Source organism: Phyllobacterium sp. K27, assembly GCF_054796155.1.
In genome coordinates this window covers 114,683-172,353 of record NZ_JBTWND010000004.1, presented here as the reverse complement: position 1 = coordinate 172,353, position 57,671 = coordinate 114,683, and the positions used below count along the sequence as shown (strand labels likewise).

47 protein-coding genes and 3 pseudogenes (2 of these 50 running past the window's edge) are annotated in these 57,671 nt (G+C 55.4%); 20 read left to right on the top strand and 30 right to left on the bottom strand.

Annotated features, from left to right (window positions below; translation table 11 throughout):
- Together ACYJL1_RS22285 and ACYJL1_RS22280 are read left to right on the top strand one after the other, a co-directional pair.
- Positions 1 to 1,466 carry the 3' portion of a fucose isomerase gene (locus ACYJL1_RS22285; protein WP_460899326.1) on the top strand. It extends 130 nt beyond the left edge of the window, so the window shows 1,466 of its 1,596 coding nt (coding positions 131-1,596); its start codon lies beyond the left edge, outside the window; the stop codon is at positions 1,464 to 1,466.
- Between the two features lie 318 nt (positions 1,467 to 1,784).
- Positions 1,785 to 2,678: a helix-turn-helix domain-containing protein gene (locus ACYJL1_RS22280; protein WP_460899325.1), complete on the top strand. Its 894-nt coding sequence runs from the start codon at positions 1,785 to 1,787 to the stop codon at positions 2,676 to 2,678.
- 45 nt (positions 2,679 to 2,723) lie between these two features.
- Here the strand turns inward: ACYJL1_RS22280 and ACYJL1_RS22275 are convergent, their stop codons facing one another.
- Entirely contained in the window at positions 2,724 to 4,844 is a 2,121-nt protein-coding gene (locus ACYJL1_RS22275) for a TonB-dependent siderophore receptor (RefSeq protein ID WP_460899324.1), read from the bottom strand.
- Between the two features lie 386 nt (positions 4,845 to 5,230).
- Between ACYJL1_RS22275 and ACYJL1_RS22270 the strand changes: the two genes are divergently transcribed.
- The 4 genes from ACYJL1_RS22270 to ACYJL1_RS22255 are packed head-to-tail and all read left to right on the top strand — an operon-like array spanning position 5,231 to position 9,076.
- Positions 5,231 to 6,169 (top strand): iron-siderophore ABC transporter substrate-binding protein, encoded by a 939-nt coding sequence (locus ACYJL1_RS22270; protein ID WP_460899968.1) that lies wholly within the window; start codon positions 5,231 to 5,233, stop codon positions 6,167 to 6,169.
- A complete protein-coding gene (locus tag ACYJL1_RS22265) occupies positions 6,166 to 7,209 on the top strand; it encodes a FecCD family ABC transporter permease (RefSeq protein ID WP_460899323.1) in 1,044 nt (347 codons plus the stop codon). The genes ACYJL1_RS22270 and ACYJL1_RS22265 overlap by 4 nt, the downstream gene beginning before the upstream one ends.
- On the top strand, positions 7,206 to 8,246 hold the full coding sequence (locus ACYJL1_RS22260) for a FecCD family ABC transporter permease (RefSeq protein WP_460899322.1): 1,041 nt from the start codon (positions 7,206 to 7,208) through the stop codon (positions 8,244 to 8,246). The genes ACYJL1_RS22265 and ACYJL1_RS22260 overlap by 4 nt, the downstream gene beginning before the upstream one ends.
- Positions 8,243 to 9,076, top strand: a complete 834-nt coding sequence (locus ACYJL1_RS22255; protein ID WP_460899321.1) for an ABC transporter ATP-binding protein — start codon at positions 8,243 to 8,245, stop codon at positions 9,074 to 9,076. The genes ACYJL1_RS22260 and ACYJL1_RS22255 overlap by 4 nt, the downstream gene beginning before the upstream one ends.
- Before the next feature lie 236 nt (positions 9,077 to 9,312).
- Here the strand turns inward: ACYJL1_RS22255 and ACYJL1_RS22250 are convergent.
- The 7 genes and pseudogenes from ACYJL1_RS22250 to ACYJL1_RS22220 all read right to left on the bottom strand — a co-directional run bounded on the left by ACYJL1_RS22250 (position 9,313) and on the right by ACYJL1_RS22220 (position 17,463).
- Positions 9,313 to 11,117 (bottom strand): annotated as a pseudogene (locus ACYJL1_RS22250) (ABC transporter ATP-binding protein).
- Between the two features lie 3 nt (positions 11,118 to 11,120).
- Positions 11,121 to 12,059 (bottom strand): ABC transporter permease, encoded by a 939-nt coding sequence (locus tag ACYJL1_RS22245; protein WP_460899320.1) that lies wholly within the window; start codon positions 12,057 to 12,059, stop codon positions 11,121 to 11,123.
- Positions 12,059 to 13,033, bottom strand: a complete 975-nt coding sequence (locus ACYJL1_RS22240; RefSeq protein ID WP_460899319.1) for an ABC transporter permease — start codon at positions 13,031 to 13,033, stop codon at positions 12,059 to 12,061. The genes ACYJL1_RS22245 and ACYJL1_RS22240 overlap by 1 nt, the downstream gene beginning before the upstream one ends.
- Positions 13,030 to 14,010: a nucleoside hydrolase gene (locus ACYJL1_RS22235; RefSeq protein ID WP_460899318.1), complete on the bottom strand. Its 981-nt coding sequence runs from the start codon at positions 14,008 to 14,010 to the stop codon at positions 13,030 to 13,032. The genes ACYJL1_RS22240 and ACYJL1_RS22235 overlap by 4 nt, the downstream gene beginning before the upstream one ends.
- On the bottom strand, positions 14,007 to 14,966 hold the full coding sequence (locus ACYJL1_RS22230) for a nucleoside hydrolase (protein WP_460899317.1): 960 nt from the start codon (positions 14,964 to 14,966) through the stop codon (positions 14,007 to 14,009). Before ACYJL1_RS22230 ends, ACYJL1_RS22235 begins: the two co-directional genes overlap by 4 nt.
- Before the next feature lie 43 nt (positions 14,967 to 15,009).
- Positions 15,010 to 15,891, bottom strand: a complete 882-nt coding sequence (locus ACYJL1_RS22225) for a dihydrodipicolinate synthase family protein (protein WP_460899316.1) — start codon at positions 15,889 to 15,891, stop codon at positions 15,010 to 15,012.
- A gap of 21 nt (positions 15,892 to 15,912) precedes the next feature.
- Positions 15,913 to 17,463, bottom strand: a complete 1,551-nt coding sequence (locus ACYJL1_RS22220; protein WP_460899315.1) for an ABC transporter substrate-binding protein — start codon at positions 17,461 to 17,463, stop codon at positions 15,913 to 15,915.
- A 132-nt stretch (positions 17,464 to 17,595) separates the two neighbouring features.
- Between ACYJL1_RS22220 and ACYJL1_RS22215 the strand changes: the two genes are divergently transcribed.
- Positions 17,596 to 18,495 (top strand): LysR substrate-binding domain-containing protein, encoded by a 900-nt coding sequence (locus ACYJL1_RS22215; RefSeq protein WP_460899314.1) that lies wholly within the window; start codon positions 17,596 to 17,598, stop codon positions 18,493 to 18,495.
- Positions 18,496 to 18,775: 280 nt separating this feature from the next.
- On the opposite strand, the gene ACYJL1_RS22210 is transcribed toward ACYJL1_RS22215, so the two are convergent.
- The 7 genes from ACYJL1_RS22210 to ACYJL1_RS22180 are packed head-to-tail and all read right to left on the bottom strand — an operon-like array spanning position 18,776 to position 26,752.
- On the bottom strand, positions 18,776 to 19,777 hold the full coding sequence (locus ACYJL1_RS22210; protein WP_460899313.1) for an ABC transporter ATP-binding protein: 1,002 nt from the start codon (positions 19,775 to 19,777) through the stop codon (positions 18,776 to 18,778).
- On the bottom strand, positions 19,774 to 20,754 hold the full coding sequence (locus ACYJL1_RS22205) for an ABC transporter ATP-binding protein (RefSeq protein ID WP_460899312.1): 981 nt from the start codon (positions 20,752 to 20,754) through the stop codon (positions 19,774 to 19,776). Before ACYJL1_RS22205 ends, ACYJL1_RS22210 begins: the two co-directional genes overlap by 4 nt.
- Complete coding sequence (locus ACYJL1_RS22200) at positions 20,751 to 21,665, bottom strand: ABC transporter permease (protein ID WP_460899311.1); 915 nt, start codon at positions 21,663 to 21,665, stop codon at positions 20,751 to 20,753. The genes ACYJL1_RS22205 and ACYJL1_RS22200 overlap by 4 nt, the downstream gene beginning before the upstream one ends.
- A 4-nt stretch (positions 21,666 to 21,669) precedes the next feature.
- Complete coding sequence (locus ACYJL1_RS22195; protein ID WP_460899310.1) at positions 21,670 to 22,644, bottom strand: ABC transporter permease; 975 nt, start codon at positions 22,642 to 22,644, stop codon at positions 21,670 to 21,672.
- 11 nt (positions 22,645 to 22,655) lie between these two features.
- Entirely contained in the window at positions 22,656 to 24,266 is a 1,611-nt protein-coding gene (gene ggt / locus ACYJL1_RS22190) for a gamma-glutamyltransferase (RefSeq protein ID WP_460899309.1), read from the bottom strand.
- Positions 24,263 to 25,117 (bottom strand): alpha/beta hydrolase, encoded by an 855-nt coding sequence (locus ACYJL1_RS22185; protein WP_460899308.1) that lies wholly within the window; start codon positions 25,115 to 25,117, stop codon positions 24,263 to 24,265. Before ACYJL1_RS22185 ends, ggt begins: the two co-directional genes overlap by 4 nt.
- A 60-nt stretch (positions 25,118 to 25,177) precedes the next feature.
- Positions 25,178 to 26,752 carry an ABC transporter substrate-binding protein gene (locus ACYJL1_RS22180; protein WP_460899307.1) on the bottom strand — a complete coding sequence of 525 codons (1,575 nt, stop codon included), beginning with the start codon at positions 26,750 to 26,752 and terminating at the stop codon, positions 25,178 to 25,180.
- A 183-nt stretch (positions 26,753 to 26,935) separates the two neighbouring features.
- On the opposite strand from ACYJL1_RS22180, the gene ACYJL1_RS22175 reads away from it, so the two are divergent.
- Positions 26,936 to 27,703 (top strand): IclR family transcriptional regulator, encoded by a 768-nt coding sequence (locus ACYJL1_RS22175; protein WP_460899306.1) that lies wholly within the window; start codon positions 26,936 to 26,938, stop codon positions 27,701 to 27,703.
- Positions 27,704 to 28,148: 445 nt separating this feature from the next.
- On the opposite strand, the gene ACYJL1_RS22170 is transcribed toward ACYJL1_RS22175, so the two are convergent.
- Together ACYJL1_RS22170 and ACYJL1_RS22165 are read right to left on the bottom strand one after the other, a co-directional pair.
- On the bottom strand, positions 28,149 to 29,777 hold the full coding sequence (locus tag ACYJL1_RS22170) for a hypothetical protein (protein WP_460899305.1): 1,629 nt from the start codon (positions 29,775 to 29,777) through the stop codon (positions 28,149 to 28,151).
- A gap of 151 nt (positions 29,778 to 29,928) precedes the next feature.
- Positions 29,929 to 30,489, bottom strand: a complete 561-nt coding sequence (locus ACYJL1_RS22165; protein WP_460899304.1) for a thermonuclease family protein — start codon at positions 30,487 to 30,489, stop codon at positions 29,929 to 29,931.
- A gap of 177 nt (positions 30,490 to 30,666) precedes the next feature.
- Here ACYJL1_RS22165 and ACYJL1_RS22160 point away from each other — a divergent pair, with 177 nt between their 5' ends.
- The 9 genes and pseudogenes from ACYJL1_RS22160 to ACYJL1_RS22120 all read left to right on the top strand — a co-directional run bounded on the left by ACYJL1_RS22160 (position 30,667) and on the right by ACYJL1_RS22120 (position 41,976).
- A complete protein-coding gene (locus ACYJL1_RS22160) occupies positions 30,667 to 31,830 on the top strand; it encodes a DUF4238 domain-containing protein (RefSeq protein ID WP_460899303.1) in 1,164 nt (387 codons plus the stop codon).
- 913 nt (positions 31,831 to 32,743) lie between these two features.
- Entirely contained in the window at positions 32,744 to 33,706 is a 963-nt protein-coding gene (pip, locus tag ACYJL1_RS22155) for a prolyl aminopeptidase (protein ID WP_460899967.1), read from the top strand.
- A gap of 165 nt (positions 33,707 to 33,871) precedes the next feature.
- Positions 33,872 to 35,172: pseudogene (locus ACYJL1_RS22150) on the top strand (cell division protein ZapB); the annotation flags it as partial.
- Positions 35,173 to 35,666: 494 nt separating this feature from the next.
- Positions 35,667 to 35,915 carry an AbrB/MazE/SpoVT family DNA-binding domain-containing protein gene (locus ACYJL1_RS22145; protein ID WP_460899966.1) on the top strand — a complete coding sequence of 83 codons (249 nt, stop codon included), beginning with the start codon at positions 35,667 to 35,669 and terminating at the stop codon, positions 35,913 to 35,915.
- Between the two features lie 1,404 nt (positions 35,916 to 37,319).
- Positions 37,320 to 37,556 (top strand): hypothetical protein, encoded by a 237-nt coding sequence (locus ACYJL1_RS22140; protein WP_460899302.1) that lies wholly within the window; start codon positions 37,320 to 37,322, stop codon positions 37,554 to 37,556.
- On the top strand, positions 37,549 to 38,466 hold the full coding sequence (locus ACYJL1_RS22135; protein ID WP_460899301.1) for a response regulator: 918 nt from the start codon (positions 37,549 to 37,551) through the stop codon (positions 38,464 to 38,466). Before ACYJL1_RS22140 ends, ACYJL1_RS22135 begins: the two co-directional genes overlap by 8 nt.
- Before the next feature lie 698 nt (positions 38,467 to 39,164).
- Positions 39,165 to 40,181, top strand: a pseudogene (locus ACYJL1_RS22130) (ABC transporter substrate-binding protein).
- Positions 40,182 to 40,225: 44 nt separating this feature from the next.
- A complete protein-coding gene (locus tag ACYJL1_RS22125; protein WP_460899965.1) occupies positions 40,226 to 41,218 on the top strand; it encodes a FecCD family ABC transporter permease in 993 nt (330 codons plus the stop codon).
- The gene (locus ACYJL1_RS22120; RefSeq protein ID WP_460899300.1) at positions 41,215 to 41,976 is read left to right on the top strand and encodes an ABC transporter ATP-binding protein; all 762 of its coding nucleotides are present in this window, start codon (positions 41,215 to 41,217) and stop codon (positions 41,974 to 41,976) included. The genes ACYJL1_RS22125 and ACYJL1_RS22120 overlap by 4 nt, the downstream gene beginning before the upstream one ends.
- Positions 41,977 to 42,112: 136 nt before the next feature.
- On the opposite strand, the gene ACYJL1_RS22115 is transcribed toward ACYJL1_RS22120, so the two are convergent.
- From ACYJL1_RS22115 to ACYJL1_RS22090, 6 genes are all read right to left on the bottom strand, one after another.
- On the bottom strand, positions 42,113 to 42,994 hold the full coding sequence (locus tag ACYJL1_RS22115) for a dihydrodipicolinate synthase family protein (protein ID WP_460899299.1): 882 nt from the start codon (positions 42,992 to 42,994) through the stop codon (positions 42,113 to 42,115).
- Between the two features lie 27 nt (positions 42,995 to 43,021).
- Complete coding sequence (locus tag ACYJL1_RS22110; RefSeq protein ID WP_460899298.1) at positions 43,022 to 44,638, bottom strand: ABC transporter ATP-binding protein; 1,617 nt, start codon at positions 44,636 to 44,638, stop codon at positions 43,022 to 43,024.
- Positions 44,631 to 45,554: an ABC transporter permease gene (locus ACYJL1_RS22105; RefSeq protein ID WP_460899297.1), complete on the bottom strand. Its 924-nt coding sequence runs from the start codon at positions 45,552 to 45,554 to the stop codon at positions 44,631 to 44,633. The genes ACYJL1_RS22110 and ACYJL1_RS22105 overlap by 8 nt, the downstream gene beginning before the upstream one ends.
- Before the next feature lie 10 nt (positions 45,555 to 45,564).
- Positions 45,565 to 46,479 (bottom strand): ABC transporter permease, encoded by a 915-nt coding sequence (locus ACYJL1_RS22100; protein ID WP_460899296.1) that lies wholly within the window; start codon positions 46,477 to 46,479, stop codon positions 45,565 to 45,567.
- Positions 46,480 to 46,566: 87 nt separating this feature from the next.
- Entirely contained in the window at positions 46,567 to 48,057 is a 1,491-nt protein-coding gene (locus tag ACYJL1_RS22095; protein ID WP_460899964.1) for an ABC transporter substrate-binding protein, read from the bottom strand.
- 50 nt (positions 48,058 to 48,107) lie between these two features.
- Positions 48,108 to 48,260, bottom strand: coding sequence for a hypothetical protein (locus ACYJL1_RS22090; protein WP_460899295.1), 153 nt, complete (start codon positions 48,258 to 48,260; stop codon positions 48,108 to 48,110).
- A 234-nt stretch (positions 48,261 to 48,494) separates the two neighbouring features.
- Here ACYJL1_RS22090 and ACYJL1_RS22085 point away from each other — a divergent pair, with 234 nt between their 5' ends.
- From ACYJL1_RS22085 to ACYJL1_RS22075, 3 genes are read left to right on the top strand one after another with little or no spacing between them, the layout of a single operon-like run.
- Positions 48,495 to 49,691, top strand: coding sequence for a sialidase family protein (locus ACYJL1_RS22085; protein ID WP_460899294.1), 1,197 nt, complete (start codon positions 48,495 to 48,497; stop codon positions 49,689 to 49,691).
- A complete protein-coding gene (gene pdxA / locus ACYJL1_RS22080; protein ID WP_460899293.1) occupies positions 49,688 to 50,644 on the top strand; it encodes a 4-hydroxythreonine-4-phosphate dehydrogenase PdxA in 957 nt (318 codons plus the stop codon). Before ACYJL1_RS22085 ends, pdxA begins: the two co-directional genes overlap by 4 nt.
- On the top strand, positions 50,641 to 51,768 hold the full coding sequence (locus ACYJL1_RS22075) for an iron-containing alcohol dehydrogenase (RefSeq protein ID WP_460899292.1): 1,128 nt from the start codon (positions 50,641 to 50,643) through the stop codon (positions 51,766 to 51,768). The genes pdxA and ACYJL1_RS22075 overlap by 4 nt, the downstream gene beginning before the upstream one ends.
- Positions 51,769 to 51,815: 47 nt before the next feature.
- On the opposite strand, the gene ACYJL1_RS22070 is transcribed toward ACYJL1_RS22075, so the two are convergent.
- From ACYJL1_RS22070 to ACYJL1_RS22040, 7 genes are all read right to left on the bottom strand, one after another.
- Positions 51,816 to 52,517, bottom strand: coding sequence for a FadR/GntR family transcriptional regulator (locus tag ACYJL1_RS22070; protein ID WP_460899291.1), 702 nt, complete (start codon positions 52,515 to 52,517; stop codon positions 51,816 to 51,818).
- 2 nt (positions 52,518 to 52,519) lie between these two features.
- Entirely contained in the window at positions 52,520 to 53,548 is a 1,029-nt protein-coding gene (locus ACYJL1_RS22065; protein ID WP_460899290.1) for a four-carbon acid sugar kinase family protein, read from the bottom strand.
- A 380-nt stretch (positions 53,549 to 53,928) separates the two neighbouring features.
- Complete coding sequence (locus tag ACYJL1_RS22060; protein ID WP_460899289.1) at positions 53,929 to 54,588, bottom strand: aspartate/glutamate racemase family protein; 660 nt, start codon at positions 54,586 to 54,588, stop codon at positions 53,929 to 53,931.
- 67 nt (positions 54,589 to 54,655) lie between these two features.
- Positions 54,656 to 55,624 carry an ABC transporter ATP-binding protein gene (locus ACYJL1_RS22055; RefSeq protein WP_460899288.1) on the bottom strand — a complete coding sequence of 323 codons (969 nt, stop codon included), beginning with the start codon at positions 55,622 to 55,624 and terminating at the stop codon, positions 54,656 to 54,658.
- Positions 55,617 to 56,681, bottom strand: coding sequence for an ABC transporter ATP-binding protein (locus ACYJL1_RS22050; protein WP_460899287.1), 1,065 nt, complete (start codon positions 56,679 to 56,681; stop codon positions 55,617 to 55,619). Before ACYJL1_RS22050 ends, ACYJL1_RS22055 begins: the two co-directional genes overlap by 8 nt.
- The gene (locus ACYJL1_RS22045) at positions 56,678 to 57,562 is read right to left on the bottom strand and encodes an ABC transporter permease (protein ID WP_460899963.1); all 885 of its coding nucleotides are present in this window, start codon (positions 57,560 to 57,562) and stop codon (positions 56,678 to 56,680) included. Before ACYJL1_RS22045 ends, ACYJL1_RS22050 begins: the two co-directional genes overlap by 4 nt.
- 12 nt (positions 57,563 to 57,574) lie before the next feature.
- Positions 57,575 to 57,671, bottom strand: partial view of an ABC transporter permease gene (locus ACYJL1_RS22040; RefSeq protein ID WP_460899286.1) — the 3' portion only. It continues 857 nt past the right edge of the window; the window shows 97 of its 954 coding nt (coding positions 858-954); its start codon lies beyond the right edge, outside the window — the gene reads right to left on this strand; the stop codon is at positions 57,575 to 57,577.

Sequence of the window (57,671 nt, the reverse complement as noted above, 5' to 3'; positions counted from 1 at the left end):
GCGCGCATGGCCTGAATAAGGACAAGGGTCACGGCTTTATTGCCTCACAACGTGAAGGCATGGATGTCTTTGCAAATATTGATCCCGAAGCTCCGCTCATCGTCGCGGAATCCGTATGGCAATACTCCCATCACGTTCTAGCAGGGTTGGTCGATCACAAGGGCCCGATCTTGACAGTCGCCAACTGGGCGGGTGAATGGCCAGGGCTCGTCGGATTGCTCAATTTGAACGGATCACTCACCAAAGCAGGCGTGACATACTCGAGCCTCTGGAGCGAAAACTTCGACGATGATTTCTTCCTTTCGGGTCTGGCGGAGTGGCTGAAAACCGGCTCGATCAATCACGATACTTCTCACGTCCAGCCACTTGATCGCGGCCGCATTCCTGCAAGCGAAGCTACTCTTGCACGCGATATTGCCGCCGCAATGCGCCGCGGAAAGGTAATTCTCGGTGTCTTCGACGAGGGCTGCATGGGCATGTACAATGCCATTATCCCAGACGAGTTGTTGATGCCTTTGGGCATCTGGAAAGAACGCCTTTCACAATCCGCGCTCTACCACGCCACGTTGCAGGTCCCGGAAGCCGAGGGCCGCACCATCTATGAATGGATGGTAGCGAAGGGGATGACTTTCCACCTTGGCAGCGATCCGAAAACAGAACTTACGGAAAGCCAAGTCATTGACCAGTGCCGCATGTACATTGCATCGGTGCGCCTTGCCGATACATTTGGCTGTGAAGCTATCGGCATCCAGTATCAGCAGGGGCTGAAAGATTTGTTGCCCGCGTCAGATCTGGTTGAAGGTATGTTGAACAATGATGACCGCCCTGACGTCAAAAACGCCGAGGGCGTGCTTATCAGACCAGGACAGGCAATCGTGCATTTCAATGAAGTCGATGAGTGTGCCGCAATCGATGGCGTGATGACAAACCGCGTTCACAGGGCACTTGGACAACCTGTCGAGAATACGCTCCACGATATACGCTGGGGAGACACTGACCGTTCCACTGGCGGAGAACAATTCATCTGGGTTTTTGAGATTTCCGGCGCAGCGCCGCCCGCGCATCACCAAGGGGGCTGGGCTGGCTCTGAGAGCTTTCGGCAACCGGCCATGTTCTTCCCCTTCGGCGGCGGCACTTTACGCGGGGTTGCCAAGCCAGGCGAGTTGATATGGAGCCGGGTTTTCGTCGCTGACGGGTGTTTGCACATGGACATTGGCCGGGGTCAGGCTGTATCTCTTTCGCAAGAAGAGACAGCACGGCGTTCGCAGGCTACGAACCCTGAATGGCCAATCATGCACGCAGTGCTGACGGGAGTGGACCGGAATGCGATGATGGCCCGGCACAAGGCTAATCATATTCAGGTTGCTTATGCCCATTCAGCCAAAGATGCGGATAGTGCAATGTGGACCAAAGCTGCTTTGGCAGCAGAGCTCGGTATCCGTGTCAATACTTGTGGATTGGGTTAGGTAGCTGACGGTTAGCAACGAGCCCAATGAGGCCAGGCCAACCCCTGAAGATACAGACGTTACGGATAACCCTTCGTTTGAAAATGCCGATAATAGCGGATTTTGCCGGTTGGACTGGTGCCCGGAACTATTGTCGATGACAGTTTTACGATTCCCGTTGCTTGCCTCACGCTAAAAAGTTGCCATCACGAATAAATATGACTATTACTGTCATGATAAGGTATTGCAACAGTTCAACCCAGACTGTGGATAGTCTGCCGCTGCAAAACGTGGTTGGAAAGACATGACATTTATGCTCAGCACAGGCGGCTTCCAACATTGAGCTATAGACATTCCATGATCTGCCACACAGAGGGCATAAGGCCCACTGCCCCGGTCAAGTGGCGTGGTCTTGACGGTATGATGAGTGTCTTCTGGGACGCGGAAGGATTATCAGGGGCCAAGGCCTATTACCTTTCTCCCGACCCGCGCATCGTGATCTTTTTCAACGACGTATCATCTCATATCAGCATGTCCAACCGGGATGGAGGATTCGCACAGTTCCATCGCCCCATGGTGCGGGCGATCTATGTGCCAGCCGGGGTCCCCTTGTGGACGAACTTCACATCCTCACACCAATTCTCGCATCTTGATCTTCATTTGCACAAGGACAGGCTGCTGAGAATATTATCTCCTTCCGTGGGAACATCCGTTGCTCAGACGGCACTGCGGCGACCCGTGGAAATTCAGGATGTCGCGGCAATTGAGACACTGGCCATGCTGCTGGTCGATGAGATGTCAAACCCATCCAAGCATGCGATTTTTGCTGAAAGCCTCGTCGCCAGCATAGTAAGCGGCCTTCTCGATATTCCGGAGAACGACAGCGACAGCCACAATGGCCGGCTTACAGACGGCAAGATGAAAAAGCTGATATCGCGCATCAATGAACGCAGCGATTGCCGGTTGAGCGTGGCGGAAATGGCCGAGACAGTCGGCCTGTCCGAAAGCTGGTTTGCCAATGTGTTCAAGCAGACAACCGGCAAGTCGCCCCTGCAATGGCAACTTGGCAAACGAATAGAGCTTGCCCAAAAAATGTTCCTCGAGAGCGACCTGTCCGTCGCTGATATTGCTGCACAACTCGGGTTTTCCGACCAGGCCCATCTGACAAAGGCCTTCCGGCAAATAGCCGGTGAAACACCGGCAGCGTGGCGTCGCATGCGCAAGAATGGCTGATAACGGCAATACCCACCCGAAAGGATTGCAGATGGGCCAACTCGATCACCAGGTGCGACGCAAACTCACCGCAATCTCCCGACCCGGATTGTAGAAATCCGCTCCAAAGCCGCCATAGGCAACGTATTTCTTGTCGAAAAGATTACTTACGTTGAGGTTAAGCGTGGATTTATCAAGGAACTCATAGCTGAAGGAGGCATCAACGACGACGTTTCCCTTTGTCTTCGTCGTATTTGCATTGTCGAAGTAATAAGACCCTATATAGCGGCTTCCGAGCCCGAAGGTCATATCTCCGCGATGGCCGCTTCCCGCGATCTTGTAATTTGCCCATAGCGAGCCCTGATGTTCCGGTACGAATGAAAGGCGATTGCCCTCGCTCCCTGCAATTCCATTTTCGATAATTTCGGACTTCATGAATGAATAGGCCGCCGTCAGGCTGAAACTATCCGTGATTTCCGTCTTTGCCTCCAAATCCAAACCACGCACCCTCACCTCACCAACTGTTGTCGGATTCGAGGTAATCGGGTCAGTGACGGTAATGTTGTTCTTGGTCAGGTCATAAACAGAAGCTGTAAACAGCGCCGGAAATGCGGTTGGCTGATATTTTACCCCGACCTCATATTGTTCGCCCTCTTCAGGCTTAAGCCCCACTGTCGGGGGAGCAACGGATTCGGCATAGCTGGCGTAAACCGACATTTCATCGGTAATTTTGTATGTGAGACCTACGCGACTTGTAAATTCACTGAGATCTTCTTCAGCCAACGCATTATTCTGAAGTCTGTTTTTCTGCTCGATATCCAGCCAGTCATTGCGAAGGCCGACCGTCGCTATGAATCTGTCGGCAAAGATCAGGTCCTGCTGGATATAAACAGCTTTGGTGTTCTGTTTGGTTCTGGTGCTGGCGATAAGCGGTAGATTTACCGGGCCGCCGCTATAGATGGGATTGGTCCAATCTATGCCTGGCGCTTGCCCCCAATAGGTATCATTGTTGGATGAAGACTTATTATATTCAATGCCGATAAGGGTGCGGCTTTCAATCTTCTTGAAACTCGTCTCGTATTGCAGGCGTCCATCCATAACGAAATTCTCGTTTGAGGACTCGTTGCCAAAGAAAGAGCGCTCGGCAATAGTCGAGCCATCCGTTGGCGTCGACGAAATATAGGCGTAGCCGAAATCTGTCTTCGCATCGCTGTAGCGTGCGTTTGAGCTGAAGCTGAGACCATTGCCGAAATCATGGTCGAACATAACACTGACCGTATTTCTGTCCGTGCCGCGGAAATTATAATCAGGTTCGCCAAAAAACCGGCTTCGTTTAAAATCGGATCCGACCGGGTGCCCGCCGCTGCCCGGAACCCCATTGCGGTGAAGATGATCAAACACAACGGTCAGGCTAGTCATTTCGGTCGGGCGCCATGTCAGGCCACCGATAAAGAATTTTTCATCATCACGCGAATAATCATATTCCCCATCCGCATCTTTGAATTTTCCTGTCAGACGATACGATAGAGTATCGTCCGTCGTCAGGTTATCGCCGAAATCAAATCCAATTTCCTTGCGGCTATTCGATCCGCCCGTGACGTAGGCATCGCCAAATCTTTCACTCTTTGGTTTCTTGGTGACGTAATTGACCGACCCGCCCGGGTCTGAAACACCGAAGATGGTGGAGTTGGCTCCCTTGAGCACTTCGACGCGGTCATATGCATAGACTTCCTCACGCAACCCGCCAAAGGGGCGCCCTAGTGGCAACCCATCGCGGTAAGTATAGGCATCAAAGCCGCGAATCTTGAAGAAATCGAACCGGTCATCCGAACCATAGAAGTCCGTACTCACACCTGCTGTGTACTGCAGGGCCTGTTCGACACTCTGCGCTCCACGCTGCTGCAACTCCTTTGCGGTGATGACAGATACGGAGGCTGGCGTATCCAGAATATCCGTCGCCATCTTGCTGCCGCTGGACGTCTTTGTTGCCACGATCGACTTCGAATCATCGTCCTTGCCGTCAATGATGATTGTATCCAGAAGGATTGCTGGGCCCGGGTTCTCAGCTTGCTGGGCCAGCGATTTAGCGGGAACGAAGCCGACAAGTGCTGTACAACTCGCAAGTACCACCCACCATTGGCGCGTATGCGCTTGTCTAGTGCTGCTGCCCATTGTGTTGAAAGCCATGTGAAATTCCAGAGGTTAATGTTGCTGTTTGCAGGCCGTCGGCAAGAGAGAACCGGCACTGCCAAGAACTACCTGGAATCATCTTCTGACGAGCCCCGGCAAGCTGAATGGACTGAGATCGTTTCTCGAATTACCGACGATAGGGATTTGGTTGGTTCGAATTACCGTGCAGCGCCTACTAACTTGAGTATATTTGTCATGTATTGTAGATTCCACCGTTTTTGTACAAACCCACGGAAACTTTGCTGATCTTCAACCGAGCCTTCGCAACAGAGTTGACGTCTCTTGATTAACCTGAAACTGGAAGTCAACTTAAATACGTGGAGAGTTACCCGATGCCATGGTTCCGATCTTCCCTGATATGGGCAGTCACATGCCTGTCGATCATGATGTCGGGCAATGTCTGGGCAGAAACCACCTATCCCATCTTTATCAAGCACGCTTTGGGCACGACGACGATCACCAAAAAACCGGTGCGGGTGGCAACAGTGGCATGGGGCAATCATGAAGTTCCGCTGGCGCTCGGGATTGTGCCGGTTGGATTTGCCGTCGCCAATTTCGGAGATGACAATGGCAATGGCCTCCTGCCGTGGGTGGAAGAAGCGCTGGCCAAGCTGGGAGCTGAGGCACCCGTACTTTTTGATGAGGGCGACGGGATTGATTTTGAGGCAGTCGCCGCTACCAATCCCGATGTCATCCTTGCGGCCTATTCCGGCCTGAGCCAATCCGACTACGATACACTTAGCCAGATCGCTCCGGTTGTTGCCTATCCTGAGGCTGTCTGGTCTACCGACTGGCGGGAAATGATCCGTCTAAATAGTGCCGGGCTTGGAATGGCCGATGAGGGTGAAGCTTTGATTACGAAGATCGAGAGCGAAATTGCCGAGACGGTCGCTGGACATCCCGAACTTAAAGGCAAATCAGCAATGTTCGTCACCCATCTCGATGTAACAAATCTGAGTACCGTCAACTTCTATACAACGAACGATACGAGGGTGAAATTCTTTGCCGATCTTGGATTGAATGCACCTAAAAGCGTGGTGGAAGCCTCACTGCCGGGACGGTTCGCGGGCTCCATCAGCGCTGAGCGCATTGATGCGTTTGACGACGCCGATATTGTCGTTACCTATGGCGACCGGCAACTGATCGACGCGCTTGCGTCAGATCCCCTTATGTCCAGAATGCCGGCAGTGGCTCATAACGCAACAGTCATGCTAGGCAGGAATCCGCTTGGCACAGCGGCAAATCCGACACCTCTTTCGATCTCATGGGTGTTGAAAGACTATGTCGCGTTGCTTAATGAGGCAGCCAAGAAATCCCAATGAACGCCCGAGGCATGCAGACATCGGATCGTCATGCTTTCTCCGGACGATCTAACCATCTTCGCAGCTTTTGGCTGGCTGTATTGATCCTCATTCTCGTTGGTCTTTGCACTGCCTCTGCAGCCATTGGCACACGCGATGTGAATTGGGGTGACATTATTGCGGCCCTCCGCGGTCGGACAGACAACATTGGTCAGGCCGCAATCGCCCTGCGCATTCCCCGCACACTTGCTGCCTTGCTTGCGGGAGCCGCCCTTGGGCTGGCCGGTGCGATCATGCAGGGTGTAACACGCAACCCCCTCGCCGATCCCGGGATTCTGGGCGTCAACATGGGCGCATCACTCGCCGTCGTTGTCGGCGTCGCGTGGTTTGGAATCTCGTCGGCCAATTCTTACATCTGGACGGCGATTTTCGGGGCTGGAACCGCTGCCGTCTTTGTTTATACCATAGGATCGTTAGGGCGCGGAGGAGCCACTCCGCTCAAACTGGCGCTTGCAGGGGCAGCGACATCGGTCGCGTTTTCCTCAATGGTTATCGCCGTCGTGCTTCCGCGCGGTGATATTGCTGGGGGTATAAGAGCGTGGCAGATCGGCGGCGTTGGCGGTGTAACATTCGATCGAATTTGCCACGTACTGCCATTCCTTGCCGTGGGTTTTGTTATAAGCCTGTTATCTGCTCGAAAATTGAACGCACTTGCTTTGGGTGACGAATTGGCAGCCGGTGTCGGCGAACATGTCGCTACGGCCCGTGCAATTGCAGCCCTTGGCGCGATCCTTCTTTGCGGAGCGATCACTGCGATTTGCGGGCCGATCGGTTTCCTGGGATTGGTCGTGCCCCATTTATGCCGTTTGCTGGTCGGCGTTGATCATCGCTGGCTGCTCCCCTTCTCCACATTGACCGGCGCTTGCCTGCTGCTTGTTGCCGATATTGCCGGACGCATTATTGCCAGACCCGCCGAACTGGATGTTGGAATTGTCACTGCCCTGATTGGCGCGCCTTTCTTCATCTGGCTTGTAAGACATCAGCGGGTACGCGAACTGTGACTGTTCCTTCATCCACGATTGATTTCATTATTGGTGGCCGCCGCGGACGCGCGCGCAAGCGTCGTGTCGTCATAGCGGTTCTTTTGACACTTCTCGCAGCCACTATCGTCCTGACCTTACTGTTGGGTCAGTCGTTCACACCTCCCAAAGACGTCATCCGCGTGCTTTTGGGCGAAGACATCGCCGGCGCAACTTTTACCGTCCGGCAACTGCGTCTGCCGAGAGCAGTGCTTGCCGTTCTCGCCGGGCTGAGCTTCGGGCTTGGCGGCGTTGCTTTCCAGCTCATGTTGCGTAATCCCCTCGCCAGCCCCGACATAATTGGCATCAGCTCTGGTGCCAGTGCGGCGGCGGTGTTTGCAATTGTCGTCCTGTCGTTGAGCGGGCCAATAGTTTCGGTATTCGCGGTCATTGCCGGTTTGGGGATAGCACTGATTGTTTACGTCCTTTCCTTCAGGAACGGCGTTGCCGGGACACGGCTTATCCTTGTGGGCATTGGCGTTTCAGCCATGCTGGAAAGCTTCATCGCCTATATTCTCTCCAACGCTCCTGCCTGGACACTTCAGGAAGCGATGCGCTGGCTGACAGGCAGCGTAAATGGTGCTCAATTGGGTCAGACTCTGCCCCTTATAATGGCATTGAGCGTCTTCGGGGGGCTCTTGCTGAGCCGCGCCCGCGATCTGGAGGCGCTAAGGCTCGGAGATGACATGGCCGCCGCTCTGGGCGTGCGTGTCGCGAAATTGCGCGTCATAATCATTGTCGCAGCGGTTGGCATGATAGCCTGCGCAACGGCGGTTGCAGGGCCGATTGCATTTGTCGCATTTTTATCCGGGCCAATTGCCTCGCGCCTCGTGGGGAACAACGGGTCGCTTCTGATCCCTTCAGCGCTGATCGGAGCGCTGCTCGTGCTGGCAGGCGATTATTTTGGCCAGTTTGTTTTGCCAACCCGCTATCCCGTGGGAGTGGTTACCGGTGCTTTGGGTGCTCCCTACCTGATTTTCCTGATCATTCGCGTCAACCGAAGCGGAGGCTCGTTATGAGTGTTCATTCTCTCGCCGTCAGCCAGCTTTCTGCAGGCTATGGAAGCACAGATATACTGAGTGGGCTGGAGCTTGCCGTACCGCCCGGCAAAATCACTGCAATCGTCGGTGCAAATGCGTGCGGCAAGTCTACGCTTTTACGGACGATGTCCCGGCTCATTTCACCCCGCCAAGGTCACGTATTGCTTGATGGCAAGTCAATACACCAAATCCCATCGCGTGAACTGGCACGGACCTTGGGCCTGCTTCCTCAATCTCCCATCGCACCGGAAGGTATTACGGTCGCCGATCTGGTGAGCCGCGGGAGACATCCCCATCAGGGTATGTTTGCACGCTGGACCCGTAAGGATGACGAGGCCGTGGCCGCCGCGTTGACCGCCACCGGAACGATGGATCTTGCCGAAAGACCCATGGATGAACTTTCAGGCGGACAACGCCAGCGGGTCTGGATCGCCATGGCACTGGCGCAGCAAACGGAGATATTGCTGCTGGACGAGCCGACAACATTCCTCGACATCAGCCATCAGATCGAAGTTCTGGATCTTCTTACCGATCTGAACGAAAGCCGGCGGACCACGATAGTTATGGTGCTGCATGATCTTAATCTGGCCGCACGCTATTCGGATCATCTTATAGTAATAGCGGGTGGCCGCCTCCATGTCGCCGGAGCGCCCGAAGAAGTCCTGACAGAAAAGAACGTCCTGCATGCCTTCGGCCTTGATTGTCGCATCATCAACGACCCGACTTCCGGACGGCCCATAATGCTTCCAATTGGCCGGCATAGGATAACAGGCGGCCAACGCTTTACCCCCTCCACGACAACGGAATGAACGCGCACAAGCCAACCTCAGAAAAAAGCCGGACTTGAAAAGCCCGGCCTAGTTGTGAAGGTTAAAACCTCCAGAGGGGAACAGCCGACACGGAAACTGGGAGGAGAACCGCATCGACCAATTTTGATGTAGGAGTGCCGATTGAGACTTTCAAGCGAGATTGCGCAAAATCCGGAGCTAACACAGGAGCGGTCACATCTGGCAGATCCATAAAGCTTATTGGCACTGGCGAACCGCTATGCGATCTGAAAGAAATGCCCGTCGCCTACTTCCTGGTAGCGGCGCTGTGGTGGAACATAGTCAGCGGCACGGTACGGGCTCTTGATCTCGTCATTGGAAATCCGGCGCTTCTGCCGACGGAAGGGATCGGCAATCGGGACTGCCGCCATCAGACGCTTCGTGTAATCGTGCTGGGGATTCTCGAAAACCGCCTGACGGGATCCGATTTCGACGATCTCACCAAGATACATGACCGCGACCCGATGGCTGATCCGCTCGACAACCGCCATGTCATGAGAGATAAACAGGTAACCAATGCCATAATCCTCCTGGAGATCGAGCATCAGATTGATGACTTGTGCCTTGACGGAAACATCCAGGGCTGAAACGGATTCATCTGCGATGATGAGTTTTGGCTCCAGCGCCAAGGCCCGTGCGATGCACACGCGCTGCCGCTGACCGCCGGAAAATTCATGCGGGAAACGATCCGCCATAGAAGCGGAAAGACCAACCCGCTCCAACAGATCGCCGACCCGCTTCCTGGCGCCGGTCAGATCTGCCAGACCATGAGTGACAATCGGCTCTGCAATCGCCGCACCGATCCGGATGCGTGGATTGAGGCTTTCGAAGGGATCCTGGAAGATCATCTGCGCTTCGCGGCGGATACCTGCCAGCACCGATCTGCCGGCGCCGAATACATTCTTTCCGTCGATCGTGACTTCCCCGGCAACCGCATCGGTCAAACGAATGATGGAACGGCCTGTCGTCGACTTGCCGCAACCGGATTCGCCGACCAGCGAGAGCGTTTCGCCTTGATGTAACTGCAGCGTGACGCCCTCAACGGCGTGGATGCGTCCGACTGTTTTTTGCAGAAAGCCCTTTTTGATCGGAAAACGGGTCACGAGGTCCTTGACCTTGAGGACAGGCGCAACATCGCGTCGGACCGTGTCCCTGGTCGGTTTCACGGACTGGATCTCGCCAGTTGTCATGTCGACATGAGGAAAGCGGAGGGGCCGATCGCGCCCGGTCATCGAACCGAGCTGGGGCACGGCAGAAAGAAGGGCGCGGGTATAGGGATGTTTTGCTCCCGCGAAGATTTCGTGCGTGGTCCCGGTCTCGACAGCCTCACCGCGATACATCACCACCGTGCGGTCGGAGATTTCGGCAACAACGCCCATGTCGTGGGTGATGAAGAGGACAGACATGCCTTCTTCTTCCTGCAACGTTTTGATGAGTTCGAGAATTTGTGCCTGGATCGTAACGTCAAGCGCAGTCGTCGGCTCGTCCGCGATGAGAAGCTTGGGACCACAGGCGAGCGCGATAGCGATCACGACGCGTTGGCGCATGCCACCGGAGAAATTCATTGGATATTCGCCAAGACGCGATCTTGCCGACGGAATGCGAACCTTCTCCAGGAGTCGGACGGCTTCGGCCTGAGCCTGCATCTCCGACATGCCACGATGTTGGACGAGCACTTCCGTGATCTGTTTTCCAATTTTCAGAACCGGATTGAGACTGGTCATGGGTTCCTGGAACACCATACCGATATGGTTGCCGCGGATCGATTGCATTTCAGCGAGCGCAGGTCGTGAAGGTTTGTGCCGGCGAAATCAATGCGGCCGGTCACGCGCGCACTGTCCGGTGACAACAAGCGCATGATCGACATGGCCATCACGCTCTTGCCCGAACCGGATTCGCCGACTACAGCGACTGTTTCCTTCGGAGCGATGTCAAAGCTGACATCGCTCACGACATTACGCCACTTGTCATTGACACGGAAGGCAGTGTTGAGTTTGGAAATCGAAAGTATTGGATCGGTCATGTGTCAGCCTTCCCGTCGAGGGTTGAGAATGTCGCGCAGGGAATCACCGATGAGGTTGATGGCAACGATGAGCAACAACAGGACGAGACCTGGAAAGAAACTAATCCAGTAATCGCCGGACAGGAGATATTCGAAGCCATTCGAGATCAGCAGGCCAAGCGACGGCTCGGTGACAGGCAGGCCGATCCCGAGGAATGAGAGCGTTGCCTCCAGCATAATGGCATAGGCGATCCGCATTGTTGCAACAACGATCAAAGGTGGCAGGCAGTTTGGGAGGATATGGCGAAAAAGGATACGCCGGTCGGGAAGAGCCATCGAGCGAGCGGCATCCACATAGGCACGCTTGCGCTCCACGAGAGCAGACCCACGAATAGTGCGGGCATAATAGGCCCATTGGGTCACGATCAGTGCCAGAATGATCTTGTCGACCCCTTGTCCCAGAATGGCGAGAAAGATCAGCGCTATCAGGATAGCCGGAAAGCTGAGCTGGATATCAACCACACGCATCAGGAACGAATCCAGACGCCCTCCGATATAGGCGCTCATCAGACCGATAAAGGCACCGATGACAAGAGCGATCACAGCGCTCGATACGCCGACGAGAATGCTTGTGCGCAGACCGTAAAGGATTGCGCTCAGGAGATCCCTTCCCTGATCATCGGTGCCGATAATGTATACCATGCCATTCACGCTCTGCGATCCTGGCGCCAGCCGTCCGTCGAGGATATCAAGTTGTGACAGATCGTATGGATCTTGCGGCGCGATCAGAGGCGCAAGGACTGAAGCAATGACGAAGATCAGCACCAGGGTGATGCCTGTCATGGCTAGTTTGTCGTGCAAAAGCGCCGATAGCATCTGACGAAACGGAGAGAGCGATGGTCGAACACCGGTAACGGATCCGCCTGCATGGACCGAGATTGGGGCTTGTGTTTCCTTAACCATCACGAGTTCCCTTCAAGACGGACACGCGGATCGACAACTGTATAGAGAATGTCGACGAGAAGGTTGATAATGCTGAACATGACGACGGTAATCATTAGATAGGCCAGGATGACGGGCCGATCGAGCACGCCGATCGCATCGATAATGAGCTTGCCCATTCCGGGCCATGCAAAGATCGTTTCCGTCACAACAGCAAAAGCAATGAGTGAGCCGAGTTCGAGACCGATTACGGTGATGAGAGGGACCAGCGTATTTCTCAGGACGTGGACGGTCACGATCCGTCGCTCTGTCAAGCCTTTGGCACGGGCGAAGCGGACGAAGTCGAGTTGCATCGTTTCAAGGACGCCGGCGCGGGTCAGTCTGATGACGAGCGAGATCTTGAATAGGGCGAGGTTGAAAGCGGGCAGGAGGAGATGGGAGAGACCGTCCAGTGTGAAGAGACTTGTCGGAACTCCCAGGATCGATACGGTATCTCCGCGACCCGAGGCCGGCAGCCAGCCGAAATGCACGCTGAACAGCATGATCATGACCAGACCGATCCAGAAGGTGGGAAGACTGAACCCGAGGATGGAAAAGGTCATGATCGACTTCGATATCCAGCCTTTTGGCTTCAGGCCCGCATAGACACCGAGCGGGATGCCGATCACCAGCGCCATTGACAGTGCCACGAAGGCAAGCTCCAGCGTTGCCGGCATTCTGTTGAGGATCAGTGTCAACGCCGGCTGGTTGAAGACAAAGGAATTGCCGAGATCTCCTGACAAGGCGCGGGTCAGGAAAAGCCAGTATTGTTCCCAGACTGGCCTGTCGAACCCGAAAGACTGGATTATCTCCAGGCGTTCGGCAGGCGTTGCTGTCGAACTGAGAAGAACGTCAACCGGATTGCCGACAAGATAAAGCCCGATGAAGACAACGATCGACATGACCAACAATGTGAGAACTGTCTGGATCGAGCGGCTCAATATATAACGGCTCATGAATTCGGGCCTCCGGGTGATTTTGGATCGGCCGCAGCACTCGCATACTGCGCGATGCGCTCGATCACCAGATTGATGAAACCGGCCTCGTCGATGTCGGTCATTACGATGGCATTCGGCGCCCGGTCCAGTTTTTGGTGAAAATCGGCATAGGTATAACCCATCGTGAGGCCGGTGACCTGCGTGCCGACGACGGCTTTTTGCCCCACGAAAAGATCCGGCCTGATGAGCCAGGCAATCGTCGTCGCATCGTGAATCGGCCCGCCGGCTCGTCCATATCGTGTCACGTCGCTGCGATCGAACCTTGAGAAAAGACTGAAAAGTGCAGCGCCTGCCTTGCCGCCGGCCTGGAACCGCTCGAAATGCTCTGTGGTGAAAAGCGCCTGACAGGTCATGTCCAGCGGCATGACAACGATCGGTATGCCGGATCGGTAAACGATTTCGGCAGCGTGCGGGTCGGCATAGATGTTGAACTCGGCCCAGGGCGTGCGATGACCAAGAGCGGTGAACGCACCGCCCATCGATACAATTTGGCCAATGCCGCGTGCAACGTCCGGGTGCTGTATCAGAGCAAGCGCCAGGTTGGTCAGCGGTCCCATGGTACAAACCGTGATCGGGTTTCCTTTTGCCGCTGCTTCGCGGGCTAATCTGACAATGAACTGGACCGCGTGTTCCTCCACCGGCATGACATCGCCCGGAGCAATCAAGTCGTCACTGAATGCACCGATCCGGGCGTATTTGCCCATGACCTGGTTTCTCACCAAGGGGCCGGATGCACCGGCATATACAGGCACCTCGATCCGGCCCGATATACCAACGATCTTGCAGGCATTGGCCACTGTATCATTCAGCGATACGTTTCCAGCAACGATCGAAAGGCCGAGGACCTCGATCTCTGGCGACACCAGCGCCATGAGGATAGCGGCGGCATCATCGACACCCGGATCCGTATCGATGATAATCCTTCGAAGGCTCATGCAACGGCCTCTTCGACGTAACGCGAGAGTCTATCGAGGAAGAGCGCAATGACACCTTCGGCGTCGACTTTCGTGACGATATCCGTATTGGGTTCCAGTCCACTTTTGCCATACCAGTCGGCGACGGTCTGGCCCATGCACAGCTCGCTCTCGTACTCGACAAATACGCGGGCCCGCTGCGTCTCAAAAAGGCCGGGCCTGAGCAGATAGGCAATGACCAAAGGATCATGCAACGGGCCTCCGCGCGATCCATAGCGGCGAACGTCATCGCGGTCCCAGAAAGCCATCAGTTCCGCAAGCGTGCCGGAAATACGGCCACTGACGCTGGAAAACTCCACGACGTGCTCCGGCTTGAGCATGACTTGATGGGTTGCATCGAGCGCAAGCGCAATAATCGGAATACCGCTCGAAAATACGACATGGGCCGCGTGCGGATCGGCCAGCACGTTGAATTCGGCCGTCATCGTTCGGTTGCCGGGCTCTCGATAGGCCCCTCCCATCATTATGACACGCTCGATGCCTTCGGCGATCTGTGGCTTCATCCGCAGAGCAACCGCAAGGTTCGTCATCGGCCCGAGGCAACAAAATGTGATGGGCTTTTGCGACTTGGCTGCTGCCGTGAGGGCATTTATCAGGAAGTCCACGGCCGATATTGGTTCCACCTTTTTTGCTGGCTCGGCCAATATTGTGTTGCCCAGACCGGTTTTGCCGTGGAACTGGCCGTGAATCGGCTCGCGCAGCATCGGTCTGAAACATCCTGCATAGACCGGAATATCGGTCCTGCCACCCAGCTCGCAGATCTGCAGGGCATTTCGGACGGTACGTTCGAGCGGCTGGTTGCCGCAAACGGCCGTAACGCCCAATATGTTAAGCTCAGGTGAAACAAACGCCGCCAGAAGCGCTATGGCGTCATCGATTCCTGGATCGCAATCAACAATAATCGGGATTGGGTTCATTGTGGACTAACCTTTGTATCTGCTGATCCGTTTCATTCGACGTTCAAATCGCACCGATGTCATGGAGAACCGCACCGATTTCAGCACGTGCTGCTTCGCCCAGTGGTGTTTGTGGTGCGATGGGCGCACCTACGGCAAAGCCCTGCAGCTCCAACGCCGTTTTGATGCATGCAGCGATCGAGTATTTCGCGAAGATTTCATTGACGCGCCACAGCGGGCGCTGCAATTCCATGGCCCTTGTCCAGTCGCCTCGTTTTGCGGCTTCATACAAGGCAATGCTTTGGCGCGGCCCGACACAGGCAGGACCAGCCATCCAGCCCACTCCGCCAATCATCATTACGCAAAATGGAATATGTGCCGAGGCGGCAAACACCTCCATCCGGCCGCGGGTTCGTTCTATGATAGACAGGAGGCGCCCGGTGTTTGTCGAAGCGTCCTTGATATAGCTAATGTTCTCCACATGACTCAGACGTTCGATAACCGGCAGACTAAGATCTGAACGCTGGAACTGGGGATTTGTATAGAGCACCACGGGTCTGCCTTTTGCCGCCTTGGCAATGGCAGTGAAGTAGGCCTCGACACCATCATCGCCAACGGGAAAATAGGCTTCCAGTATTGCCAAAATGCCATCTGCACCTGCCTCGACCATGTATTCGGTCTGTGCGACCGCGTCGCGCGTTGATGTTGATGCCACACCGGCAACCACCGGAACCCGGCCGCGATTGGCCAAGATCACCGTATCCACCACCTTGCGGCGCTGTTCCACCGTCAGATAGGCAAATTCCCCTGTGCTGCCCAGCGGCGTCAAACCGTGAACGCCCGAAGCAACAAGATGATCCACGAGGTCGCTCAGTACGCCAGTCATAACGCGGCCTGATTGGCCGACGGGCGAAACAAGGTAGGGAAAGACACCGCTCAGCAACATGAGGAAGAACCTATCTTTGCGTCAATCTGGCTTCACGTAGTAGGGAAGTGTATAGGCATCGGAACGGCCTTCATAGGAAAGGCCACTTTTTACCGCCCAGGTGTTGGCCAGATAAAAGACCGGAATGACGCCCAGATCGTTCATGGCGATTTCGGTTGCCTTCTTGAGAAGCGCCTCGCGCTTGAGATCGTCCAGCGTGCCCCGCGCCTCACCCAGCGTCCTGTCGAACTCGGGACTGGAATAACGCCCGCGGTTGCCCTGCCCTGCATTTTCTCCGTAAGTTTCAAGAATTGGACCCAGTACACCGGAGGCCTCACCGGTTTCGACGGCAGCACCCCCCATGATGAAACTGAATTCCAAAGCCGAGGCGCGGGCGAAGTAGACACTGCCTGGAAGCGTCGCGACTTCAGTCTTGATACCGATGCGGCTGAAGAACTGCCCAATGGCCTGCGCAATTTTGGAGTCGTTCGGGTAGCGATCGTTCGATGCATGGAAGGTCAGCGAGAAGCCGTCTGGATATCCGGCGCCGGCAAGAAGTTGCTTTGCCTTTTCTGGATCATAAACATCGACCTTGATATTTGGGTCGTAGCCGAAATATCCCTCTGGAACGACCTGCCCGGCTGGTACGCCCTGGCCATCCATGATGCGATCTACAAGTGCCTCACGGTTGATCGAAAGCGAGAGTGCACGACGCACTTCTGGCTTCAAGAGTGGGTTCTTGCCATCCGGCCCCTTGGCAAATGGTGACTGCTCGCGAGCCTGGTCCATGTGGAGATACATGATACGGTTGCCAGCCACATTCACGACTTTCAGTTTATCTGATGCCTGGAGTTTGCGGGTATCGGCTGGGGGAATGCTTTCAATCATGTCGACATCACCCGACAACATGGCGGCAACGCGGGCACTGCTGTTTTTGAACACCCGGAATGTCACTTTATCCCAGGCAGCCTTTTCGCCCCAATAGGCATCGTTGCGAGAAACGACGACGTTATCGTCCGGTGTCCAGGAGACGAACTTGAATGGACCGGTGCCGATAACGCCCTTGCCCGAGTTCATTTCTCCGGTTGTGGTTTTTTCCATTTCCGCAGGCAGGATGGCGATGCGGCTAAGATTGTTCAGCAACAACGGAGTGGGCGTATCAGTCTTGATGCGAACGGTCACAGGATCGCCAGCGGTTATGTCCATAATAGCCTTCACGTAAGGAGCAAAGGAACTTGGGCTATTCTTCGAAGCCAAAGGAACGCGCTTGATGCTGGCCACAACGTCCTCGGCGGTGAAGTCGCTTCCATCATGGAACTTGACGTTCGGGCGTAGCTTGAATTCCCAGGTCGTATCGTCCACCGTCTTCCACGAAACGGCCAGCGCAGGCTGGATCTGTTGCTTGGAGTCCTGATTGACGAGACCATCAAACATGTTGCGGGCCATGGCACTGTTGGGGCCGACAACATAAAATTGCGGGTCCATGCTGGTCGCCGAGGCGGCGAGGCCGATGGTGAGGTCCTTCGCATGAGCCGCAAAGGGTGCAGCAAAAACTGACGCTGCCAGGGCGGCTGCGATCGTAAAAGATTTCATGATGGAACTCCTCCGGTTTCCGAAATCCGCACACTCCCTGCGGATCAGGATTGCAATTAAAGCGTTTGCCAGGAAAAGAAAAATTGCATTTAATGTTCAGTTCATGCCTGAATGTTATGGATGAACACGACGATGCGACTGAAACCACGGCAGGTTGAAGCTTTTCGAAGCGTTATGATAACCGGCGGTATTACGGCTGCTGCCGAGAGCATGAATGTCACCCAGCCCGCCGTCAGCCGACTGATCCGGGACCTGGAGGCGATTGTTCAAATCGTGCTTTTTGAGCGCGTCGGCGCGCGGCTTGTACCTACATCCGAGGCGGCGCAACTCTTCCGCGAGGTTGAACGGCTCTATCTCGGCCTTGACCAGATCGCGCAAGCTGCGGACGATATCCGCCGGCATAAGAACATTGTGCTGCGCATCGCAAGCGTCACCTCATTGGTCCGTCCTTACCTTCATCAAGCAGTCATTGACGTTATCGGCAAACGTCTGGATCTCCCGTTGGTGATCGACGTGGAAAACAGCCGTCACATCTGGGATATGGTCGAAAAGAATCGTTACGACCTTGGATTTGTCTTCAACTCACCGCGGATGACTGACAAGAACGCCATTCAGTTGCACAGTTCGCAGGCCGTTGCCGCCATGGCACCCGGACACAGGCTGGCATCGAAATCCGTCATCACGCCAGCCGATCTGCGGGAAGAGCGGGTTTTGATGCCAGGGCGCAATTCACCGCTCAGGATTGCGCTTGATCGCGCTTTTTCCGGTGAAGATCATCAGCCGGCCAGTACAATGGAAACATCAATGCTGAATTGCTGCTACTTCGCCTCGTCGGGAATGGGGGTGGGCCTTGTAGACCGCACCAGCCTTCGATCTGCCGGGACCGACATTGTGGCCATCCCCTTCGCGCCAAAGATCGAAGTCGCCTATTTCGCCATCCGCCCGGCTGGCGCGCAACGCATCGCAGTCCTCGATGACATCATAACGCGGATGCGAGAGCTGATGGCAGACAGTGACGGCAAGCATCGTTGATGCCGACAAATGACCGGTTATATGCAGTGAACCTTGAAGCTGGACCACGCAGGACAAAAAAATTAATACATTGTTTGGGCTTTACCGGAGAAGGCTCATGAAATTCCAAGGACGGTATCGTCGGCATTCAACACCGTCGGCCCTTGGATGTTCAATTGCAGCCTGCCGCGGACTCTTTGTTTCAAAATGCCGATGATGGCATTTTGTGGAATGCGATTAATGCCAGAAACTGTGGGGAAGCCGACAACCGCAGGCAATTGCCCACGATCTGTCACAGGCGTTAGCCATTTAAGTGGCACGCGGACAAATGGCCCGATGCGACTTCTCGTTTTGCGGGCACTTCGATGCGGCATCGATCCATTGCGAATTGACACCGCGGATGAAAATGGCAGCCCTTTGGCGGGTTAAGAGGGCTAGGGAGCTCTCCTTTCACCACCTGAAACCGTCTTTTCCCAGACTCAATGCGGGGCACTTCAGCCAACAAAGCTTGCGTGTAGGGATGGTTAGGACGTCGGAATATTTCTTCGACGGACGCTTCTTCTACGATACGGCCGAGATACATTATGGCCACCCGGTCCGAAATGTGTTCAACAACGCCGAGATCATGGCTGACGAAAAGATAGGTGAGATCGAGCTTGTCGCGCAGTTCCATGAACAGATTGAGGACCTGCGCCTGGATGGAAACGTCAAGCGCAGCCACGCTCTCGTCGCAAACAAGGAACTTCGGTTGAACCGCCAGAGCGCGCGCAATGTTGACGCGTTGCCGTTGTCCACCTGAGAACTGGTGTGGATAACGTGTCTTCATGGCCGGATCAAAGCCTGCGAATTTGAGATATTTGTCAACGTAGTCGCGGCGTTCAGAGCGCTTGGCAAATCCGTGCGCCTTTGGCGCTTCCCAAACCAGATCATCGACCGTCATACGCGGGTTGAGCGCCGCCATAGGGTTTTGAAAAATCATTTGGGTAGTTAAGCCGAGACGGTTTCTCTTTTCGGCCGACATGACCGCACGATCTTCACCGTCCCAAAAAATACTGCCCTCACTTGGCGAGGTGATGCCAGCAATTACGCGTCCGAGCGTCGATTTTCCGCAACCGCTTTCCCCGACGAGACCAACTACTTCGCCTTTTTGGATCGCCAGATCGACACCATCCAATGCGTGCACGATCGGCGCGGGCCGTGCAAGTTTGAGTTTCAAGGCAATCTTGGCAGCAAGATCCGGTTTTTCGCCAAACTGCTGTGAAACATTCCTTGCTTCGATCAATGGGGTAGTTGTTGCCGTCATTGGGTCATGACTTTCATTGCTGGGTGAAAACAGCGAACCGATCGTTCCTGCCAGGCAACGATCGGAGGTACGACCAAACAGGCCTCACTCGCCCGCTCGCACCGTGTCCGGAAGCTGCACCCTTTGGGAAGCATCGTGATCGCGGGTGTCATTCCAGGAATCTGGTACAGCCGCTCGCCGCGCCGGTTTCTTGAGGGAACTGACGCAATCAGCCCGGCTGTGTAAGGATGTTTCGGGTCTGTGAGAACATTGGACACTGGGCCCTTTTCGACGAGGCGGCCTGCATACATCACTGCGAGATCGTCGGCCAAACGCGAAACGATGGCCAGGTCATGCGTAATCCAAATGACGGATGTCTTTGATTCTTCCGTCAGCTTCTGAAATTCGGAAATGATCTGGCTCTGGATCGTGACATCAAGTGCGGTTGTCGGCTCATCCGCGATGATGAGTTCAGGCTTGTGCAACAGTGCGATTGCGATCACCACCCGCTGGCGCATTCCGCCGGAAAATTGATGAGGGTAAGAAGAGAGCCGCTCTTCTGGATGGGGGATTCCGACCAGCCCCAGTGCATCTCGGGCACGTTGACGCGCAATGGTTTTGGAAACCTTATCATGCGCCCGCACCGCCTCCATCATCTGTGTCTCGATCGTCAATACTGGATTGAGTGTCATCATTGGATCCTGGAACACCATAGCGATCCGTCTGCCGCGAACTTGCCGCATCTCTTCGTCGGAAAGTCCGGCAAGATCGACACCGTCGAAGAAGATTTGCCCGCTTGCAATACGACCTGGCCTTTCCAGTAAACGCATGATCGAAAAACCGGTCACCGATTTTCCTGAACCCGACTCCCCGACAAGCCCCAGAACTCGCCCTCGCTCAACATCAAAGGAAACATCATTGACGGCTCTCAAACCGCAGGCACCCTTTCCGCCGCCAAATTCCGTGACAAGATTATTTACGCTCAACAAAGGTGTCATGATGCGTTCCTCGGATTGAGTACATCGCGAACCCTGTCGCCAACGAGATTGATCGCTACGATCGTGATCAGGAGGGCAACGCCTGGAAAGAAACTGATCCAGTAAAGTCCCGTGAGGAGATACTGGTAGCCGGTCGATATCAGCATCCCCAGCGACGGCTCGGTGACCGACGCCCCAAGACCAAGGAACGACAAGGTCGCCTCCAGCCCAATTGCACGTGCGACTTGCATCGTCGCAATGACAATCACCGGAGCCAGGCAATTTGGCAAAAGGTGCCGCAACAGAATGCGCCAGCCCGGCAAGCGAAGCATTCTTGCAGCCTCAATGTACTCTTTTTCCCGCTCCACCAGTGCGGCGCCGCGAACAGTGCGGGCATATGTTGCCCATTCGGCGATGATCAGAGCGATAACCACATTCGTAACGCCCTTGCCGAGCACAGCCAGCATCATCAACGCCATGAGGATGGTGGGAAACGACAGCTGGAGGTCGACAAGCCGCATCATGGCATTTTCGCTTCGTCCTCCCATATACGCAGCAAAGAGGCCAGCACATGTGCCGATTAATGCAGCTGCTATTGCCGACACCACGCCCACTGTCAGCGAAGTACGCAAACCATAAAGTATACCCGAAAGAATATCGCGTCCTTGGCTATCGGTTCCCAGATGGTAGACGAGACCCGTCATGGACTCGGAGCCAGGGGAAAGACGTCCGTCCATAATATCGAGCTGCATCAGGTCATAGGGATTTTGTGGTGAAATCCACGGTGCAAGGATTGCTAGAGCGCAAATGACGATCAAAACGACAAGTCCGATGGCTGCTCCTGGAGAACTGACAAAATCCTTGAATAGCTTTAAAGGGCGACCCGGCTCTGGTTCAACGGTGGTTTCATTGTCTGCGTTCGAAAAGGTCATTGGCTTATGCCTTTGAGTCTAGCCGGACGCGCGGATCCAGCAGGGTGTAACAAATGTCGATAATAAAGTTGAGCCCGACAAAGAGCACCACCATCATCATCAGGTAAGCGACGATGACAGGACGATCGAGAAGATTGATCGAGTCGATGATCAGCTTACCCATGCCGGGCCATGCAAAGATGCTTTCGGTGACCACCGAAAAAGCAATCAGCGATCCAAATTCCAGACCAATAATCGTTACGACCGGAATCATTAGGTTCTTGAGGACGTGAACCGCAATTACCCTGCTTTCCCGCAAACCTTTTGCGCGTGCGAACTTTACATAATCCTGAGGCAGCACCTCCTGCACGCCGGCACGCGTGAGACGAAGGATGAGGGATGTCTTGAAAAGAGCCAGGTTGAATGCGGGCAATAGAAGGTGCCTCAGTCCATCACCTGTCAAGAATGACCATTGTCCCCCCAGAAATTCGAGCGTAGGTCCGCGGCCGTTCGTGGGCAACCATCCCAGCTCGACCGAAAACACCATGATCAGCATCAGTCCAACCCAAAAAGTCGGAAGAGAAAATCCCAAAATCGAGCCGGTCATTATAATGCGCGACGAAACGCGGTGGGGATAAAGGCCCGCGTAGAGACCGAGTGGTAATCCAACGACGATTGCAATAACCAGCGCGGTGATGGCGAGTTCGAGCGTGGCCGGCAAACGCTCTAGAATAAGACCCAGCGCAGGCCTGCCATAAACGAAGCTGTCTCCGAAATCGCCCTGCCCCAGCCCTCTCAGAAATATAAAGTATTGCTTCCACAAAGGCTGATCGAGGCCATAATGTGCAATGACCCGTGCTCTTTCCGCCTGGTTCGCGTCCGGGTTAATCAGGATGTCAACCGGATTGCCAATCACGCTGACCCCGATAAAGACAATAACTGTCATGGCAAGAATAACAAACAGCGCCTGGAATAGCCGTCTGATAATGGACGTGACCATATATCTGCTCCCTAGTTGACGCTGATGGCCATACCGTCTCGTTGCGGATCAGCCGCACCTTTTGACACACCGTCTTTGATCGCGATAGCGTGCACTGCCGCAAAGGCATATGTCTGCGCCGAACGTGCTATTTCATATCCTTGTCGGGAAAGATCCTGTTCTACTGAACGTCTGATGCGATTGCACATGTCGATCTTGTTTGAGACGCCGACAACGCGTGGTGCGGCAACTGCTTCAAGGACCGACATGTCGAAATCAATGATGTTCATCAGACATTGGGCCACAGCAGGCGCGATGTAACTTCCCCCTGGTGCCCCGATGACGATGGAAGGTTCGTCGTCCTTGAATACAATTGTTGGCGCAGCTGAGCTCGGGCGCCGTTTTCCTGGTGCGATTGAACCGGGTTTGCCGGGAACCGGGTTAAACCGGCTCATCGTGCCATTGTACATGAAACCCAAGCCATCCGTAATTGCGCCCGAGGGGCTCCCCAACGTGTGCGTCATCGCGACGGCGTTGCCATGTTTATCAATGACCGAGACATGGGTGGTGTCTCTTTGGGATTTGTCGAGGCGTAAAACATTGGCGATCTCACCAGCCCGGATGGACGCGGCATGCTTTGCTGCGTTTTCCTTGCTCAGGAGACGCTCAAACGGCACGTCGACATAGGCAGGATCACCCATGTGAGCATCCTTGTCTATCGTCATGCGCTTCATCGCTTCGAAAAGAGTTCTGACGTGTTCAGTGCTGCCGTGTTGCATTGCGCCGACATCGAACTGATCCATGATATGGAGTAACTCCAGTAACGGAAACCCCGATCCGGGAGGTGGAGAGGTCGCAATGCGGTTTCCCCGGTATTCGCCCCAGATTGGCTTGATCTTGGACAATTCGTATTTTGCAAGATCATCGCGATCAATCAGGCCGCCATTGTCTTGAAAGTCTGCTGCGATCTGTTCGGCAAGTTCGCCGTGATAAAAAATGTCGGTTCCACCGCTCTTGGCAATGCGCTCGAGCGTGTTTGCCATATCCTTATTGATCAGGACATCGCCAACGTTCCGGATCAAGCCATCAGGATGGAAATAGACATCTCTGCCGGTTTTTGAGAACCGAAGCTTGTCGAGTGTATTTGCAAAGCCATCATTTGACTGGTCTTTTGCCCAGTACCAGTGCATGTGGCTACGCACCATGAATCCACCGCGTGCATAACGGATTGCAGGTGCAATAAGATCTGCCCAATCGAACGTGCCGTAATCACGCAGCGCAGTCTCATACCCTTTCAGCGATCCTGGCGTGCACACGGCCTGGTAGCCGATGTCAGAAATATTACCTTCGAGCACGTAGCCGAAACCGTCCCGGCTTTGATGTTGGATTTTATCAACCCACATATCGGGCGTGGCTTTCAGCGGCGCACGGGCATAGAATTCAAGTACCTCGTGGATGCCTTTCCCAGGCATGTAAACATGCATCGAACCAAATCCGCCAATGCCGGCCATCTGCGGATCGACGACGCCTTGGACGAATGCACAGGCGAGCGCAGCATCGATTGCATTGCCTCCTCGCTCCAAAACCTCGGCCCCGGCTTCAACAGCTTCAGGCTGCGGCGCTACAATGGTTGCATTTCTCATTTTGAGCGGCGCTCCTGAATTACTTTGGCGAGAAAGCTTTTAACGTGGCCGAGCACTTTTATTCTGTCATGAGAAACACCGGCAACGCGATCAAAGACAACATTGACGCCTGCAGCGCGAAACGATCCGGCAAGGGCTTCCAGACGTGCTGGACGGTTCTCACCAGCGTCATTTGCGCCTTCCATGTAATATTTGGAACCCGGCCTGTGGGTGATTTCCCACGTTTCAAGATCAGCATCGCCCACAACCATATGCACTGGAACATTCGCAAGTTCAGCAGGCTGAAATGCCTTGCCGAATCGGGCTTCGAGGTCGCGAATACCGACCCACCAGTCGCGTTCTGGATCCAGCAGGGTTACAGAACCTGGTGCTCCCACGGACACTGCCCATAGCTTTTCCGGATGAAGGATCGCAAAGCGATGGGTGAAGTGACCTCCACCTGAAAAGCCGAACATTGCGAAGCGTGACCAGTCCTGATGATATTTTTGCGCCATCTCCTCGACCATTGCCAAAACGGCCGTGTCGTAGCGGATGTCACCTTCTTCAAGAAATTTGTAGCCTGAGCGTGCACCATCACCCAGCACATTAACCGGGAAAATCGGACACAGGATTGCACAGTCATGGTAGAGTCCGAAATCAGCAAACCCGTCTCTAAAGTCGATAGCGGAAGTCCGTCCGGTTCCGTGAACCGCCACAAGAAGGTCTAGTTTTCGGCCGTCTGCCGCAGTGGGCGGAACATAGAGGACCATGTGTAGCCGTGGATCGACGCCGGACGCGAAAATTGCTGTCTGGCCATAGTCATAAACGGCCTGCGCCCGGGCGATGGCTTCGCCCGTACCGAGTTCCTGCATGAATGTCTCCTGGGAAATCATTGGGACTGCGGCGAGCAGCCCCATCATTTATCGCCGACGTTAGTTTGCCGGCCTAACCTCGTAGGCAAGCGTGTACTTGTCACCGCGCGGGGTATAGGTAACCGTCTTTTTGGCACCCAAGACTACATTTTCGTAATGCATTGGAAGAAGCCATAGATTGTTGAATGTCTGTGTTGAGAGTTCCTGCAGAAGCGGTAGCCGTTGTGCTTCATCCAAGGTGGAACTTGCCTTTGCCAACACATCATCGATCTTCGGATCGGAAACACCACCGCCATTATAGCGGCCTGTTCCCTTTGCCTCGTCACGCGTCGCTACGAGAGCGACTGCCGGATTGGTGGTCTCGCCCGTATTGACGCCCCATGAACCGAGATAGGTACTATAGGTGCCTTTTGAATAGGCCTCCGAGTACATAGACCAAGGCATGACCTCGACCTTGGATTTGATGCCAATGCGTGTGAACATCTGCCCGACAGCCTGAAGCACTTCCGCATCCTTCACATATCGTCCGGACGGCCCGTGAAGCGTCAGGCTGAAGCCATCAGGATAGCCCGCTTCTGCCAGAAGAGCCTTTGCTGCCTTAGGATCATAAACGACATTCTTGACATCGTCCGAATGTCCTGCGTATCCCTTGGCGACGAACTGATCGGCTACAGTCCCGTTTTTCTGCATCACACGCTCAACGATTGCGGGTCGGTTTATTGACATGAGCATCGCCTGGCGGACCTTCAAATCCTGCAAAGGATTTTTGTCCAGGTTTGATCCATCTGCAGCTTTTACAAATGGGGATACGTCGCGTCCTACGTCCAGGCCCATGTAGACAAGCCTGGAGGATTGCCCGTTGATGACCTGGAGATTGTCGCTGGATTCCACACGCGACATACCATCCGCCGGAAGAGCTTCAATGATGTCAATTTCGTTTGACAAAAGCGAGGCGAGACGAGCGCCATCATCAGGCAGAAAGCGCAACGTAACATTGGACCAGTGTGACGCCCCGGGAAAATAACTGTCATTGCGCTTGAGCGTCAGGTTGCTGCCAGGTGAATAAGAAACGAAGGAGTAAGCGCCTGTTCCGACAGCACATTTTCCGTTGTCGAACTCCTGCACCGGGGCATCCTTGCAGTCAGCGCTGATGATCCGAATGCGGCTGAGCGAGTTCAACAAAAGTGGATCCGGCACTTTGGTCTCGATGACGACAGTATGGGAACCATTCGCAGTCACGTTAGCGATGTTGCGGGTGTAGGAGGCGAATCCCTGGCTCGGCTTGTCGCGAGCACGAAGCAAGGATGCAACCACATCGTTGGCGTCAAAATCGCTACCATCGTGAAATTTGACGCCCTCTCGCAACTTGAACTCCCAGTGCGTAGGATCAACTGTCGCCCACTCCGTCGCAAGCTCCGGGTCGCTTCCAGATGTTGCCGTCAGATTGATTAGACTGTCCCAAATATGCCGGGAGGTTGCGCTTTGAACAGCAGAGCTGTCTTCATGCGGGTCAAGCGTCGTCGGGGTCGTAGACATGCCGATGACCAGCGGCGTTTCCTGTGCCCATGTAACGGCAGGCATTACGATTGATCCGAGCAGCAAGAGAGCTGCCTGTTTAAGAATCTTCGTGCTCATGTCTAACTCCCATCTGAAATTTATTCTAATCCGTCGCCGCTTTCGGGCAAATTTGTTTCCCTTGTGGCTAAATTGGTAGGGCTATTTGGCCTGATGTGTCAAACACAAATCTGACATGTTACGCTTGACGTAACAGCAAAATAAGCTATCAAATGGGCCGACGATGAGACGAGGGGTTTTGGTGTGCACGACGCTGCTAACGGAAAAACTAGTGATATAATTCAGTCTGTTGACGTTTGCATTGATGTCCTTCTGCATGTGGCCAAGCACCCGGATATTCGCCTGTCGGATATTTCTAGAAATATCGGGGAAACGAAACCAAGAATCCTTCGAATGTTACGCACACTGGAATACCGCGGACTGATCCGAAAGAGCAGAACAGGCACATATCGTCTTGGCAACACCGCGATTGTTCTGGGAACCGCTGCCTCTACGCAGGTAGATCTGGTCCGGATAGCAAATCCCATTCTGGAAGAACTTGGCCAAAAAACCAATGAAACGACACAGCTGCGTATCATCGACAATGGCGAGTCGCTCTGCATCGCCAAGTTCGAGCCGATGCGTGATTTACGCGTACAGGCCATGATTGGCCGCCGCCGTCCCTTGTTTGCTGGATCTTACAAAGTGCTGCTCGCCTTTCTGCAACCTCAAGTTCAAATGCAGATGATACCAGCGACACTTCCACGCTTTACAAACAATACCATCACCAATCATGCGAAACTTCTTCAAGAACTTGAAAATGTTCGCAAGAACGGTGTCTGCGTAAGTTATGGCGAAGTCAGCGAACAGCTCGTGTCTGTCTCAGTCCCCGTCCTGGCTTTTGACGGCTCTGTAATAGCGGCCATCAACGTTGCCGCACCCGCGTTTCGCACGCAACACAGCGATGTTAACCGCTATACATTACTTCTAAAGGACGCAGCCGCTAAAATATCCGCTCGTCTCGGATGGTAAACTGCCAATTGTCCGGCGATTCAAGAGGTAACTCTCCGTGCCAGTGGCGGTCCATATGGGGAGGGAATTTTACGCTTGTTCAATTGCAGGACTTGTCAGAAACCCTTCCTTTGAAAATGCCGATAACAGGCAAATTTCGGACATTTTCGATTGTAGCGATAATGTCTACAATCCCGATTAAGAGGATGTTTTGTCTCGCCTATTCAATGATCGCCTTGAAATACGATTGAGACTACAGGAAGGTCGGGCTCAGGGTTATAAGCTGACAGCCGCTTTTGCAGATCATCGAACGATGAACGAACAATTCCGCACGTCGCCGCCAACTTTCAACTCGGCCAAAGCGTGGTATTTCGGATTCGCCAAAGCATAGACCCCCGACATATAATCTCAGGGCAGCATTTTCGGTATCCTACCGATCTGCTGGAGTTTCTGCGCTTTAAGGCATTCAGCCAGGCCAGAAAACGACCATTCTTTCCTCGAGAAGTGACCTTGGCGATGAGCCCACCTTGCGGAATCTGGCGCCGCTTGCCTTGATCGCTTTCACGATCTCCGGCGCCGGATGCTTCCAATGCAAGTGGATCGGTTGGGCGGCCGCTACCCACAGCTCCGCATCGACGACGGAAAGCGATGGATCAAAGTTGTGCGCCGAGCCGTGATGGGGGAGCACGAAGGTATTCACCCAGTCCATCTCGTCGCGATAGTGATGCTGGAACCTCTGTACTGCCAGCGGATCCTTGAAGCCTGCATCGCCGGTTCCCATCCAGCCGACGCGCGCACTTGCGAACGTCCGCGAGTTGCGCAGCACGGCGCCGGCCGTCTGCGGCTCAGCCGGACCGGAATACAACGACAAGGAGGTCTCGTTCTTGTCGCCGAATGCCCAGGCATATGCTCGAGAAACGGCGGTGCGGTGTTTCGTCACCAAACCTCGCCGTTCCTTCTCGACTTTCACCTTGTCGCGGAAGCTACCCCTCGGCCATTGCAGGAGCACCTCCACTGCCGCGCAGAAAGCCTCCCTGTCCTGCTGTGACGCTCGCTTCACATGGGGCTTCAAGAGCCATCCACCTTCGGTTCCCGCCGCAACATCGAATTCCATACGCTGCACGACGGTCGCTCCCTCGGGCGTCCGGCGCGCGGGAGCCGGGGCACTTCGCCAGACTGCCGAATCCTTGCCCTTCCATGGCATACCGTCCGGGCTGGAACGAGGAGGCTCCGCAGGCGGTAGCTCGAAGAAGCCCGTACCGCCCTCGTCCTCGTCTTCCGGCATTACCATGACGATCTGCCGCGGCCCGAACCGAGCCATGGTGCCGACGGGATCGACGACCGCATCTTCGTGGAAGCGTTCCGCACTGCGTTCGCCGCTTGTCGCACCGCTTCTCCCGAACGCGATTATCCGGTCGATGTCGTCCAGATACGGCATTACGATTGTATCGACCCGGAGCCCCCTCTTCTCGTGCAGAAGATGAGGAATGCCACAGATATGATCGCGGTCGAAATGCGACACGAAAAGCATATCGAGCCGACGCGATAGGCGTCGAGCCACGATTGACCGCACGGACTGGATCACACCCGCGATCGGATCCGAGCCGCAGTCGTAAACATACATGAAGTCGGCCGAGGGTATGGCATCGGAAGCTAGGGACGCCCGCCACATAGCCTCGTTCCGTCCAAGATCCCGAAGGGTGCCGACGTTGAAGCCGCCCTGTCCGACCGGGAGCTGATATCGATGATGTCCCAAAACATACTTCGCTACGTCGCGCTTCCATGCGCGTGGGTGGCTGGATGGTAAGCGAGCTGTCCGAGCGGCGTGGTGTGCAGCTCGCCGTTCGCGTTCCGAGCGGACCCGCCGACAGTGCCGATGGAACTCCTCACCGTCGAAAGTTCGGCGCCTGAACTCCAGTGCCTGGGCGAAGAGCTCGTCGGATATGAGCGCCCTGAGCGGATCGATGAAGGATTCCCCCAGCGCTTTCAAGCCATAGGTCCGAGCTATATCTGCGCAAATATAGAAATCGGCGCACTGGCACGCCTGGCTCCAGTTCTCGTCGTTCGAACTAGCATAAGAAATCATGTCGTTCATCTGTTTATCCAAGAACCTCTTCCATGTCGCTCCCGGGCTTTAGCAACGCTGACGGATTGAATGTTGGAGCAGCGTTCACCCAAGGGGCCTCTGCGTTTCATTGTGCATCGGTGCGCCTCTTGGCTTCGATGTTTGAAAGGAAGTTTATCATTCAGCACCATGGCATCCGCCTGCCCGTCCACTGGCGAGCCAGCTGGCGCTGTATAAGCGAGTTGCCGATGTCGCGTCCGTTAACTGAAATCAAAGCAAGGGTTCTTCCGTATTTGTCGGTCATCCTGCCCGTTTTGGGATCACCCCGGGCGATCTGGAATTCCTTGCCTTCGAGGAGTTCCTTAAGAGCGGCCTTCGCATCCAATCCTCGCTTCAGTTCGGATTCGCATTTTGCCTGGCCAATTTCTGGAGCGTCGATATTTGCGATCCTGATCTTCTCACGGTTGTAGAGGATCGTGTCGCCGTCCACGATATATAGTTGCTGTCGGCTGATGGTTTGTCCGACGAATGCGACAGCATTCGCCGAGGCATTGCCCCGAATGAGCATCGGGGCATAGGTCGGGAACATCACGATCGCGAGCAGGACAACGGTCGCCGCCCAAACGTTTTTTGGTTTAGACGTATGCTCGTAGTTCAGGCCATCTCGCCAATTTGAGGGCGCTGAATACGTCCCTTTCTTTTTTGGGCTATTGCTGCTGATCAATCTAGGCTGCTTGCTCATTTCGTCCCCCGGTAAGGAGAAATGTTAGCGATAAAACAATAAGCAAACTTTGCGCAATCGTTTAAATTTTGCAGCAACGTTAATCGGGGCAGCCAATCGGTTTTCGTGTGAAAAGCGCCAAATGAACGACGACTGCTTTGCCCCTCATTCTTACCATTTGAAGGATTGAACACACTCGTGAATGCAGTCGGCCAGTCAATTTTATCGCGATGCTTGCGCGAGAGGGCTACGCACGCAAACAGAAGACAACATATTGCGTTCCTGTCCGAAGCAAGACAACATCCGGCCGCCATGCCCGCCAACAAGTCTCAGCACTTCGTGCCCCGTTGTTATCTCCGCGCCTTCTGCGCGGACGGTGAAGGGGCTGCCATCAATTTGTTCAACATTGCCCGCGAGCATTCGATCGAATCCGCCTCGGCGAAGGGACAGTGCGCAAAGCCATATTTCTATGGGCGCGACGGTGCCCTGGAGCGGGCACTGCAGGAGCCAGAAGGTAAATACGGCGAGATCATGCGGCGCGTCCTCAACGATCCCCATGCCGCGACACAGGCAGACGTTCGACGCCTCCACGCCTTCATGCTGTTGCAGTCCTACAGGAGCGCGGCGTGGATCGAGGGTGAAATCCGGCTAGCGGAGGCGGAACGGGCGATGGTGGCCGATGAGGCCACATCGGAGTTGCTTGAAAGCCTGGTTTTGACACACGAGATGGCCCTTCAGCTCGCGCTCCACGCTTTCAGGAACAGTATAGGAAGTACGACCCACCTAGAGACGCGGATTATTTTAAATCGCACAGCGTTGCCGTTCTTCACATCTGATGATCCCGTGGTGTACACCAATCGCTTCCACCTGCAAAAGGACGTGCTGGGTGGCGCGGGCCTTGGCAGTCCAGGCGCCATGCTATTCATGCCGCTGACGCCCCAGCTCCTGCTTTTGTCATTCGACCCGGCAATCTACAGCCTGAAGAAACGGCTGGGCGAACTTGGCGTCTTCAACCGTGTCTCGGACGTGGCCGCCTTCAATGACCTGCAGGCGGTCCGCGGTCATGCTAATCTCTATTTCCGAGACTGGAACGACCGGGCGCTCGTCGAGTCGACTTATTATATGGCCAGGTCGCGCCGCAGGGAGAGATGGTTTGACGTCGAAACCCTGCAGGAGACAGCCCCAGGCAGCCATACCTTTGTTGCCGTATCGGGCGACCGCATCTACCACCCTGATCGCCGCGAAATACTTCGTACGCAGCGCAACGTACCCGCGCCCGCCGCCTGGCCTTTGTCGTTAACCTATACGGAGCACGCACGCCGCGCTAGACGCAGCGTCGACCAGAACAGCCTGTGGGAGTGATCCCCGCAAGCGGGAGTCCCTCCAAAGATCATCATTCCGCTACCGGCCCCGATTGGCAATAGAACCTCGACGCCTACGACTGCTGTTACTAGATTCCGGCCCCAAACCTGCCAGTCGGCTTCCGGCCCCCTTTCGGTCTTTCAAGTTCTCTGGCTCATGATTGCTCCAGGGACCATTTTGATTCCCTCGCCTTGAAAGGATTCGAACCATCGGCACTCTTCTTTCTTCCCCATCCAATCGGTCCTGTAAGACGGCTCTATGAAGGTCGACATAACGGGGGAGCCAGCGCTGGGTGTTTTCTCGTATAAATACGTCCGAAGAGTTCGGCAGCGGATGCTCAACCCGGCTATTTCCCAGCCGTATGGAGCGGCACATCTACTTACGCTTTATCCTGGGCCACAGCTCCAATGAGATTCGAAAACACTTCCTCTGCCTCAGAAGCGGAGCAGCTCCCCCGTGTAACAGCGCTTGTCATCGCGTCTCCTGCCGCAATCAATGCCGCGCAGGTCAATGCCAGCGTTTCTAGCCGAAAGTTTGAGTGAGGCCGTAGAACTGCCACGAACATCTCGATCACCGCCTCGACTAACTCTTTGTACACGGCAGCTTTTTCCTCGCTTCCTGCAAGCGCCGCGGCATCGGTGCTACCATCAGGGAAGCACAGCCTACTGCAATTCTGCCCGATAGGAACGCGGCATGATGGTGAGCCACAGCCACACATCGCGTACCCAGTATAGCGTTTAGTACGCGGGGCAAATTGGGTGGCGAGCAGATTAATAAAGCCGTCCTCGATAGATCGGGGTGGGTTTCCTAATCACATGACTAAGGAATAACGTCCGCAACTGACCAACTTCCGAGAGCGGTCCAGTCTGCAGTCGTCGTAAAAGTGATACGGAAACGCTCTATTTCGACGGTGATGACTGTCCTCTACGCCCAGATAGAACCGTATGCCACGGGCCAGCTTGATGTCGGCGACGGTCATCGTGTCTATTGGGAAGTCTGTGGCAACCCAACCGGTAAACCCGCCCTTGTTCTACATGGCGGTCCAGGCTCTGGTTCTTCAGCAACGGCCCGGCGCTACTTCAACCCGGAAATTTATCGTATCGTTTTGTTCGACCAACGCGGTTGCGGCAAAAGCACTCCGCATGCCAGCGAACCGGGCGTCGATCTTTCCACCAATACGACAGACCACCTTCTCGCTGATATTGAACAGCTGCGCCTGCATCTCGGCATTGAGAGGTGGTTGGTGCTCGGCGGCTCCTGGGGATCGACATTGGCGCTCGCCTACGCTCAGCGATATCCCGCCCACGTCACAGAAATGGTGCTCTACAGCATCGCGACAACAACGGCCCATGAAATCGACTGGATCACCCGCGGCGTTGGCGTATTCTTTCCGGAGGCGTGGGAGCGGTTTCGTGAGGGTGCTGCCGCCGAGAATTGCGGTGGCAATCTTGTCGAAGCCTATCACCATCTGCTGATGAGCCCTGATCCTGCCGTTCACGACAAGGCTGCACGCTGTTGGGCTGATTGGGAAATGGCTATCGTAGCGGTGCGTTCAAACCACGAGCCAAATCCACGCTGGGAGAACGCATCGTTCCGGCTGGGCTTTGCCCGTCTCGTCACGCACTACTGGCGGCACAAGGGCTGGCTTGAGGATGATACTCTTGTTCGGAACGCGGGCCTTCTTTCTGATATTCCCGGTATCTTGATCCACGGCCGTTTGGACATAGGAGGGCCGCTGATCACTCCTTGGCTTCTCAACAAGAAATGGCTAGGCAGCGAGTTGGTTGTTGTCGACGTGGCCGGACATGATGCGCGCGATCCAGGTATGAGCGAGAGTATCGTAGCCGCTACCGATCGGTTCGCGCCTCCTGCATGAGGCTAGCTTGCCCGAGCGACAAGACCGGGCAGCGACTGAATTCTTTAGCTGGTGCCATTCAGACCAAGAGGATCGCCGAGCTTCCGCTGATTTGGTGGCGATAATTTCCGCACCTTTTTTGGCGGGGGATTCCCAAGATGGGGCAAATCATGATTCTTTTGAGGAATGCCGAAAAAGCGCCTTCCCTCTCCGGCCCATGCCGACACGCTGTCGCTGAACGCGCTGCGCGATCTGGTGACTGGGCTTGTCGAACAGGTCGCTGCTCTGAAGATTGAAGTTGAGGAGCTTCGCGGCGAGAACCATACACTTGGCGAAGAGAACGCTGCGCTTCATCTGGAAAACACCCGCCTCAAAGTTGACGGCCAGCTTTTGCGTGACGAGATCGCCCAGCTGAGAACTTGCCTCCCCGCCCGCCATTTCGCCCGTCCGGCATGGAGAAGGCGACGGACAGCAAGCCGGATGGTGAACCGAGGGACAAGAAGAAGCCGCGCGGCCCGAAGCAGGATGTAAAGCGGGTGAGCCGCGAGGAGGTTGTACGTGCCGATGTTCCGGAGGTTTCGCGGTTCAAAGGCTACAAGAGTTGTTTCGTGCGCGAACTGGTTCTCAAGGCCGAGCTCGTTCATTATCGGCGCGAATGCTGGATCATCCCCGACGGCCGGACGATGATTGCACCGCTACCCGCAGGGACCATCGGTGGGTATGGCTCGAACCTGCGGCGACTTTGCCTGATGCTGCATGCACAGGGGCAGGTCACAACCGAGCGGCTGACGACATTGCTCAATGACATCGGCGTCGATATCTCCAAGCATCGGCGGAGAGCATTTTACCGCCTTCCGCACGACGAAATCGAAGTCACGCCTGAACTTCCTGTCGCTGCTGCGCGGCAACTATCAGGACTATGTGCTGAATGACGCTGCAGTGGCGTATCTGGAGCAATGCAAGGTGGACCCGGCTCTCCTGGCCAGGCTGCGGATGCGCGAACCCCAACTATTTGCCTCGCAGGTTCCTTTCCTGGAATATCTGGCAGGCAAGGGCATCGATATCTTCGACAAACCCTTGATCCGCACTGTGGGCGAAGCGGGCATGTGGGGACCATCCGCCATCATGGCCTTTTGGGCGATACGGTTATCATTTCCGACGATGCCGGCCAGTTCCGTGTCGCCAATCACGCCCTGTGCTGGATTCATGCAGAACGGCTTATTCACAAGTTGATGCCGGCAACCCCGCGCCAGGTGGCCCAGGTCAATGCTGTCCGCGATCTGGTCTGGAGTTTTTACAAAGCCCTGAAAGCGTGGAAGCAGAAACCGGCGCCTTGTGCGGACGATGCATTCCGACAGCGCTTTGACCGGATCTTCCGGGTCCGCACGGGCTATGAGGACCTCGACAAGCTGCTGGCGCGCCTGCACCGCCGCAAAGACGAACTGCTCAAAGTGCTTGAGCATCCGCAGATCCCGCTGCCACCAAATCTGCCCCGCGTACCGACTTGAAATTTCAAAGACGAACGTTTAGCGGATGGCCATGCATTGTTTTCACTTAATATTTTCTTTCATCCCGTATCTAAACCACGATTTACTTCATCTTGTCTGACTACAAAACGAAGAATTTCCAGTCAATCCTGGATAGCTCCTCTGCCGGTGCTGCAACCGAAGGGCTATGCGTCCTCTGTAGTCGTCCAAACACCCGTTTTCCTTGTATTTCGGGGGTTTGGGCCGGCTATAGGGACGCTCCATTTCCTATTATCAGCATTTTCAAACGACCGTTTTCTGATAACTTCCAATATTGTACAGAGGGCATTTAACGCAGGTCGACATAAATCAACTTCATCGACATGGTTTATCAATATGTCGATCCTATCGACATATTGATAACGCGTCGACTAATCTCAGGAACATCGACTTGCCGTTTCAAACGTAACACCTGAATGGTTGAAACTCACCTTGTAGGTATCGCCTACTGTAAAATGATCATTATCGAAGCAAAAGCTACCGTGACGACAAAGGGACGGGTGACCACTCCCAAGCCAGTGCGTGATTTTCTTGGGATCGGACCTGGTAGTAAAATTGATGTTCATAGAATGAGCGACCGAAGCGTTGTGATTACCCGTGCTGACAGTCATCGCTCGACGAGCCGATTTAGCAATCTGCGTGGCCACGTTAGCGAGGGGCCTGATACGGATGCGGTCATGGCGCTCACCCGCGGTGAGAGATGACCAAAATTGGTGAAATTGGTCAATTGCGGGTCTCATCGCTTGATATTTGGGACGAGTATTAAGGACAGCCAAGGCATTTTGTAAGCGGCCGGGCGCCGTCGGATTTGTACACGAGGCGGACGGGCCGCGTAAGGCCCTATATCTTGTCCAACCGCATGTCGGACCGGTTGCGGAGCGCTCAACTCACCGTGATCATTGATGAAGAACGGTTACGTAACATTAACGCCCAGCAGTAACGTAACGTAGCTGCGACGCCCCCTTTGCTGTCAATACCGATACAGACATACGTTACGTGATATCGCTTTTAAGCAATCGAGAGCGGGCGCAGCGCGTTTTTCATCGGGATCATCTTATCGGTCATGACGATTGCTCGTGCAAGAAACAGAAATTGAGTCCGCTAAATTTGCGGTATCATGTGACAGCTTTTCCCGTGCAGGAAGAGTGGCTCCGACCCACGAGAGCTCAGGGCGCACAGGAGCAACCGAATGCATCGCGTGCCCTCACCTCCCCTAGCACGACACGCGAGCTGAGATGTAGGCGACATCGCAGAGTGATGATGGGCAGCCGACGACGCGACTTCCAACTACGCAATCGCTTGGCCCCTCCCGACGATTGCGTCGACATCAAGGAATTTACGGCGCCTTCATCGCTGCCCAGCCGAAATCGACTGCCATTCTAGCGAACAGCCAGTTGATTGGCGAATTTACCCTTGCCGCGTGTCGTCACGGCCGTGTCCAATCCGCCTCACAAGAAAGATCTTGCAGACGACTTGCCATTGGGAAGGGGCTTAACTATTCCGCCACCTCACTTCAAAACAACCGGACTGACGGCTTGACGCCCACGTACTCCACATGGAAGTGTTGAGCGAACTGCCGAAACCTGCACAGGCATGGCCTTTGCATCTTGCAGGGCGGGCCGAGTCCATCAGGACAGCAACAACAGAAACCGCTCTGCTCTTATTGATGAGCACCTATGCGCATCGCGGTCGGATTTCATCGACGACTAAAAGCGCGGTGATTACCCTCGCCATGCGGCCGTAGGCAGTGACACACTTGCTACTGTTATTGGCCCCACAATCAGCCATTTCGAAGTAAGTTTTTATACACAACCGAAGGATGGCCCGAAGTTCACCCTCGCCTCACTCATGACCTGACGCGCTTTCGCCTTCGAACCTAAAGGCCGGGCGAATATACCAGAATGACGCTTAGAACCGCCTCGCATACTGAAGATTAGATTAAGATCCCGGGCATATCCCGAAGAGGCCCTCGGCTTGCCAGCGAGGATCGATCGCGGCCATCGGAAGCAAGTCTGGCAAAACCCTTTGATCTTCGGCAGCTTCAAAACAAGATTGCCCAGCTTCTGGGGCTGGAGTGGATCTATGACGATGAAACACCGGCTCGTGTCGTGACACCGGGCAAATTGGTTAGCCCGGGTGAAGCGCATATAGGTGAGTTGATCAGTCTTGGCGAGATCGGCTATATCCGCGGCATTGAGACAAAGATTGCCGAGTTGGCGAAGATTGAAGACAACCGCGCATTTGCCGAGGCTTTGGGACAGTTCGTTCAGATGTTTGACCTTGCCGGATATGATCGTTTCCTTCGCACATTCGAAAGCAACAAGGAGCCGGTCAAAGGTGAGTGAGCCAACCAACCCGCGCGATATTGTCCTGATTGTCGACGACTCGCCGCAAGCCCTTGGGTTTTTGACCGATGCGCTCGAGCAATCGGGTTTTTCTGTGCTGATTGCAACGTCAGGATACGCTGCACTCAATGTTGTCGAACGCATCACGCCCGATATCATCCTGATGGATGCGGTCATGCCGCAGATGGATGGATTTGAAACCTGCGCCCGCATCAAAACCACGGCCTCGGTTACGCAGGTTCCGGTTATTTTCATGACAGGACTTTCGGAGACGCAGCATATTGTCCACGCACTTGAATCGGGTGGCGTCGACTATCTGACAAAGCCGATCAATATTGATGAACTACAGGCGCGGATCAGGGTTCACCTTGCCAATGCCCGCGCCGCCCAAAATGCGCGTATAGCGCTGGATGCCGCCGGCCGGCACCTTCTTGCCATTGGCAAGGACGGCGGCTTGCGCTGGTCTACCCCTCAGGCAAACCATCTGATCAAACTGACCATGGGAAGCACACAGGCCGGTTACGAGGCGCTCTCGACATGTGTTGCGGCATGGTTGATCCGGCAACAAAGCCACAAAGATTCCGGCCCCATTACAGTGCCCGGAGAGCAGGGCGGATTGCAGCTGAGCTATCTTGGCGCCCTGACCTCTGATGAATATCTGTTCCGGTTGACCCTTGCCAATCAGGCCAGTGCAGATGAATTGCTGCGCCAGCACTTCAAATTGACTGCCCGGGAAGCAGAGGTTCTTTTGTGGATTGCCAAGGGCAAATCCAATCGTGATATCGGCGACATTCTCGGGTTGAGCGCCAGGACCGTCAACAAACATCTTGAGCAAGTCTATATCAAGATGGGCGTCGAAAACCGCGCTACCGCTGCCGTCAAGGCCGCGCAGGTGTTGCACAGTAATTAAAAGTTCTCAGCTGAGAACTTTGTTGTCAGGGGCGGGGTAGGGGCGCAAAAGTTCTCAGCTGAGAACTTTTCTCCTCATTCGGCACTCTCTTTACGGAGACGGTGCATCGCCTCATAGTTTCCGGAGCGACAAGCGTCACCCAACTTTTGCAAGGCACTCAGGAGACTTGATAAATCTGTGTATTTACGATTGTGATGCCAAATTTTTGCAAATGCCCGGCCACCTATCCAGCCGAAACCAACGCAGCTTTAGCTGCCGTTATGCTTTATGACTAATGTTTTATCAATAGGTTAGCTACGGCGCCGTTTGCGCCACGTATTCTACTATCGGAACGATTTGCCAGTCGAGAACGCGTAGTTCGCATCGCATTGATAGTCAAAGCAATATGCACGATCCCCCATTACTTTTCAAGCTGTGATAATGAACAGCTCCCACCGCACCGCGTTTGTAGCAACGTCGATAAGAGCAGCGAAGACATATTCCAACCGGAAGATCCAACTGGCGACCGGCAAGAATGCAGTTGTGCTGGCCACGCCGCGGGCCTCCAAAACCGAACGGGAGGACCGTCAGTTCGGGGATTGACTGCCAACTGAGCTATACCTCCGAACTTAAAACCAGACGAAAACAGTCTTGTTTTTGCACCCCGAGCGAGGCTATATCGCGGTCACCTCAATCCCAAAGAAGGTTTCGCTGTGAATATCCTCAAGACTGGACTTGCCGTTTGCACATTATTTGCCGTCTGCTTTACGGCTAATGCCGCAACAGCCGCATCAACACACTATCCACTGTCGATCAAGAACTGCGGTGTGACGGCAACTTTCGAAAAGGCGCCGGAACGCGCCATAGGCCTTGGCCAGAACAGCGCCGAGATATTGCTGCTGCTCGGGCTTGAAGACAAGATGGTCGGGACCGCCTTCTGGCCAAGCCAGGTCTTGCCGGAGCTTGCACAGGCCAACGCCAAGGTAAAGCTGCTGACGGTTGAGTTTCCGACTTTCGAATCCATACTCGCCCAAGACCCTGATTTCGTCGCCGCTGCTCTACCGAGCCTGATCGGGCCGACCAGCAAGGTGGCCAAGCGCGAAGATTTCGACAAGGTCGGCATCTCGTCTTACATATCACCGAGCACGTGCCTCAGCACCGAGAAGGTGAAGAATGAATATGGCAGCCGCGACCAGCTATGGAATATGAGTGAGCTTTACAAGGAGATCGACGAGCTTTCGCAGATTTTCGATGTAAGAGATCGTGGGCAGTCGTTGATCGCCGATCTGAAAAAGCGAGAGACCGAGCTTCGCTCGAGCGTCGCAAACAACGACTAGAAGCTTTCCTATGTCTTCTGGTTTTCAAGTCCGTCGCCGACCGCCGATGCTTATCTCGGCGGCAAGAACGGTGCTTCAGGCTTCATCGCAGATGTACTTGGCGGCAAGAACGCCATCTTGGCGGAAGCCGAATGGCCGACGCTCGGCTGGGAAAGCATCATCGCCACCAATCCGGACGTCATTATTGTGGCAAATCTCGATCGCAACCGGTGGGAACTCGACAAGCCCGAAGCGAAGATAAAGTTCCTGACCACCGATCCGGCCGTCAGTCAGACTCCGGCAGTCAAGAATAAGGCCATCGTGGTTATGGACGGCCAGGCGATGAACCCGACCATCCGCACGATCTACGGTGCCGAACAGGTGGCCAAGCAGTTGAAAGCCATTGGTTTGCGAAAGTGATTGATACACGTGGTACCGCTCGGCAGCTGGCTATACTATCGGCAATGTTGCTGGCTTCTCTTGTATCCATCGCGCTCGTTGTCGCTGTCAGCGTGGGTATCGGCGATCTGCCGATCCCGCTTTCAACGACGTTTTCAGCCGTGACCAACCGGCTGGGTTGGACGGCGGTGGAGATCAACCGTATCCATCAGACGGTAATCTGGGACTATCGTCTTAGCCGGGCGCTGGTCGCAGCCTTTTGCGGCGCAGGTCTGGCTCTTTCAGGAGCGATCCTGCAATCGCTGCTACGCAACCCGCTTGCCGAGCCCTATGTCCTCGGCATCTCGGCCGGCGCATCAACAGGAGCCGTCGCGATCGTGATCCTCGGCCTTGGTGCTGGAACTCTGACCCTGTCGGCTGGCGCGTTTGCAGGTGCTTTTGCAGCGTTCTTTTTCGTCGCTCTTTTATCCAACGGTGCGCGGGGCGGGGCGGATCGCACGATTCTTGCCGGGGTCGCTGCCTCGCAGCTGTTTAACGCCGCCACATCCTATATCGTGACGACATCCGGCAATGCACAGCAGGCCCGCGACGTGATGTTCTGGCTGCTTGGCAGCTTTGGCGGCGTGCGCTGGCCGGAATTCATACTGGTCTCTGTCGTGGTCGGTCTCAGCCTCGTTGCCTGCCTCTTTTATGCGCGGGTGCTGGATGCGTTTTCCTTCGGCGACGAGGCTGCCGCGGCTCTCGGTGTTAATGTCGGCATGGTAAGGGTCGTGCTCTTCGCGCTGACAGCGGTTATGACAGCGACGATTGTCAGCATGGTTGGTACGATTGGTTTCGTTGGCCTGGTCGTGCCGCATGCCGCCCGCTTTATTGTCGGTCCGCTGCATATCCGGCTCCTGCCGGCCTGCGCCATCGTCGGCGCAATCTTCATGGTGCTCGCCGACATTGCGTCGCGCGTCGTCATCCCGCAACAGGTGTTACCAATCGGCGTCGTGACAGCGCTTGTCGGCGTGCCCATGTTTTCGGTCATTCTCTACAGGTTTCAGCGCGCATCATGAGTATCAAGGCTGACAATATTACCTGGAAAATTGGCAGGAAAGCGATCATCGATGGGATTTCGTTGGAGGTAAATCCTGGCCAAACACTCGGCCTACTTGGGCCAAATGGATCGGGTAAGACCTCGTTGCTGCGACTTCTTGCCGGACTTAACAAACCAAATTCGGGACAGGTTACACTTGACGACAAGGACATCACATACATTAGCCGGCGAACAATTGCGCGACGCGTCGCGTTTGTCGAGCAACATGCAACAACCAATGCGAACCTGACGGTCCTGGATGTTGTAAAGCTCGGCCGTTTTCCGCACCGTTCGATGTTCTCGGGATGGTCAAATACCGACGACGAGGCTGTAGCCGAGGCGCTTGATCGCGCGGGCATGTGGGGAAAACGCTACGACCGCTGGCCGAGCCTTTCGGGCGGTGAGAAGCAGCGCGCCCATATCGCGCGCGCATTGGCACAATCACCAAAGGAATTGCTCCTCGACGAGCCGACGAACCATCTCGACGTTCAGCACCAGATCGGCCTCCTGCGGCTCGTTTCCAGCCTGCCTGTCACCAGCATCATCGCTTTGCACGATCTCAATCACGCTGCCATGTTCTGCGACCACCTGATCATCATGCAGCAGGGCAAGATCGCTGCTTCCGGCGCGCCGGAGGATGTTATGACACAGGATCTGTTACGGAATGTTTTTTCTGTCGAGGCCCGGATAGAAACGTCCCCGCATCACATGCGTCCCCATATTCATTACTTGCCGTGAAAGCATGAGAAGCCGTCAGAAACACTGCGCGTCGTTCGGAACAGTTTAATTCTCCGAGCGGTTGTTCAGGTCTTTATGGGAACGATGCCCAACGTCCCGAATGCCTGACGTCTGCGCCACCGGCTTATAAAGCAGTTCACGCGAGGTGGTATTGGCGCAGGATTGCCGAAATCTGGGCGTCCTGTTCAGGGCTCGGCAGCAGGGCAGGCTGGCGGCTGGCCCCGACCGACGGGTCTTGAAGGTAAAGCGCGCGCTTTACCATGGCTGGTGCGAAACCAAGCGCGTAAAGATCCGTCCGGAAAGCGGTAAAAAGTGCTTGCTGGCGCTCAGCTTCAGCCAGATCACCCGTGTTTATGGCATTCAGGATTCCACCCAGAACATGCGGCATGGCGTTGCCGAGACCCGAAATACAGCCTGCCGCACCATTTTGCAACGCCCAGAGCACCAGGTGGTCCGGACCGGAATAAACCTCAAAGCCGTCGACATCTCTGGCAATATGAAGATAGGCCTCCAGCGTCTCCCTTGCCCCGCCCGAATCCTTTATCCCGGCGATATTGCCGTGACCTGACAGCACGCGTGCAGTGTCGGGCTCGATATGGTTTTGTGTGCGGGCAGGGATGTCGTAAAGATAGACGGGTGTCTTCACCGCATCGGCAACAGTCGAGAAGTGGCGGATCAGCCCGTCCTGCGTGCAGGCGATGAAAAATGGAGTGATGACGGCGATGCCGTCAACGCCGATACGGTCGAATTCACGTGCCAGTTTTATCGTCTCGAAGGTTGCCGGCATGCCGGCATTGACAATCACCCGGACCCGGCCATTGACCTCTTTAACCACTTCTTCGGTCAGCCGCACCTTTTCCTCAAAGGTCAACGCGCTGAAATCGCCATTGGTGCCAGCACACATAATGTTGTTGCCGGCTTCGATCTGACGGCGGACCTGAGCTCGGGTTGCCTGATAATTAATGGTTTCATCCTCGTTGAAGCAGGTCACGAGAGCCACGAAAGCTTGCTTGATCATGGGTTCTTTCCTTTGATAGTGAGCGCCTCAGACGGCGTGCTGTGAATGGGCCCGGCGGGTCGCCTGGACATCCGGATCGGGGTCAAGTCCGGCAGCAAGAAGGGCACGGGTATAATCCTGCTGGGGAGCCTCGAACACCTCGCGCACCGTACCAAGTTCGACAACATTGCCGTTGTGCATGACCATAACGTGGTCGGCAAAATCACGTACCACCGGCAGATCGTGCGCGATAAAGATGAAGGCAATGCCCATCTCCTTGCGCAGCTTGTCAAGCAGCGAGATGACCTGTGCCTGCACTGAGACATCAAGTGCCGACACGGCCTCGTCGCAGATGATAAGCAGCGGCTCGAGTGCGAGCGCCCGGGCAATGGCGATGCGTTGACGCTGGCCACCGGAAAACTGGTGCGGATAACGGCCCATATGCTCGGGACCAAGGCCCACCTGCACAAGCAGTTCCGCCACCCGTTCGCGCCACTTCGCCTTGGGCAGGATATCCGGATGAATGACCCATGCCTCGCAAATCAACTGATAGACCGTCATGCGCGGATTGAGTGACTGCGTCGGATCCTGGAAAACCATCTGTAAATCGCGCCGCAGCTTGTACAGCTCTGCCGGCGACATGGTGAAAAGATCGCGGCCCTTCCAGAGCGCGCTGCCGCCATCGGGCTCGTCAAGGCGTAACAGGATGCGCGCCAGTGTAGATTTCCCCGATCCGCTCTCGCCGACGACTGCCATGGTCTCACCGGCCATGAGGTCAAAGGAAATGCCTTTGAGAGCCTCGAACGTGCCATAGCGCTTGCGCACGTTGCGAACGGAAAGCACTGGTTCCGTGCCGTTACCCGGCTCGTGCATTTCGCCCTTGCCGGGCGCGGCGGCAATCAGCTTTCTGGTATAGGGATGTTGCGGGTTCTTATAGATTTCGCGCACCGTCCCGGCCTCGACTATTACGCCCTTTTCCATCACGACAACCCTGTCGGCGATCTGGGCAACAACGCCAAGATCATGCGTAATGATGAGCACCCCCATTCCGGTTTCTGCCTGCAATTCCTTGAGGAGCGACAAGACCTCGGCCTGAACAGTGACATCGAGCGCCGTTGTTGGCTCATCGGCGATCAAGAGGTCTGGCCTTAGTGCCAGGGCCATGGCGATCATGACACGCTGGCGCTGGCCGCCGGAGAATTCGTGCGGATATTTGTCAAGCGAATGTCCGGGGTCGGGAATGCCGACGCGCGTCAGAAGCCGCAGCGCCTCGATCTTCGCCTCTGCCGCAGCTGCACCATGCGTCGTCAGGGCCTCGCGGATCTGCCAGCCAACGGTATAGACCGGGTTGAGATGGCTCAATGGATCCTGGAAGATCATGGCGATACGACGCCCGTTCACCTCGCGCCGCTCATTTGCCGGCATTGTCAGGAGATCCCGGCTCTCCAGAAGGATCGCACCGGAGCTGACGCGCCCAGGTGGCATATCGATCAGATTCATGATCGCAGCGGCCGAGACCGACTTGCCGGAGCCGCTCTCACCCAGGATGGCGAGCGTCTCGCCGCGATCGAGATGATAAGATACGTTGCGCACTGCCTTGACCACGCCCATGACGGTGTGGAATTCAACCGAGAGATTGCGGACTTCCAGGAGATGGTCAGGCATTTTTACCGCCCTTTATTTCGAGACGCCAGCGCTGCACCGGGTCGAGTGCAATACGCAGCCAGTTCGACAGCAGGTTGAGCGACATGGTGGTCAGGACAATGGCAAGACCTGGCCAGAACGACAGCCACCATGCATTGGTCAGATACTGACGGCCCTGCGATATCATCAGGCCCCAGGTGATTTCCGGCGGTTGTATGCCTATCCCGAGAAAGGAGAGCGCGCTTTCGGCAAGCATCACATAAGCGAAATCCAGAGTGGCAAGCGTGGTAAGCGTCGGCAGCACGACCGGCAAAATGTGCCGGAAAAGGATGCGTTTGCTTGATGCCCCCATGACGCGGGCCGCCTGTACGAACATGCGCTCACGTATTTCCAGTACTTCCGCCCGCGTCGTTCGAAGATAAACCGGGATACGTGTGATCGCGAGCACCAGCATCAGGTTGAGGATAGACGGACCGAGAATGTAAAGCACAATCACCGCGATCAACAATGACGGGAAAGACATTATGACGTCCGCCAGCCGCATAATCATCTGATTGATCCGTGGTGACGAAAAGCCGGCGACAAGACCAAGAAAGGTGCCGGTAACAGCCGAAAGCGCGACTGCGCCCGCAGCAACGATAAGTGTATCCTGCGTGGCGACGATGATACGCACAAGCAGCGGCCGGCCGAGCGCATCCGCTCCCATCCACCACATCCAGCCGCGTTCCCAATCAAACGGAGCGGCGTTGCGGCCGCGAAGATTCTGTTTGATCGCAATATCTCCGAGCCAGCTCGGCCCGATGATCGCGAGAACCACGATGAGAATGAGGAATATTGCGGCACAAAACGCAAACTTGTCAGCCAGCAGCATGCGGAACATGCGTATGGGGAACGGCGGTTCTTCGGCAATGGTGGTATCGGAGGTCTGAAAGGTCATGGCCGTCTCCTCAATGCCGGATACGTGGATCGAGCAATGCATAGGCAAGGTCGATCAAAAGGTTCATAAGGAAGATTGCCAGCGCAGTGACGAGAATTGCCGCGAGAACGACGTTGAAATCCCTCTGCAGGATGGAATCGATCATCAGCTTGCCAATGCCGGGGAAGCCAAAAATGGTCTCAACAATGACGGCGCCGTTGAGCAGGCTGGCAGCTTGATCGCCGATCACAGTAATGACCGGCAGCATTGCATTGCGCAAGGCATGCACGAAGATGATCGGGCCCGATTTAACGCCCTTGGCGCGTGCTGTCTTCACATAGGCCGACGAGAGCGCGCCAATCATCGAGCCTCGCACCACCTGCACGATGATGCCGAAGGGCCGGATGAATAGCACCGAGATCGGCAGTATCCAGTGGGCAAGAGATCCGGTACCCGACGTTGGCAGCCAGGCAAGATTCACCGAAAAGACGACAATCGCGACGATCGCCAGCCAGAAATCGGGAACTGATGCGCCAACGAGGGAAATGAGAGAAGATAATCGGTCGAAAAAACCGCCGGCACGAGAAGCAGCAATGGAGCCGACGATGATGGCTGCACCCGTAACGAGCGTCATAGTGATGACGGCAAGCCAGAGGGTCCAGACAAAGGCTTCCAAGACAACATCGAGTGCGGGACGCGCCTTTCTCAGGGATTCACCGAGGTCGCCCGTCAGCACATTACCGACATATCGCGTGAACTGCACCAGCAGCGGGTCGTTGAGGCCATGCAGTTCACGGAATTGCTGCTTCATTTGCGCAGAGGCTTCAACCGGGAGAAACAGGGCGGCTGGATCGCCTGTTAGCCGTGAGAGGAAAAAAACCATGACGATCAGTCCGACGAGCGAGATCAAACTGGCCAAAGCGCGTGTTCGAATGAATTTCAGCATAGCGCCCCCAGAGGAATCTGGCGGCGGGATTCTCCCGCCGCCCCGATTGCAGTTGTGACTGGCAAGACCGGCATTTACCAGGTCAGGTTACCTGATCTTGATTTCCGAGAGCTGAAGCGTCCCGTTTGTTGCCATGGTCGGTTTGAAGTCGAGGCGTTCGGAAACGCGGGAGAAACCGACCATGTGGAACAGTAGGACGTCGGCAACAACCTCGTCATGCACGTAGGCTATCACTTCCTTCCATAGATCGGCACGTTCATTGCCGACGGCTGCCGAAGCACGCTTGATCAGATCGTCAACCTTCGGGTCGGAGAAGCCGGACTGGGTGCCTTCGGTCGCATATTTGAAAAACATCGAGAATGAGGGATCACCTTTCGAGTTGTCATGCATGGCAGCCACGATCTGCGGACCTCGGCCTTCCTTGAAGGGCTTTGAGTAATATTGTTCGTGTTCGGCAACTTCGACAAACTTCAGCTCGATCTTGAAGCCGACATCCTGCAACTGCGCCTGAATGGCTTCCATGATTTCAGTCACGTTGGGAAAGTTAGCCGAACGTGCGATGATCGTGATGGGAGTGTCGACATTGACGCCGGCAACCTTGGCTTCCTCGAGCAGCTTCTTTGCGCCTTCCGGATCGAATGGAAAGACCTTCACGTCCGGGTTCCAGCCGAGCGTTGGCGGTGGAACGATGGCGGTCGCAAGCAGCGCTCCTTCGGGTACCAGCGTGCCGATAAAAGCCTGGCGATCGATGGCAAGGTTCAGCGCACGGCGCACGCGTAGATCGTTCAGTGGTTCGATATTGTGATCGATGCGTAAATACACCGTCTCACTGTCAAGATAGGAAAAGTCTGTTGCCGGATTGATCGCGTCAAGCTGCGATATCGAAGGCGAGAGCTCAGCTTCACCGGTTTGCACCATGACAGCGCGAACAGACGGGTCGGCACGGAAGAGATAGGTGGCTTCCGTCACTTGTGGCTTTTCGCCCCAATAGTCGTCGCGCTCGGTCAGGACGATCTTTTGCCCCGGTGTCCAATTGGTCAGCTTATAGGGGCCTGTACCAACCGGCTCACGTACGAACTCAAGTGGCGTTTCCTCCGGTACGATGGTGACAAGCGACATCAGCAGCGGCAGGATCGGTTGAACCGGATCGGCTTTGAAGTCGATCGTATAATTATCAACAACTGTCGGCGTCATCGCTATGCCGCCAAAATAGCGACGCGATTCGCAGGCATTTTTTTCGCTCATGACGCGATCGAAGCTGTGCTTGACGTCTTCTGCATCGAACATTGTACCGTCTGAGAACTTGACACCCTGCCGCAAATGGAAGCGCCAGCTGCCGTCGGCATTCTGTTCCCATTTTTCGGCAAGGCGCGGCATTACACCCTTGTCACCACGTACATCGAGTTCCGTCAGGGTCTCGCTGACATTCTGCATGATGACACGGCCGATATTGGAACGTGTCGCCATACAGGGCTCCAGAAGATCGGCCTCTTCGGGCAGCACGATCTTGATTGGGCCTGACCCGGCAAACGCAAGTGAAAGTGTGGAGCCCAGCATAAGGGCGCCCAGTAGCAGCATTTTTTTCACGGCATTTCCTCCCTAAGTGAAATCATTCAGGCCAGCGCCGGTCATCCGATCGCGCGGCCTTCACTGAACAGTGCGGGCTCGCAGAACAGCACCAGTGACAGCCCAAGCAAATCGACAGCGGCAAAATGGGTCGCAGCGCCTATCGCAAAGATGGCGGCGGCTCTTACCTTCTGATAATTGCCGGATGCCGGCATAAGCGTCCTCCTCACCGGCATCCTCTCGCCGGCCTGCCCAAGACCTTCTCTTTTTCAGACAAATTTGTCAAATTATTTCCCAATGTAAAATTGATATCTATAAATGTTCAAAATTAATAGTGCAAAATCAAATAATTAACGACAAACTTCATTAAAACTTCAAAAGAAAGTAACATTTTAAAACTTGACAACTTTGGAAAAGTGGCGATTTTCGTCATCACGCAGGAGGAGCAGATGAACGCCGAGGAAATAGCCCGCGACATGAATGGTCTGCTCAAGACCGCATCGCCCGGCCGTGTGGAGGCGTTTTTGCCTTCGCCCATGATCCAGAACCATGCGGCGTTTTTGCATCTGCTTGCCGATGGGGCCCTTGTTTGCGCCTGGTTTGGTGGCACGCTTGAAGGAAAGTCCGATATCTCCATCTTCGCGTCCGTTCTGTCTCCGGGTGCGTCAACGTGGGGTCCACCACAACAATTAAGCTTCGACGCCAACCATTCGGAGCAAAATCCGGTGCTCTTCACTGCCCCGGATGGCGGACTATGGCTCTTCCACACCTCGCAGTCTTCCGGCAATCAGGATGAATGTCGCATCCGCATGGCGCAAATCCAGCGCAATGCATCCGACCCTCTAGTCCTGACTGCGCTGGAAGGACGCTATCTTGATCTGCCCCGCGGCTGTTTTATCCGTGCGCCGCTGGTGTTGCGCGCTGACGGGTCCTGGCTGCTGCCGATTTTCCGCTGCATCCAGCGCCCCGGCCAGAAATGGAATGGCAGTCACGACATTGCCGCTGTCGGTCTGTCGCTCGACCAAGGCACGACGTGGCACTTGGAGGACCTCGACCAGTCGGTCGGCTGCGTACACATGTCGCCCGTCTCGCTCGGAGAAAGACGCCTTGCCGCCTTCTTCCGACGACGGCAGGCAGATTGGGTCTACCGGACCGAAAGCGATGATGGGGGCCGGTCGTGGTCTGCACCAACGGCAACCGACGTCCCCAACAACAATTCTTCTATTGGTGCTGCCCGGCTTGCTGACGGTCGCATCGCAATGATCTGCAACCCTGTTAACGCCGCCCAAGCAGCGGACCGGCGTGCTTCACTGTATGACGAGCTTGGCGAGGACGATGATCGTCCCGATGCGGACCCGACCGGCGGTTGCGTGCCTGTCTGGGGCGTGCCGCGCGCTCCGGTTGTCCTTTGCCTCTCGGAGGACGAGGGTAGAACATTCCCCGTGCGCCTGCACATAGAGGACGGAGCGGGCACATGCCTGTCTAACGACTCGACCGACGGCCGCAACAAGGAAATGTCCTATCCCTGGCTGCTGCAAGAGACGGATGGTACCATGCACCTTGCCTACACCTACCACCGGCGCGCCATCAAGTATGTCCGCCTTTCACCCCGATGGGACAGCGCTGACGCACGGAGACCCTCATGAGCAACATCATAGGCATTACAATGGGCGACCCGTGCGGGGTCGGCCCCGAGATCTCTGTTCGCGCGCTGGTAGGCATGTCGTTAGAGGAACGCAGCACGATACGCATTTACGGCAATCTTGCCACGCTTGAAGCAGCGCGTAGGGCGCTCGCCATCGATATTGAGCTTGCACCCCATGTGGTGGATCTTGCTGTTGACGGCGCGCCGCTGCCTTGGGGACAACTAAGCCCTGTTGCAGGCGACGCAGCCTTCCGCTTTATCGAAAAGGCCGTGCGCGATGCCCAAGCCGGCACCATTGGCTGCATCGTCACGGCTCCGATCAACAAGGAAGCGCTGAATCTTGCCGGCCATCACTTTGACGGTCATACCGGCATGCTGCGCAGCCTCACTGGCTCCAAGGCTGCTTACATGCTGCTCGCCTCCGAGCGGCTGAAGGTTATCCACGTCTCTACCCACGTCTCGCTGCAAGAGGCGATCCGTCGCTCAACAACCCAACGGGTACTGGCGACCATCCGCGCTGGCGATGCCCACCTGAAACGCACCGGTTATGCAGAACCGAGGATCGCAGTTGCAGGCATCAATCCCCATTGTGGCGAGAACGGTCTTTTCGGGACAGAGGACGATGACCAGATAGCACCGGCTGTCCTGGCAGCGCGCGCTGAGGGAATCGACGTCCAGGGTCCCATCTCCGCTGACACGGTATTTTATCGTGCATATTCGGGTGCCTTCGACCTTGTCGTGGCACAATATCACGATCAAGGTCACATCCCGATCAAGCTCGTTGCCTTCGACACTGCCGTGAATGTTTCTGTAGACCTGCCTATCGATCGTACCTCGGTCGATCACGGCACAGCGTTCGACATTGCTGGCCGGGGCATTGCCGATCACGGCAATATGAATTCCGCCATCGCCTATGCCCGCACGCTCGTGGCGTGTACTGCAAAGCGAGGATGACCTTGATGAACACTGCTCCCATCACCCTTCATCAACCCCATCGGCTTTCTGTCGGCGCCGGCACGATCGCCGAGGTTGGCACCTGGGCGACTGATGCTTCCTCCTTTCTCGTCATCTCGACACCGATTACCGCCGGTTTTGCCCACCGGCTGAAGCTTTCAGGTCACGTCACGATCTTTGATGCGATCCCGGGTGAGCCGGACCTTGCAACGCTCGATGCCGCTCTGGATGCCGCACGCCGAAGCCGTCCGAACCTTGTCATCGGCCTTGGCGGTGGCTCTGTTCTCGACGTTGCCAAGTTGGTTGCCGTCTTGTGGGATAGCGAGCAGACGCTTGCCGATGTCGCCGGTTCTAACCGTGTCGCCAGCCGCCGCACCCGGCTTGTGCAGGTGGCCACTACCGCGGGCACAGGTTCCGAGGCAGGCATCCGTTCCCTGATCACCGATCCAGCCAGAGGCAACAAGATCGCGGTGGAAAGTCCGCACATGATCGCCGACTTTGCTGTGCTCGATCCGGAACTGACCTATTCTGTACCACCAGCCGTTACAGCGGCCACTGGCGTCGATGCCATGGCACACTGCGTCGAAGCCTTCACAAACCGTCGCGCCCATCCGATGATCGACAGCTTCGCCCGCATGGGCTTCAGGCTTGTGGGAAAATATCTCGCACGCGCTGTCAGGGATGGCACTGATACCGAGGCACGGGAAGGGCTGATGTGCGCCTCCTATTACGGCGGCGTCTGCCTTGGGCCAGTGAACACGGCAGCCGGCCACGCCATCGCCTATCCTCTCGGCACGCGTCTTGGTCTGCCTCATGGCCTGGCAAACGCAATCATCTTCCCTCATGTCCTCGCGTTCAACCAGAAGGTAGCAGCAGACAAGACTGCGGAAGTAGCCGAAGCATTGGGACTGGGAGAAAACCTGTCCGCTACCGCACTGCTCGACACGGCCTACAGCTTCTGCCGGAACCTTGGCATTGAAATGTCCCTAGCCGCCCATGGCGCCAAAGCAGATGACCTGTCGCTCTATGCCAGCGAAGCGCATGCAAACCGCCGGCTGATGGACAACAATCCAGTTGACATGAGTGTCGAGGACGTGCTCGGCGTGTACACGGCAGCCTTCTAGAGTGTTTCAGGTTACTGAAACTTGGGGCTTTTGATTATTGACAGGAATTATTTCGTCGCCTGGAACAAGCGCTCGAGTGAGCCGGTGAGATGCTCATGCATGAGCGCATTTGCCTTCACACTATCGCCTGAGGCAATAGCCTCTACAATTGCCTCGTGCTCGGCAAAAACCCGCATCAGACCAGTGGTCTCGCGTTTGACCGAGGCGCCATGGAACTTCATGCCGACGGCAATGTGGTCCTTGAGGGCTTCCATGGCAGTATAAAAATACCTGTTTTGCGAAGCGCGCGCGATCGCCAAATGGAACTGGAAATCCGCGTCCTCCCGGTGTGATTGCCGATTGGTGGCGTCCCGCATGAGTTCCAATGCCTGACGAATGGCCGCAAGACCGCTCGCGTCATGGCGGGTTGCTGCGACTGCTGCCGCTGCCGGCTCTACCGTCAGACGGAAATCATAGCAGTTCAACAGGTCGGTGATATTTTCCAATTGTCCAAAGCCAAGCGGCTCGCGTATCCCGACAGAGCGTACAAAACTTCCAGCGCCCCGGCGTGAGTAAATCAGACCTTGGTCACGCAGTCGCCGCAAGGCCTCACGAATGATCGGGCGTGATACTTCAAACTCAATCGCCAGATCATGCTCTGTTGGCAAGCGCTCATATGGCTGGTATGCACCGGACTTGATAGCGCGATGCATACGCTCGAAGACGATATCACCGAGGCTCTTACGTGCTGTTCCGTTTTCCAGTCCCATTGTCATCCCATATTGCGCAGAATTCTGTCCGCGACTTCCTTGAGCGTATCCGGTTGTCCAAATCCTCCAGATTTCGCAATGATGCAATGCCCTTGGGCGTGAGCCAAGCCTAGCCCCGGTAAACATTCGCCCAGTAGCCGAAAACGCACGATCCCCATTGTCTTGAGCACGGCCTCGGCAGTTGCACCACCGGAAAGAAATAATATCGATGCGTTCTGGGTCAAGTTCGGGCAGACACTTTCGGCAAGTGCATGCGACACGTCCGCCGAGGTCAAAACTTCTGCCCCGGACACAGCCTGCACGAGGGTAATCGCGCTTCCGTCGAACTCGATATCAGCCAGCCGGCCATTTGGCGCCGGCAGATAGCGTGGATCGGTATGGGCACGGAGTTCATCTATCTGGGCAAGGGTGATCGGGTCACGGGATCCGATAACGAACAAAGTAGGTCCGCCCGGCATTGCAGGCGCCTGCGTAGCCGCACCGCCGCTTATCCGCTCAGCGAGCGCTTCGGCCAGACCACGGGCGCCAATCAGGAGGTCAACGCCGCCGCATTGTGCACGGTCGAGCCAGTCGAGCATCTCGCTGTGGCTGGAAATATCCGGGATCGTGGCCAGTGCGGCGTACCGGCCAAGTTTCCCGGCAACTGGTATGGGCGTTTCCAGCCCGAAACCTGTCACACAGCCATCCTTTACGATCCGTCCGAATGCGGGAATTGCCGGTACCACGAGAGCTAATTGAAAAGGCATCGCATCCAGCTCTGCCTCGATATGTCCTTTGAGGCGCGAGTCGATTTTCTTGAAAAGACGTGTTCCTGCGGGCAGGGCAGCAATCGCAGCCACCGTCTGCAAGTGCGCGATTCCAGAACTGACATCCCGCGAGCCCAGATTGATCGATAGAACATCCGGCGCCTTCTGCAGAGCTTCCCCAATGGCTTCTACCGTTAGAGCAACTTCCACATGCATGCCCCGCACTGAGAACGGCGCGGCAGTGTCCAGCGCGCCTGTCAGATCGTCAGCAAGAATGGTCAGCATCGCGCACCCGGATATTGTTGTAATGTTAATAGTGCTATTTTGCATTGAAATGTCAATAATATCTGAGATGACATTACAAATTTGTGGTACTATTTGACCGCTCTGCTTTGCGTTCAAAGGTGGTTCGGCCCCATCGCACGAAAAGCTGTCAGAAGGGAGCGTCGGGGAGAGTTCAAGGTATTCTCCCGGTGTCTAGAAGCGTTTGCCCGAGCCTCTTTGATCAGGCCGGAGTACATCGTCTCTTTGCCAGGATACCGAGGCATGGTTGTAGTGGAGGCGAAACCGGGATCATTTCAACCCAATATTCCATTTGCTGCGCACTGGTTGCCAATGGCAACAGATCCAGTATCTCGGCAAATGACCATACCGATCAGGGCGGTCTACGCTTGCGTTTTACCAATACGTTCAAGCAAAAGTGCGACTGCCGAGGGTATTGGTGCGATGACAGGTACCGAGAACTGTTTTCCAAGCGAGAGCGCAGCTTGACCCAGCGGTCCACCGCCAATAATTACAGCTGACGCTCCGTCATACAGGAAACACTTTTCAACGGCATTGAACAACGCACTTTCCAGCCTTTCCTCGTCGGCGGCAAGCGCTTCGGGTTCTCCCTCTGTCAGCCGCGTTCCTGTAAACAGATGACCGACACCAAGACTTCTGGCTTTTACGGCAAAGTTGCGAACCAGACCGGGCGTAATGGTTGCAATCCCAAAGCGCCGCCCCTTCATCGAAGCCTCGAGCATACTCGCTTCGCATATGCCGACCACCGGAAAGTCAACAAGATCCCGCAGGACGTCGATACCTGGGTCACCGAATGCGCCTATGATGATGCCCTGCAAACGGTCGTTATCCTCCAGCGCCATTTCAATGACATCAGACGCGGAAGCAGCCAATTGGCCTTCGTCCAGGATCATCGGCACACCGCGCTTCGCAGTGACACCCTCGATGTTAAAACCAGATGGGAGTACATCGCGTGCTATCGCGACCATCATTGCTGTCGTCGCTATGGACGTATTCGGGTTTATCAAACGTATGGGTGGCATATTGTGACACGTTCTTCCTTGGCCGCGCCTCTTTTCATGTTTGTTTCTCACCGTCGGTATCGAACGGTTACCCGGGATGATTACAAGCGACGCGCCCGAAATCCGAGTGCGCGGTAAGTGGGGGTACTGCTACCCTGCACCCATCTGAGGCTTTCTCGCATCGTGGAGCAAAGGCGCAGCCGAGCGGCAGGTCGGTGAGGTCAGGTGGCGAGCCGGGAATTGTGATCAACCGATCACGACCATGTGCCAGTTCTACCCGCGCACCGAGAAGGCCCTTGGTGTACGGATGGCGGGGGGCGGAAATGATATCGGCCACCTTACCTTCCTCAACGATGCGCCCGGCATACATAACGGCTATGCGATCGGCGATTTCCGCCGCTACGCCAATATCATGCGTCACAAAAATCACCGAGAGACCATATTCACGTTGAAGCTCACGGATCAGCAGCAATATCTGTATCTGCACTGTCGCATCGAGCGCCGTCGTAGGCTCGTCTGCCAAAAGCACTTTCGGATTACAGGCGATTGCCATGGCAATCATCGCACGTTGAAGCATGCCACCTGACATTTCGTGAGGATATGTATCCAGCCGCCGTTCCGGTGAAGGGATTCGAACCTTCTGGAACAGTGCAAACGCCCGGGCCCGGGCGTCGGTGCGGCTGACTTTTTCGTGTCGCTGTATGGTCTCGGTGATTTGATCGCCGATCGTATAGACCGGATCAAGGGCCAGACGAGGTTCCTGGAACACCATGGAAACCGTCCGTCCACGCATATTACCAAGTTCCTGCCTTGACATGTCCATCACGTCTTGCCCGGCAATATTGATTGACCCTTCGACCAGTGTATCCCGGGGATGCAGTCTTAGAAGCGAGCGCATGGTTACGCTCTTTCCGGAACCGGACTCACCGAGCAGGGCAATAACCTCGCCTGGACGGACTGCAAGGCTAACTCCGTTAACAGCCTTGACTGGCTTGCGGCCACGCCGGAAAGTCACCGACAGATTTTTGATGTCGATCATCGGCGCAACCTCAGACATGCTTCAAATCTCCATCACTAGCGCGGCTGTGACCGGAGCCTGGAAGGGACATCAGACAAGCGGCTTTGTGCGTCTCTCCGAACAATGGAGGCAGCGCTGTATTGCAGATGGGTTCGGCAAAGGAACAACGCGTATGAAACCGGCATCCAGGCGGAGGGTCTATCGGGTTCGGCGGATCCCCGGCAAGCGGCGCTTCGGTTGTACGCTTGGCAGGGTCCGCCTTGGGCATGGAAGCCAGAAGTGCAGCTGAATAGGGATGACGGGTCGCCTCGAACACGGCATCTCGGGTCCCGATTTCCGCGACCCTGCCAAGATACATCACCATGACCCGGTCCACCATGAAGCGGACAACATTCAGGTCGTGGGAGATAAAAAGATAGGTGAGGCCAAAATCTCGCTTAAGGTCGAGCAACAAATTGAGCACTTGGGCCTCAACGGACTTGTCGAGAGCCGAAACTGCTTCACCGAGAATAACAAGGCGTGGCTCCAGAGCCAGAGCTCTGGCAATGTTAACCCGTTGGCGCTGACCGCCGGAAAGCTCGTGTGGATAACGACCAGCGAAACGCCTGGGTTCCAGTCCCACGCGATCAAGTAAATCGTGGGCTCGTGCCATAGCCTTGTTTGCAGATACACCATGGACGCGCGGTCCGAAGCTGATCGAATCTTCGATCGTTAGGCGCGGATTGAGCGAAGCATAACTATCCTGAAACACCATCTGAACCTGTCGGCGATAGTCGGGGAGTGGGAGTGTGCCACCTACTGTCTCGCCATCGAAAAGAATTTCACCTTTGTCTTGCTTGATCAATTGCATCAAGATGCGTGCCGTCGTGGACTTGCCGCATCCGCTCTCGCCAACAACACCGAGCGTTTCACCTTTAAGAATATCAAAATCAATCCCGTCGACAGCGCGAACGACCCGCTTGGTCTGGAACAGTCCCTGGCCTTTCACCGGGAAATGTCTCTGCAGACCCCGGACGGAAATCAGTGGCTGAGCGGGGCCGCCACGGTCCCTGGGGTCCGTGTCCAGTGGCGAGGCGGAAAAACTGGGTACGCTCATGACTTTACATCCATGGCCTTGCGCAGCCCGTCAGAGAAAAGATTGAAGCAGATTGATGTGAAAAAGATCATCACCCCGGGCAAAGCTGCCACATAGGGATTGGTATAGATTGCAGTGCGCAATGTATTGAGCATCAGCCCCCACTCAGCGTCCGGGGGACGAACACCAAGGCCCAAGAATGACAGGCCAGAGGCGAGGATCATAGATACCGAAATAAGACTTGTGGCGAAGACGAAGATCGGCCCAAGCACATTACCAAGAATGTGGACAGTGATGATCGTCAACGACCCCGCCCCTGAAGCACGCGCGGCGTCGACATAATCGAGGTTACGCACTTGAGTGGTAACGCTTTCTGCAACGCGCGCGATCTGCGGAATGAAAACCACCGTCAAGGACACGAGAGCGTTGGTAAGGCCCGAGCCGAGTGCACCTGACAACGCGACCGCCAACAAGACCGAGGGGAAAGCGTAGAACACATCGATTGTCCGCATGATGAGGCTATTGGCAATACCACCTGCATAGCCCGCGATGATTCCGATGGTTGAGCCAATAACAAAGGCGACGGGAACGGGGATGACCCCCATGACAAGGGAAAGTCGCGCTCCGTAGATTAGCCTGGAGAGAATATCGCGCCCGAGTTCGTCCGTTCCCAGAATATAGCCTGGAGTGCCTATGGGTTTCAAACGCCGGATAATACTTGCCTTGGTAGGGTCGTAGGGCGCCAGATAGGGTGCGAAAAGTGCAACCAGGACGAGGATGAGTATAAGGCCAAGCGCGATCACGGCAATCGGATCACGGCGGAGGCGATGAAAGACACCACTCCAAAAACCCGGAGAGCGGACTATCGCCGGGGTTTCAAACACAAGAGCAGACGAAGGCATGGCATCCATGCGTCAGTTCCTTTGAATGCGGGGGTCAATGGCGCCTTGCAACACGTCGACAATTAAATTGACGAACACGAAGAACATGGCAAGCACGAGGATCGTGCCC

Bases quoted from the DNA above. Each gene is read 5' to 3' on its own strand.
- ACYJL1_RS22275 (WP_460899324.1), bottom strand. From the start codon at position 4,844: ATGGCTTTCAACACAATGGGCAGCAGCACTAGACAAGCGCATACGCGC.
- ACYJL1_RS22270 (WP_460899968.1), top strand. From the start codon at position 5,231: ATGATGTCGGGCAATGTCTGGGCAGAAACCACCTATCCCATCTTTATC.
- ACYJL1_RS22265 (WP_460899323.1), top strand. From the start codon at position 6,166: ATGAACGCCCGAGGCATGCAGACATCGGATCGTCATGCTTTCTCCGGA.
- ACYJL1_RS22255 (WP_460899321.1), top strand. From the start codon at position 8,243: ATGAGTGTTCATTCTCTCGCCGTCAGCCAGCTTTCTGCAGGCTATGGA.
- ACYJL1_RS22245 (WP_460899320.1), bottom strand. From the start codon at position 12,059: ATGGTTAAGGAAACACAAGCCCCAATCTCGGTCCATGCAGGCGGATCC.
- ACYJL1_RS22240 (WP_460899319.1), bottom strand. From the start codon at position 13,033: ATGAGCCGTTATATATTGAGCCGCTCGATCCAGACAGTTCTCACATTG.
- ACYJL1_RS22235 (WP_460899318.1), bottom strand. From the start codon at position 14,010: ATGAGCCTTCGAAGGATTATCATCGATACGGATCCGGGTGTCGATGAT.
- ACYJL1_RS22230 (WP_460899317.1), bottom strand. From the start codon at position 14,966: ATGAACCCAATCCCGATTATTGTTGATTGCGATCCAGGAATCGATGAC.
- ACYJL1_RS22225 (WP_460899316.1), bottom strand. From the start codon at position 15,891: ATGTTGCTGAGCGGTGTCTTTCCCTACCTTGTTTCGCCCGTCGGCCAA.
- ACYJL1_RS22220 (WP_460899315.1), bottom strand. From the start codon at position 17,463: ATGAAATCTTTTACGATCGCAGCCGCCCTGGCAGCGTCAGTTTTTGCT.
- ACYJL1_RS22215 (WP_460899314.1), top strand. From the start codon at position 17,596: ATGCGACTGAAACCACGGCAGGTTGAAGCTTTTCGAAGCGTTATGATA.
- ACYJL1_RS22210 (WP_460899313.1), bottom strand. From the start codon at position 19,777: ATGACGGCAACAACTACCCCATTGATCGAAGCAAGGAATGTTTCACAG.
- ACYJL1_RS22205 (WP_460899312.1), bottom strand. From the start codon at position 20,754: ATGACACCTTTGTTGAGCGTAAATAATCTTGTCACGGAATTTGGCGGC.
- ACYJL1_RS22200 (WP_460899311.1), bottom strand. From the start codon at position 21,665: ATGACCTTTTCGAACGCAGACAATGAAACCACCGTTGAACCAGAGCCG.
- ACYJL1_RS22195 (WP_460899310.1), bottom strand. From the start codon at position 22,644: ATGGTCACGTCCATTATCAGACGGCTATTCCAGGCGCTGTTTGTTATT.
- ggt (WP_460899309.1), bottom strand. From the start codon at position 24,266: ATGAGAAATGCAACCATTGTAGCGCCGCAGCCTGAAGCTGTTGAAGCC.
- ACYJL1_RS22185 (WP_460899308.1), bottom strand. From the start codon at position 25,117: ATGCAGGAACTCGGTACGGGCGAAGCCATCGCCCGGGCGCAGGCCGTT.
- ACYJL1_RS22180 (WP_460899307.1), bottom strand. From the start codon at position 26,752: ATGAGCACGAAGATTCTTAAACAGGCAGCTCTCTTGCTGCTCGGATCA.
- ACYJL1_RS22170 (WP_460899305.1), bottom strand. From the start codon at position 29,777: ATGAACGACATGATTTCTTATGCTAGTTCGAACGACGAGAACTGGAGC.
- ACYJL1_RS22165 (WP_460899304.1), bottom strand. From the start codon at position 30,489: ATGAGCAAGCAGCCTAGATTGATCAGCAGCAATAGCCCAAAAAAGAAA.
- pip (WP_460899967.1), top strand. From the start codon at position 32,744: ATGACTGTCCTCTACGCCCAGATAGAACCGTATGCCACGGGCCAGCTT.
- ACYJL1_RS22145 (WP_460899966.1), top strand. From the start codon at position 35,667: ATGATCATTATCGAAGCAAAAGCTACCGTGACGACAAAGGGACGGGTG.
- ACYJL1_RS22125 (WP_460899965.1), top strand. From the start codon at position 40,226: ATGTTGCTGGCTTCTCTTGTATCCATCGCGCTCGTTGTCGCTGTCAGC.
- ACYJL1_RS22120 (WP_460899300.1), top strand. From the start codon at position 41,215: ATGAGTATCAAGGCTGACAATATTACCTGGAAAATTGGCAGGAAAGCG.
- ACYJL1_RS22115 (WP_460899299.1), bottom strand. From the start codon at position 42,994: ATGATCAAGCAAGCTTTCGTGGCTCTCGTGACCTGCTTCAACGAGGAT.
- ACYJL1_RS22110 (WP_460899298.1), bottom strand. From the start codon at position 44,638: ATGCCTGACCATCTCCTGGAAGTCCGCAATCTCTCGGTTGAATTCCAC.
- ACYJL1_RS22105 (WP_460899297.1), bottom strand. From the start codon at position 45,554: ATGACCTTTCAGACCTCCGATACCACCATTGCCGAAGAACCGCCGTTC.
- ACYJL1_RS22100 (WP_460899296.1), bottom strand. From the start codon at position 46,479: ATGCTGAAATTCATTCGAACACGCGCTTTGGCCAGTTTGATCTCGCTC.
- ACYJL1_RS22095 (WP_460899964.1), bottom strand. From the start codon at position 48,057: ATGCTGCTACTGGGCGCCCTTATGCTGGGCTCCACACTTTCACTTGCG.
- ACYJL1_RS22090 (WP_460899295.1), bottom strand. From the start codon at position 48,260: ATGCCGGCATCCGGCAATTATCAGAAGGTAAGAGCCGCCGCCATCTTT.
- ACYJL1_RS22085 (WP_460899294.1), top strand. From the start codon at position 48,495: ATGAACGCCGAGGAAATAGCCCGCGACATGAATGGTCTGCTCAAGACC.
- pdxA (WP_460899293.1), top strand. From the start codon at position 49,688: ATGAGCAACATCATAGGCATTACAATGGGCGACCCGTGCGGGGTCGGC.
- ACYJL1_RS22075 (WP_460899292.1), top strand. From the start codon at position 50,641: ATGACCTTGATGAACACTGCTCCCATCACCCTTCATCAACCCCATCGG.
- ACYJL1_RS22070 (WP_460899291.1), bottom strand. From the start codon at position 52,517: ATGGGACTGGAAAACGGAACAGCACGTAAGAGCCTCGGTGATATCGTC.
- ACYJL1_RS22065 (WP_460899290.1), bottom strand. From the start codon at position 53,548: ATGCTGACCATTCTTGCTGACGATCTGACAGGCGCGCTGGACACTGCC.
- ACYJL1_RS22060 (WP_460899289.1), bottom strand. From the start codon at position 54,588: ATGCCACCCATACGTTTGATAAACCCGAATACGTCCATAGCGACGACA.
- ACYJL1_RS22055 (WP_460899288.1), bottom strand. From the start codon at position 55,624: ATGTCTGAGGTTGCGCCGATGATCGACATCAAAAATCTGTCGGTGACT.
- ACYJL1_RS22050 (WP_460899287.1), bottom strand. From the start codon at position 56,681: ATGAGCGTACCCAGTTTTTCCGCCTCGCCACTGGACACGGACCCCAGG.
- ACYJL1_RS22045 (WP_460899963.1), bottom strand. From the start codon at position 57,562: ATGCCTTCGTCTGCTCTTGTGTTTGAAACCCCGGCGATAGTCCGCTCT.